A 57671-nucleotide genomic window follows, 5' to 3' on the forward strand; every position below is an offset into this window, starting at 1 on the left:
GTTTCTCTTTCCAAATCAACAATGTCAAAGACCCGAACCGCTTCTCAGCGGAGCCACTCGTTTAGCGCCCGGTGTCGGCGGAGGCGGCTATCTATCCAACCTCGAATTCCGTGTCAAATCGTTTTTTCCAAAACTTTCTGACCCAACCAGCGAAACCCAAAAACCGGATCCGCCAGAGCTGGCAGCTTCTAAAGAAACCACCAAAACCAGTCAAGCAATTATTTCGAAGAATAATCAGCTCTTCCGGTTTGAAATACTTGGGAGATCTTTCGATCTTCTTCGCATTTCAAGGAGGGCGGCTTCTAATGAAGCTGAACTCCTGAGTCAACCGACCTTTCTATTTTCAACACCATCACGACCAGGGTCGCTTCAGAGCGCAAAAACTACCCGAGGCGCGCCACGAAGGAGCGCCGCAAGCTCGAAAGGATTCGATTGAGGCTGCGGAACCTAACGATCTGCTTTCAGAAACGCAAGCCCCTGAGGGCGAAGGTTCCGTCCGGCGGGCCGTTGCCCCGAAGCGAGGGGCGGCTTCTAGAGACCCCTCCCCGCCCCCGCAACCACGGAATCGTCATTCCATCCCCAGGCGCCCCATTCGGCTGTGCATGAACGACGTCACCCGAAATGTCCCTGTCGCCAGCAGGGGGACTTGCCTCGCGGCCTCGCCTCCCTCAGAAGGCTGAGCACTCTCGTGGCCTCGCTATCGCTTCGCTGCTTGAGCGAGATGCGTGGTCTCGTTACCGCTTCGCTGCTTGAGCGAGATGCCGCCACGCGACGCTTATATAAGGTGACCGGCGTCCATGTTGTCCCAGAAGGCGCGTTACGCCCTGCGCGCGATGATCGAACTGGCTCGCGAGAACGGGCAGGTAACCGCCGGCGAACTGGCCGAGCGCGCCGACGCGCCGCGCAAGTTCCTGGAAGCCATCCTTCTATCGCTCGCGCGCGAGGGCCTGGTGGTCAGTCGGCGCGGCAAGTTCGGGGGCTATGTGCTGGGCCGCCCGGCCGACCAGATCAATTTCGCCGAGATCATCCGCCTGGTCGACGGCCCGCTGGCCCTGACCCCGTGCGTCAGTCGCACGGCCTTCCGCCGCTGCGAGGACTGCCGTGACCTGGCGACCTGCGCCCTGCGCGAGGCGCTGCTGCGCGCGCGCGACGCGACGGCCGCGGTGCTGGAAGGTTACAGCGTCGCCGACGCCGCCCAAGGCGCCGGCGCTGAGCTGATCGGCGGCTGAAACGCTCTCTCTATATAGAGCGATATAGAGCGCCCAGCCTCTCCCGTGATCGTCGCTCAAGCAGCGAAGCGATAGCGACGATCACATGCGGGCGTTAGCCCGCCGAGATATAAGCCTTCAGCCCGTCGGCCTCGGCCTGGGTCTCGCTGATCTTGTACTTCACCAGATCGCCGATCGAGATGATCCCGGCCAGCCGCTCGCCGCGCACCACCGGCAGGTGGCGGATGCGGCGGTCGGTCATGCGCTCGAGCAGGGCGTCGACCGTCTCGTCCGGCGCGGCGAACACCACATTGACCGTCATGCAGCTGGCGACCGGCTTGGTGAGCGCGCTGGCGCCCTCCTTGGCGATCACCCGCACGACGTCGCGCTCGGACAGGATGCCGACGACGGCCTCCTTGTCGTCGACCACCACCATGGCCCCGACCTTGCGCGTATGCAGTAGAGCGGCGGCGGCCCCGACGGTCTCCTGGGGGGAGGCCGTGAACACGAGGTCACCCTTGGTCTTGAGGATCTGAGATACCAGCACTGCGCGTTCTCCCTTTTCTCTGGAGAACAAGGGTCTCGCAAACACGCCCCATGATCAATGGGGAACGAAAACTAGGTCAGTCTGGCTCGAAAGCTTCGCCAACAGGCCCGGCCCAGCGCGCGAACGGTCCCAGCATCAGCACGCCGGCGATGAAGCCGATCAGGTGCGCCTCCCAGGCCACCCCGCCCGCGCCCATGGTCAGGAGGCTGCCGGTGACGGCCATCACCAGATTGACGATCAGCCAGCCCAGGCCCAGCGACAGCACGCGCGGCCCGAACATCGGTCCGACCTGGCCGGGATTGTCCATCACCCGGGCGGCTGCGCCCATCAGGCCCGACACCGCGCCCGACGCGCCCACCACGACCGCCGTCCGTTCCGGATGCAGCGCTGCGTAGCCGACGCCCGAGGCGACGCCGCAGGCCAGATAGAACAGGCAGAAGATTCCCCCTCCCCGGCCGTTCAGTCCCAGCGTCCGCGCCAGCGGCGCGCCGAAGGCCAGGGCGAAGGCGGCGTTCATCAGAGCGTGAACCCAGCCATCATGTACGAACATCATGGTCACAACGCCCGTCCAGGCGCCTTCCCAGAAGTCGCGCGGGATCAGCGCCAGAGAGACGATCGTCTCCTGGCTGGCCGACATCAGAAGCAGGTGGGAACCGAGGATGGAAGCCGCCGCGAGCAAGGCGGGCCAAGGGGCGTTGAAGATCGGCTCGGGGCGCTGGGTCGTCATTGCTCTCTTATCTAGGCTGCTTCGCGGCGATGCGAAGGGCCAGGCTTGAGACCCATCGTCGCGTCGCGTGAACGTCGTCCCGACCCTTAACCATTTTTTCGAGACCTTGGGGCTAGGTGTGAGGCTGTATCTTTTTGGCACGGGCGTTGCTTGTCACCCCGCGTCGACAGTTCTCGGAGCCTCTGATGGCCTGGCATCGCAAAAAGAAGACGCGCGCGGCGGCCCTGGCCGTCGTCGTGGCGATGAGCGCAAGCGGCATCGCCGCGGCGCAATCGATGTCGACCAACTCGGCCTCGTTCAACGCCGGTTATGGCCGCAGCTCGGGCCAGGAAAACCGCATGGTCGACTATTCGACCCGCGACGTGAACGGCAACCGGGTGATCGTCGACGGCGTCATGCTGACCGGCGCGGACCAGAGCGTCTATTCGTCGAGCCGCAGCTCGGGCTCGCTGGACGCCTATTCGGGCGTGGGCGGTATCGGCGGCTATGCCGGTTCGACCGCGATCGGCAACAACCTGACGGTCATCACCCAGGGCAACAACAACACGGTCATCGTCAACTCGAACCAAGTGAACAACGGCAATATCTCGGCCGGTTCGAACGTCGTGAAGGGCGGTACCGCGCAATGATGAGCAAGCGCCCCATTCCCTTGAAGAAGACGGCTCTGATCCTGGCCCTGATGGGCGCGACGGCCCTGGCCGGCTGCGGCGGCGTGCCGGTGGCCTCGACCGCCGGCAACTACGCCAAGCCGATCGGCACCGCCCCGGTCACGGCCAACCCCACCGACTATTCGGCGGCCCTGGTCTGCCTGAACCAGTACGCCCGCGCCAACCACGTGGCCGCCCCGCGCATCGCCATCGGCCGCATCGCCGACTACACTGGCAAGGAAGAGTCCGACGGCTCGGGCCGCAAGGTCACGCAAGGCGCCTCGCTGATGGCGTTCTCGGCCTTCGCGAAAGCCGGCATGCCGATGGTCGAGCGTTTCGACACCTCGGTGTCGGAGTTCGAGCTGAAATACGCCAACAACAAGCTGATCTCGGACCGTCCCAACGCCGCGCCCGACGCGCCGGCGGACTTCCGCAAGATCCTGGCCGGCCAGGTGCCCGGCTCGGACTTCTATGTGGTCGGCGGCATCACCGAGTTGAACTACAACATCCGCTCGCAGGGCATCGACGCCTATGCCGGCGACAAGGACACCGACGGGCTGAAGGGCAACTTCCGCCGCCGGGTCTTCATCATGAACATCGCCCTGGACCTGCGGATGGTGAACACCCGCACGCTGGAGGTGGTGGACGTCATCTCCTACCAGAAGCAGGTCGTCGGCCGCGAAATCAGCGCCGGCGTCTTCGACTTCCTCAATGGCAACCTGTTCGACATCTCGGCCGGTCGCGGGGCGCTGGAGCCCATGCAGCTGGCGGTGCGCGCCCTGATCGAGCGCGCCACCGTCGAGATGTCCGCCAACCTGTACGGCATGCCCGGCCCGCAAAGCTGCCTGCGTTACGACCCGTTCGGCGACGCCACGGTCGGCCAGACCGGCGCCTTCACGCCCGCTTACGACAATCTGGGAACGAACAATGCGCAAACCCGCGATGACCCGTCTCGCTGGAACGCTCGCCGCGATCCCGATATCCGTGATGCTAAGCGGGGTCGCTACTAGCCAGACGACGGGGTCCAGCCCGGTTCTCAACAGCCAGATCAATCTGGGTGAGATCTTCTCAGAGCAGACCCTGAACGTCCAGACCGTCACCGACGGCGTGACCGCCAGCACCCTGGCGCACGCCAACGGCGTGTCAGTGGGCGTGACCAACGCCGACGGCTCGGTGACCTCGGACCAGACCAACCAGGGCGCCGCCTACGGCAAGACCGTCGTCAATATCGAGACCGACGCCGGCGCGGCCAGCGCCGTGCGCACCACCGCGGTCGGCAACTCGGCCGCCTTCGGCGCGTCGAACGGCACGGTCTCGGCCCTCTCGATCCAGACCAATTCAGCGGAAGTCGCCGCCTATGGCCAGGTCCAGGCCGACCGCGCCAGCGTCGGCGATCTGACCGCCTCGACCCTGGCCATGGGCAACACCCACGGGGTGACCCTGGACAACAGCGCGGCCGGCGCCCGGATCAGCCAGTCGAACCAGGCGAACGTCACGTCCGAGGGCGTGGCGACGGCGGGCTATGTCTCGGGCTCCGCGGCGGCCACGGCCACCACGACCGGCAACAACATCAACGTGGCCGGCGCCAACCAGTCGGCCGCCCGCCTGATCACCGACCAGGCCAACACCGCCGCCCTCACCGAGGCCCGGCAGTTCAGCGCCTATGGCAACAGCTATCTGAGTGCGACCGTGGCCACGGCTACCGGCAACAACCTGTCGGCCGACAACGAAGGCCCGCTGCTGGACATCACCTCCAGCCAGTGGAACACCTCGACCGTGCGCGGCGACGCCGACGGCAACGCCTATCTCTACGGCGCGGCCCAGACCGGGGCCTATGCGATGGGCAACTCCTCGCAGGTCAACAATGTCGGGACCGAGGTCGTGCTGGATAACGCCCAGACCAACACCGGCGGCGTCGAGGCGGTAGCCCGGTTCGAGGGGCAGGACGGCTATGACTCGGTGACCACCGCCACGGCGATGGGCAATGCGGTCAGCGCCTATGCCTGCTCGCGCTGCAACGCCCGCATGACCGTGACCAACAACCAGAACAACAGCGCCAATGTCGGCGCCTCGTCATCGACGACGATTACGTCGAGCGGCCGCCAGGTTACAGGCGTCTCGACCGCGATCGGCAACAACGCCGGCTTCACGGTGGGCTCGCCCTACTGAGGCCGGCTGGCCGGATCGCTTCTGGAGTAACGCATGCTTTTCCGTCAGTTCGCGGCGCTGGCCGCGTCGGTCGTCGCCCTGTCGGCCTGCGGGCCGGCCGACGCCGAGGCCCCCGCGCGGACGCCCGTGGCGGCCGAGTATGGCTTTGCCGATCTGCTGCGTGACCCCGGAACCCCGCGCGCCGGCGCGGTGGACGCGGACGTCACCGTCATCATGTATGCCGACTACAACTGCGGCTACTGCAAGCGCATGGAGCCGGTGCTGGCCAATGCGCTGAAAAGCGACCGCCGCCTGGCCGTGGTCCACAAGGAATGGCCGATCTTCGGCGACGTGTCCGAGCACGCCGCCCGCGTGGCGCTGGCGGCCAACTATCAGGGCCGCTACGAGGCCGTGCATCGGGCCTTCATGCTGTCGCCCACGCGTCTCGCCGACAAGGCGATGGTGGAGACCGTGGCCAAGCAGACCGGTCTGGACTGGCCGCGCCTGACGCGCGATCTGAAGACCCACGGCCGCGACATCGACGCGATCCTCAAGCGCAACGAGCGCGAGGCGATGCTGCTTGACCTGCAGGGCACGCCGGGCCTGGTGATCAACGGCTATCTGGTGCCGGGCGCTCTGAACGACGACCAGCTGAAGACCCTGGTCCAGAAGGTCCGCGCGGCTCAAAAGAAGCCCGCGGCCTGACGCCGCCCTACTCCGCGTTGACGACGTTGTAGCGCTGCAGTTCCTCGTCGGTCAGGCAGCGCAGGGTCGACCTGTCGCTGCCGGAAAAGGTGTCGGCCTTCTGCTGGTACATGACCTCGGTCAGCAGGCGGCGCGAGATGCCCATGCGGATCAGGAAGTCGTTCTCCTCGGTCGCCAGCAGAGCCGAGGCCTGCTCGCGGCGGGCGATGTTGTTCAGGGTCATGTTCGAGTCGGTCCCCTTGCGGGTGACATCGACATAGGCCTGATAGTCGACGCTGGCCGTGATCGTGAACATGTGCACGGCGAAGGCCGCGCCGGTGTCGATCGTGCGGATCGCCCCGCCCATGAAGGCGAAGTTGCAGGCGCTGGCGCAGCCCCAGCCATCGGGCACCCGGGTCGGCACGCCCATGGCGCGGATCATCTTGCCGATCTTCAGCCCCTCGGCCGCGTCGCCGCCGCTGGATCCGATCCAGATCTCGTCGACAGGATCACGGCTGTCTTCCAGCGCGCGCTCCAGCTTTTCGGCCGCGCCGGGCACGATGGCGCCGCTGAATTTGATCACGCGGCGACCGTCGACCTTGGCCGACTGCACCTGCACCGGTCCCGACAGCGGGCCGAACACCTTCTGGATGCTGGGACAGGTGGGATTGTCGGTGTCTGGTGCGTTGGCGTGCGCCGCGCCGGCGGCGAACAGGACGAGCGAACAGGCGGCCAGGAGGACGGATGTCTTCATCGCCGAGGACCCTACTACGAGGCCGGGGCCAGCGTGAAGCCGCTGGCGCCCACCGGACGGCACAGGGTCTTGGTGATCATGGTTTCCTCGCCGCTGATGATCACCACGTCGCGCACAGCGCGGCACAGGGCGCCGTCGGGGCGCTTGGTCTCGCTCATCACCGACGAACGACCGCTGACGCCCGGACGGCTGGTCGAGGTCCATTGCACCTGGGCGCCGACGCCCTGGGTGACAGCGCTTTGCGTGGCGGTGGCGGCAGCGGTCTGCTCGCCCGGATTCAGCAGGCAGGCGATCTTGTCGGTCAGCAGGGCGCCGATCACCAGACCGACGACTTCGGCGTTCTTGATCCCGGCCGTCCGGGCGGCCAGCGAAGCGCCGGCAGTGACGCCCGCGCCCATTGCGGCGCTGCCGCCGGCGCAAGGCGCGCTCTTGGCGGCCGTCGAGGCGATCTGGGCCAGGTTCTGCGGGAACGGCGCCGCGTGCGCGCCGGCGGCGGCGATGCTGGCCATGCCCAGGGACACCAGGGTGACGCGAAGACGCGACATGGGGCGTGGCTCCATCATTTGATAGCCGTTTCGATCGTACGCGAGGTATCGATCGAACACCGTCATGTGTCGAGGTCTAGCCGCCCCAAAAGACGGTCATGCGACAACTTGCCCCGCGAGCGCGCGACGCTGCTCGCGGCCCTACCGGATATGGGGTTTGACCCCGCCTTACGAGACCGGGGTGAAGGCGGTCGAACCGACGGCGCGGCACAGGGTGCGGGTGATCTTGGCCTCTTCGCCGCCGATGATGATGATCTCGCGAACCGCGCGGCAGGTGGCGCCTTCCGGACGCTTGCCCTCGTTCAGAACCGACGTGACGTTGGCGACGTCCGGGCGGCCGCCAGCCGGAACGGCGGCGCTGGCCGTCCCCGCGCTGAACGCGGTCAGGCCAACCAGGGTCAGCGTGATCAGAGCGGCGGCGGAACGCGACATCGAACTGTGCTCCAAAAGATCGCGACCAATTAAATCGCATACGATCTATTATCGAGCACCCAAACCTGTGTCGAGAGGCCAACATGCGAAAAACGGCGCCTGCGACAACCTGCCTCGCAGCTTGCAAAGGCTTACCCAGAAAGGGTTTCAGGCCTGAGTGGCGCGTCGCTCGCGAACACCACTTGAGCCGGGTGGTTTCGGCCCCGCGTATCGCCCCAGGCGGCGACCTTGCTCAGCAGGTCGCGCGGGCTGATCGGCTTGCCGACGTGATCGTCCATGCCGCTGGCGCGATAGAAAGCCACCTGGTCGGGCAGCACGTTGGCGGTCAGGGCGATGATCGGCGTCAGAGCCGGCTCGCCGGCCAGACTGCGGATGGCGCGGGTGGCGGCCAGGCCGTCCATGAGCGGCATCTGCACGTCCATCAGGATCACGTCATAGCTGCCTGCGCGGGCCGCCTCGACCGCCGCGACGCCGTCGGCCACCGCCTCGACCGTATGGCCCGCCGCGCGGATTAGGGCGCCGATCAGCTCGCGATTGGCCTCGTTGTCGTCGGCGACCAGCAGCTTCAACGGACGCGCGTCGACCGGGGCCGGCTCGTCCGCCGGAAGCTCGGGCGCGGACGCGATCGGCAGGTCCAGCACGAACCAGAAGCGCGCGCCCTGCCCCGCGATGCTGTCGACCCCGATCTCGCCGCCCATCAGTTCGATAATCTCCTTGCTGATCGCCAGACCCAGTCCAGTGCCGCCGAACTTGCGCGACACCTCCGGCCCGGCCTGGGCGAAGCGTTCAAACACCAGGTCCAGCATGGTCGCCGGCACGCCGACGCCCGTGTCGGCCACCGCCAGCTCCAGCCGCGCCGAGCCGGGCGCGGCGCCCTGCAGCAGGGCCGCGCTCAGCGTCACCTGCCCCGCGCCGGTGAACTTCACCGCATTGCCCAGGAAGTTGACCAGTACCTGACGCAGCCGCTCGGGGTCGCCCTCCAGCCAGTCGGGACAGGCCGGATCGATGCGTAGGGAAAGATCCAGGGTCTTGGCCTGGGCCTGGGCCTCGAACAGGCCAACGGCCTGGGACAGCAGCGCGCCAAGGGCGAACGGCCGGCTCTCCAGGTTCACCCCGCCGGCCTCCAGCTTGGAAAAGTCCAGCACGTCGTTCAGCGTATCCAGCAGCACCGCGCCGGCGTCGCGGATGCGGTCCAGGCGCTCGCGTTGGGTCTCGTCCAGGCGCGAGGCGGCCAACAGGTCGGCGAAGCCCAGGATGCTGGTCAGCGGCGTGCGCAGCTCGTGGCTCATGTTGGCCAGGAAGTCCTGGCGCGCGGCCATGGCGGTCTCGGCCCGCTCGCGGGCCTCGGCCAAGGCGGATTGGGCCTCGACCTCCTCGGTGATGTCGGCTTCGTTGACCAGCACGCAGGACTCGCCCGTCATCGGGTCGGGCGTGCGGCGAAGGGTTAGGCTGTGCCAGCGGGGACCCTGAGCGGTCGTGACGCGATAGGCGCCCTCGACGACGTCCCCGGCCACGGCCGAACTCCACAGCGCGCCGCCAATGTCGCCATTGCCGAAGATCTCGGCGAAGCGCACGCGCTCTCCCGGATAGCTGGCCATCGCCGCTGGATTGCCGAACAGGCGATAACCGTCGGCGTCGTAAAGCGAGACCAGCGCGCTGGTGTGCCTTAAAGCCTCAAGGGCGCGCTGTTTCTCGGCGGGCGGCGCGACCGGCGCGCCCTCGAACAACATGGCCCATCGGCCGTCCGGCAGATCGATCCGCGAGATGACGCTGTCCAGCGTCACCACAACGCCGTTGGGATAGAAGGTCCAGCGCTCCTCGATATCATCCCCGCCTTCGATGCGGGTGGCGATGTTGTCCATGCGCCGCTGGATGGCCTGGGACTGGTCGGAGAAGTCGCGCGCCAGCAGTTCGTCCAGCGAGGCCGCGCCCCACAGGTCCAGGGCGGCGCGGTTGGCGTAGACCTTGCGCTTGCGGACGTGGTCGAACACCCAGATCGGCCGGCGCAGGCGGTCGAACCCCAGGGTCGACGAAATCGCGACACTGGAAGAGACAAAGTTGTCCGAATTCGACTGCAAGGCGAGTACTTGTGCTCCGGTGAGGTGGATGGCTAGCAAGGTCACGCTTGGCGACCTGTTAACGCGCAAGGTTATCGCACCCTAATGGAGTATGGCCGGGCGTCGGATCGGCGGTGATTTAGACGTTCCCTCGGCGCGCCGCCTGCTATACCCCGCTCACCTCCGCGACATTCCTCCGCTTCATAAGTCTGTAGATCATGGCTTCTCCGACCCGCGCGCCCGTTCTCGCCCTCAAGGACGTCCGTCTCGCCGATGGGGCCAAGCCCCTGTTCGACGGCGTCGACCTGGCCCTGGAGCCGCGCGTGCGCGCCTGCCTGGTCGGTCGCAACGGGGCAGGCAAGTCGACCCTGCTGAAGATCCTGGCCGCTCAGGGCGTCGACGCCGACAGTGGCGAGCGCGCCGTCCAGCCGGGCGCCAAGATCGTCTATGTCAGCCAGGAGCCGGACATCACCGGCGAGACCCTGCTGGACTACTGCACGGCCGGCGGCGCCCAGGATTATCTGGCCCAGTCGGCCCTGGCCGACTTCGGCCTGGATCCGGAAAAGAGCTCGCAAGGCCTGTCGGGCGGCGAGAAGCGCCGCGCCGCCCTGGCCCGCGCGTTCGCCGAAGAGCCCGACGTGCTGCTGCTGGACGAGCCGACCAACCACTTGGACATCTTCGCGATCCAGACGCTGGAAGAAGAACTGGCCGGCTCCAAGTGCGCCGCTCTGATCGTCAGCCACGACCGCGCCTTCCTGAACCGCGTCACCCAGCGCACCTTCTGGCTGGAGCACCGCAAGGTGCGCCGCCTGGACAAGGGCTTCGCCGAGTTCGAGACCTGGAGCGAGCAGGTGCTGGCCGCCGAGGCCGACGAGGAGCGTCGCCTCAACAAGGTGCTGGAACGCGAGAACGCCTGGCTGGCGCGCGGCGTCCAGGGCCGCCGGGCCCGTAACGAGGGCCGCCGTCGCGCCCTGATGGACCTGCGCGCCCAGAAGAAAGAGCTGCAGGGCGACAAGCGCGGCTCGATGTTCATGGCCGTCGAAAGCGCCGCGACCTCGGGCAAGAAAGTCGTCGAGGCCAAGCACGTCACCAAGAAGTTCGGCGACCGCGTGATCGTCGAGGACTTCTCGACCCGCATCATGCGCGGCGACCGCGTGGCCCTGGTCGGTCCCAACGGCGCGGGCAAGACCACCTTGGTTCGGATGCTGCTGGGCGAGCTGGAGCTGGACGCCGGCGTGGTGACCCTGGGCACCAATCTGGAGGTCTCGTACATCGACCAGGGCCGCATGGCGCTGTCGGACAAGATCACCCTGTGGGACTTCCTGACCCCGGGCGGCGGCGACTCTATCCTGGTGCGCGGCCAGCCCAAGCACGTGGCCGGCTATGCCAAGGACTTCCTGTTCACCGAGGCTCAGCTGCGCCAGCCGGTCACCAGCCTGTCGGGCGGTGAGCGCAATCGCCTGCTGCTGGCCCGCGCCCTGGCCAATCCCACCAACCTGATGGTGCTGGACGAACCGACCAACGACCTGGACATGGATACGCTGGACCTGCTGGAGGACCTGTTGGCCGACTTCGACGGCACGCTGATCCTGGTCAGCCACGACCGCGACTTCATCGACCGTCTGGCCACCTCGACCATCGCCATGAACGGCCACGGCAGCGTGCTGGAAACGCCGGGCGGCTGGACCGACCTGATCGACCAGAGCCCCGACTTCTTCAAGGGAGCCCGCGGGGCAAGCGTCGGCTCGTCCTTCACCCCGGTAGCCCGCAGCACCAAGGCGCCCGCGCCGGTCGCCCCGCCGCCCAAGAAGGCCGTCAAGCTGACCTTCAAGGACCAGCGCCGCCTGGAGGAATGCGAGGCCCTGATCGCCAAGAGCCCGGCCATCATCGCCGGCTTCGAGAAGACCCTGGCCGACCCCAACCTCTACAGCCGTGACCCCGCGGCCTTCGACAAGACCATGAAGGCCCTGGACAAGGCCCGCGCCGATCTGGAGCAGGCCGAGATGGACTGGCTGGAGCTGGAGGAAAAGAAGGAAGGCCTGGCCGCCGGCTGACCGCCGCGAGCCCACGGTAGCGCTCCCTCTTGAATTGCAGTTGCGACCGTGTACTCCTCCCCGCCCAAGCTGCGGCGAAACGACACATTCGGCGATAAACTCGCAACTCGTCGCAGCCCGGGCGTATTCATGAACGGGTCGAGGCGACCCCTTGGGTTCGCTCAACCGTCATAGCCGCGGCGCAACGCGGCTGAGTGGGGGACGAACACGGCATGCCGCACAGGCTGGCCTTGCACGAGCGTCAGAGACAGACCGCTTTGCTGCTGGTGCTGTCCGTCGTGATCGTCGCCAGCCAGGTGTTCAGCGAGTATCTGACCCGCACCAGCCTGGGCGTCGCCGCGTTCTGGCCCGCCACCGCCCTGCTGGCCGCCGGCTTCCTGGCGCTGAACGGTTCGCGCCGCCTGGTCCTGGCGACGGTCTTCGTGGCCTCTCACCTCGCCGTCGATCTGGCGACCGGCGACGTCGTCGCTCTGGCCGTGCTCTACACTCTCCTCGACACGCTGGAGGCCCTCGCCGTCTGGGCCGTGTGCCTGCGCCTGTCGCACGGCGCGCCGCGGATCCGGACCATGCGGGCCCTGGCGACCCTGCCCGCCGTCACCACCCCGATCGCCGCCGTCTCGGCCGCCGTCTGCGCGGCGATCCTGGCCGCCGGCTTCGGCCAGCCGTTCACGCACAGCTGGCTGGACTGGTTCCTGCGTTCGGCCCTGGGCCTGGCGGTCATGCTGCCGGCCGCCCTGGTGCTGATCGACGCTGAGCACCGCCGCTCGTTCAAGCGCCCGTGGCCCGAGCAGTCAGCCCTGCTGTTCGCCGTCGCCGCCGTCACCCTGCTGTGCGCCCACCCGGCCTCGGGCGCGCCGCCGTTCCTGATTTTCCCGATCGCCCTGGCCACCGCCTACCGCCTGGGCGCGCGCGGCGCGGCCATGGCCTCGATCATCGTGGCTGTGATCACCCTGCCGATCGCCATGTCCGGCGCCTCGCCGCGCTTCAACGCCATCCTCGGTCCCGTGGCTCAGGCCCGGACGATCCAGATCTTCATCCTGGTGCTGTTCTACACCTGCCTGGCCGCGGGCCTGGTGCTGGCGCAACAGGAACGGCTGAAGCGCCTGCTGCTGCGTCGCGAGCAGCTGACCCGCGCCGCCCGCAGCCGGGCCCTGGCCGCCACCGAGGCCAAGACCGAATTCCTGGCCACCATGAGCCACGAGATCCGCACGCCGTTGAACAGCGTGCTGGGCTTCGCCCAACTGCTGGCCTCCCGCCACGACCTTCCGCCCGACGCCCGCCGACAGGTCAATCTGATCGACAGCGCCGGCGCGGCCTTGCTGACCGTGCTGAACGACATCCTGGAGTTCTCGCGCGTCGAGGCGGGCCAGATCGAACTGCTGCCCCAGCCGACCTCGGCGCCGGCCCTGCTGCGCGACACCGTCTCGATCATGGCCCCCGAAGCCAAGGCCAAGGGCCTGGCCCTGAACATCGAGATCATCGACCCGGTCCAAGCCCTGCACGAACTGGACGCCGATCGCCTGCGCCAGGTGCTGATCAACATCCTGAACAACGCCGTCAAGTTCACCGAAGAAGGCCGCATCGACGCGCGGCTGGTGATCGAGCACGGCGAGGTCGAGGATCGCCTGCGCTTCGAGATCATCGACACCGGCGTCGGCATCGACCTGGACAAGCAGGCCCTGCTGTTCCAGCGCTTCTCGCAGACCGACAGCTCGACCAGCCGTCTGCATGGCGGCTCGGGCCTGGGCCTGGCCATCGCCCGCACCCTGGTCGACGTGATGGGCGGCCGCATCGGCGTCGACAGCGTGCCGGGTCGCGGCTCTTGCTTCTGGCTTGAGCTGACCGCCCCGGGCGCCCAGGAGCTCGCCGCCCCCGAACGCCCGAAGGCCGCAACGCCGGGCGCGGCCAAGATCCTGATCGTCGACGACCACGCGGTGAACCTGGAGATCGGCGCAGCCCTGCTGTCGCTGGTCGGCTGCGAGGTCGACGTCGCCGAAAACGGCAAGCAGGCGGTCGAGCAGGTGCAGAAGGCCGAATACGACCTGATCCTGATGGACATCCACATGCCGCTGATGGACGGCCTGCAGGCGACCCGGGCGATCAAGGCGCTGGGCGGCCGCGCCGGCCAGACCCCGATCGTGGCCATGAGCGCCGACGCCCTACCCCGCCAGGTCGAGCGCTGCTACGCCGCCGGCATGGTCGACCACATCGCCAAGCCCGTTCAGCGCGAAGTGCTGTACGCCAAGGTCGATCGCTGGATCCACCGGCAGTAGCCTGCCTGGATGAGAGGGTTCCGACTTGGAACCTCCTCCAACCCCGCCTAACTTGACGATGAACAAGGGGGACTTCCGATGCAGCGCCGCGCCTTACTCGCTCTGGGCCTCGCCGCCCTGATCGCCGGCTGTTCGCCTGCGCCGAAAGCCGAAGCCCCGGCCGGCCGTACCGCCATGAAGCTGGCCACCGACTGGCGGGCCCAGGCCGAGTTGGGCGGCTACTACCAGGCCCTGGCGACCGGCGAGTACGAGAAGCGCGGCCTGGATGTGACCCTGATCCAGGGCGGCCCGGCCGTGAACGTGCCCCAGCTGCTGGCCGCCGGCGCGGTCGATGTCGGCGTCGGCTCCAACAGCTTCATCGCCCTGAATCTGGCCAAAGAAAACGCCCCGGTCAAAGCCGTGGCCGCCTTCATGCAAAAGGACCCGCAGGTGCTGATCGCCCATCCGGGCCAGGGCGTGAACGGCTTTTCCGACATGAAGGGCCGGCCAATCCTGCTGTCGGACGCCTCGATCACCGCCTTCTGGATCTGGCTGAAGTCCAAGTACGGCTTCACCGACGACCAGGTGCGCAAGTACAACTATTCCAGCGCCCCGTTCCTGGCCGACAAGCGCGTGATCCAGCAGGGCTACGCCACCAGCGAGCCGTACCTGATCGAGAAGGAAAGCAAGATCAAGCCGGCGGTCTTCCTGCTGGCCGACAGCGGCTATCCGGCCTACGCCTCGTTCGCCCTGGCGCCCGACAGCCTGATCGCCAAGAACCCGGCGGCCGTGCAGGCCTTCGTCGAGGCCACGGCGGCGGGCTGGCAGTCCTATCTCTACGGCGACGCCAAGCCGGGTGACGCGGCGATCCTGAAGGACAATCCGGAAATGACCCAGGACGTCCTGGACCAGGCCCGCGAGAAGATGCGTGAGTACGGCATCGTCGGCAAGGACGGCGAGATCGGCCAGATGACCGACGCCCGCTGGGCCGAGCTGTTCAAGGTCACGTCGGAGGCCGGCGTCTACCCCAAGACCATGGATTACAAGAAGGCCTACACGCTGCAGTTCCTGCCCAAGGCCCAATGAGCGCCATCGCCAGTCTCTCCGGCGTCGAGGTCGACTACGCCCGCGGCCGTGCGCTGGGTCCGGTCGATCTGACCCTGGCGCCCGGCGAGGTCGTAGCGCTGGTCGGGCCGTCGGGCTGCGGCAAGTCCACAGCCCTTCGCCTGCTGGCCGGCCTTGAGGCGCCCACGCGCGGAACCGTGACCCGCGCCACCGGCAAGGGCGAGACCGCCGTCGTGTTCCAGGCCCCGACCCTGGCCCCGTGGCTGAGCGCGCGGGACAATGTCGCTCTGCCGCTGGAGCTGGCCGGGACCGCGAAGGCCCAGGCCCGCGCCGCCGCCGAGGACGCCCTGCGCCAAGTCGGCCTGGGCGCGGCGATCAACGCCCGGCCCGCCCAGCTGTCGGGCGGCATGGCCATGCGCGCCAGCCTGGCCCGCGCCCTGGTCACCCGTCCGCGCCTGCTGCTGCTGGACGAGCCTTTCGCGGCCCTGGACGAGATCACCCGCCGCGCCCTGGCCGACGACGTCCTAGCCCTGACCGCCGAACTGGCGCCCGCCGTCGTGTTCGTGACCCACAATGTCGAGGAGGCCGTCTACATGGCCGGCCGCGTCGTGGTCATGACCCCCGGCCCCGGCCGCATCGCCGGCGAGGTCGCCGTCGCCGGCCCGCTGGTCCGCCAGCCCGGTTTCCGCGTCACCGAGGGCGTCCGCGCCGCCGCCGAGGCGGTTTCGGCCCTGCTGTCCAAGGCGATGGAGCGCGCGGCGTGACCCGCATCCTGGCGCCCCTGATCCTGATCGCCGCCCTGCTGGCCGGCTGGGAGATCGCCTGCCGCGCCCTGGGCGTCGCGCCTTATCTGCTGCCGCCGCCCAGCGCCATCGGCGCGGCGCTCGCGCAGTCCTGGCCGCTGCTGCTGGGCTCGGCCTGGGCGACCCTGTCGACGGCCCTGGTCGCCCTGGTCATCGCCAGCCTGATCGCCTGCGGCCTGGCACTGGCCGTCAGCCTGAACGGCCTCTTGGAAGACGCCGTCCGACCGATCGCGGTGACCCTGCAGGTCACCCCCCTGGTGGCCATCGCGCCGCTGGTCACCATCTGGGCCGGCATCGACCATCCCGAGCGGGCGGTGATCGGCCTGGCCGCCGTGGTGGCGTTCTTCCCGATCTTCTCCGGCGCGCTCTCGGGGCTGAAGGCGGTCGATCCGGATCTGGCGCGCCTGTTCGACCTCTATGGCGCCACGCCCTGGCAGCGCCTGACGCGCCTGCGCCTGCCCTCCGCCGTTCCGGCCTTGCTGGAAGGACATAAGGTCGCCGCCGGTCTGGCGGTCATCGGGGCCGTCGTGGCCGAGTTCGTGGCCGGTTCAGGAGGCTCCCAGGGCCTGGCCTGGCGCATTCTGGAAGCCTACAACCGATTGCAGACCGCCAAGGTCTTCGCCGCCCTGCTAACCCTTGCGGTACTAGGCGTCACGCTACACGCGGCCATGGAATATTTGGAACGCAAGCTTTTGAACTCATGGCGAGGGCGTTAGCCATAGATTAAGCGGCGCAGCCTAGGACTGGTAGCGAGAGATCCCTTGTCCTGGACCGGTTCATGCGCTCCGTCGCCCTCATCGCCGCCCTCGCCTGCGCCACTGTGGCGCATGCCGATGGCGTTCGTGAGAGCCGCTACGGTCCCGAACGTGAACGCGCCCCGACGCCGATGAACGGCTCGCAGCCCTACGGCGCCCAGCCCTATGCCGGCCGCACCCTGGGCTGGACCGGCAAGCGCGAGGCCGTCGCGCCGACCGCTCCGCAGGCCGCCCAGGTCCAGCCCTGGTGGTCACGCGGCGGCGCGCCGGCCCAGGTTCAGGCCCCCGTTCAAGCGTCCGTCCGGCAGCAGGCCGCCCGCGCGCCGATCCCGCAGCCGATGCCGATGCAGGCCCCGGCCCGCGCCCTGCCGCAGAGCATCTACGACGCGCCGGCGCCCGCTCAGCCGCAGCCTCAGACCTACGCCCAGGCGCCTGTCGCCCCAGCCGCGCCCCGCGCCCTGCAGCCCGGCCAGACGATGGCCCGCACCTATTCGATCGGCCGCCAGTTCGGCCTGCAACCCGATCCCATTCCCGCCGCCGGGCCTTCGCGCATGGTGCTGGTCGGCCCGCCGGCCACGGCGCCCGACGAGGAGCCAGGCCCGCGTGACGACCGCGACTGGCCGGCAGCGGACAAAAAGGACGACACCCAGTGATGGAGTCCCGCCTTCACGACCTGATCGCGCTGGCCAATGAGCCGTCCAGCGCCAAGCGTCGCGAACTGCTGCGCGGCGTCACCGACATGTTCTTCGAGGGCGACGGTCACAACACCGTCGAGATGGGCCTGTTCGACGACGTCATGAGCCAGCTGGCCGGCGAAATGGAAGAAGCCGTCAAGGTCGAGCTGGCCCAGCGCCTGGGCGAAGCGCCTGCGCCGCCGCGCGGCCTGACCCGCACCCTGGCCTCGGACTCGATCGCCGTCGCCGAGCCGATCCTGCGCTCCAGCGCGCTGACCGACGAAGACCTGCTGCACGTGGCCCGCACCCAGGGCCAGGACCACCTGCGCGCCATCTCGCAGCGCGCCAGCGTGTCCAGCGCCGTCTCCGACGCCATCGTGGCGCGCGGCGACGACGACACCCTGGGCGTGCTGTTGCGTAACGAGGGCGCGGTGCTGTCGCGCGAGGCGCACGAAACGGTCGTCGACCGCGCCGCCGCCAACCCCGCCCTGCACGAGGCGGTGATCGACCGCCACAGCCTGCCGGTCGACCTGCTGAACGAGATGTACTTCATGGTCGAGGCCAAGCTTCGCGACCGGATCATGGAGAAGAACGCCGGCATGGATCCGTCCATGCTGGAGGCGGCGCTGGCCGCCGGCCGCAAGCGCGTGGCCATGGAAGACGGCGCCCTGCCGCCCGACCACGCCGAGGCCGAGAAGGAATTCCGCACGCTGCGCGCCAAGGCGAAGATCTCGCCGCAGCTGCTGGCCAACATCCTGCGCGCCAAGAAGACGACGCTGTTCCTGGTGGCCCTGGCCGACTTGGCCGACGTCGACTTCCACACCGCCCGCAAGATCCTGGAGCGGCGCGAGATGGACGCCCTGTCGGTGATCTGCAAGGCGGCCGACTTCGACCGCTCGCTGTTCCTGACCTTCGCCCTGCTGATCCTGGAGCCCTCGGACGAGGTGATGCTGCGGGCCCGGGCCTATGGCGAGCTCTACGCCGCCCTGCCGCGCGAAAGCGCCCTGCGCACGATCCGCTTCTGGCGCCTGCGCCGCACGACCGGCGACGTCGCGGCGGCTTAACGGCGGCAGGCGACAAAACCGCCCTTCTCGCGCCTTGCTTGCGCCATGGCGGACGGTCAAGGTGCGCGCCTTGTCTACTCCTGCCCTGGATTCTCGATGATCAGCGCTTCGCGCTTGGCGCTCGTCGCCGCCGCCGGCCTTTCGGTCGCCGCCTGCTCGCACCTTCCCTCGCCCAAGCTGCCGCTGCTGAAGCACGAGGCCACGGCCCCGGAGCCCGCCGAACTGCCGGGTCCCAAGGTCGCCGATCTGAAGCCGGGCCAATGGGCCCAGGCGCTGTCCGACGTGGCGGTCGATCCGGCTTGGCGCTTCGGGACGCTGCCGAGCGGCATGCGCTACGCCATCCGCAAGAACGCCACCCCGCCGGGCCAGGCCAGCTTGCGCCTATGGTTCGACGCCGGTTCGCTGATGGAGGATGACGACCAGCAGGGCCTAGCCCACTTCCTGGAGCACATGGCCTTCAACGGCTCCAAGAACGTGCCCGAGGGCGAGATGGTCAAGATCCTGGAGCGCCACGGCCTGGCGTTTGGGGCCGACACCAACGCCCAGACCAGCTTCGACCAGACCAGCTACCAGCTGGATCTGCCCAAGGCCGACGACGCCACGGTCGACACCTCGCTGATGCTGCTGCGCGAGGCGGCCGGCGAGCTGACCATCGCCCAGGAGGCCGTCGATCGCGAGCGCGGCGTGGTGCTGTCCGAGCAGCGCACCCGCGACACCCCCGGCTACCGCGTCGCCATCGCCACCCTATCGGCGCAGATGGAAGGCCAGCTGCCGCCCAAGCGCATCCCGATCGGCAAGACCGAGGTGTTGAAGACCGCCCCCGCCCAGCGCATCCGCGACTTCTACGAGGCATGGTATCGTCCCGAGCGGGCGGTGCTGGTGGCGGTCGGCGACTTCGACGTCGACGCCATGGAAGCCAAGATCAAGGGCAAGTTCGGCGACTGGGCCGGCAAGGGCCAGCCGGGCAAGCTTCCCGACGTCGGCCCGGTGGCCAAGCGCGGCGCGACCGCCAAGGTCATCACCGAGGCCGGCGCGCCTTGGTCGGTGCAGATGAGCTGGATGCGCAAGCCCGATGGCCTCTTGGAGACCAAGGCCGTCGACGAGCGCGACATGCTGGAGAACCTGGGCTTTGCGGTCATCAACCGCCGCCTGCAGGCCATCGGCCGCTCGGCCGAGCCGCCGTTCATCGCCGGCGGAGCGTTCAAGAACGACCAGTACGGCGCGGTGCGGGTGACCACCTTCGCCGCCACCGCCCAGCCCACCGAATGGCAGGCCGCCGTCGAGGCCCTGGACGCCGAGCAGCGCCGCGTCCTGCAATACGGCGTGCGCCAGGACGAGCTGGACCGCGAGATCGCCACCCTGCGCTCGGTGCTGGCCGCCGCCGCCGGCGGCGAGGCTACCCAGCGTACGCCCGCCCTGGCCAACCAGCTGGTCGGCACCCTGAACGACGGCGAAGTTATCACCTCGCCCAGCCAGAACCTGGCCTTCTACGATCAGCTGGTGAAGGGCCTGACCGCCGAGAAGGTCAACGCCGTGCTGAAGACGGCCTTTGCCGGCTCGGGCCCGTTGCTGACCATCGCCGCGCCCACCGCCATCGACGGCGGCGACAAGGCGGTGCTGAAGGCCTACGAGGACGCCCGAGCCAAGCCGGTGCTGCCGCCCGCCGCCCCCGGCGCGACCGTGTGGCCCTATTCCAGCTTCGGTCCGGCCGGCAAGGTCGCCGACCAGAAGGACGTCACCGACCTGGACGCCGTCTTCGTGCGCTTCGAGAACGGCGTGAAGCTCAGCATCAAGCCGACCAAGTTCCGCGACGACCAGATCCTGGTCAAGGTGCGCTCGGGCCACGGCCTGCTGGACCTGCCGTCGGACAAGCAAAGCCCGCTGTGGTCGGGCTCGGCCTTCATCGAGGGCGGCCTCAAGCAGATCTCGGCCCAGGACATCGAGCGCGTCCTGACCGGCAAGATCTGGAACGCCCAGCTGGGCGTCGAGGACGACGCCTTCACGATCAGCGGCCGCACGCGTCCCGAGGACCTGTCGACCGAGATGCAGGTCCTGGCCGCCTACGCGGTAGAGCCGGGCTGGCGTCCGGAAGCCTTCAACCGGGTCAAGACCGGCTACGGCACCCTGCACGACCAGCTGCAGAGCACCACGGGTGGCGTCCTGGGTCGCGATCTGGGCGGGCTGATGCACGTGGGCGACCAGCGCTGGACCTTCCCCTCGCGCGAACAGATCGCCGGCGCCTCGCTGGACGAGCTGAAGACCGCCGTGGCCAATCCGCTGGCCCAAGGCGATTTGGAGATCGTCATCGTCGGCGACACTACGGTCGACAAGGCCATCGCCGCGGTGGCCGAGACCTTCGGCGCGCTGCCCAAGCGTCCGGGTGACCCTCCGCTGCCCGGCGCCGAGAAAGCTCCGTTCCCCGAGCCGTCGACCCAGCCGGTGATCCGCACCCACAAGGGTCGCGCCGACCAAGGCGCCCTGTTCATGGCCTGGCGCACGGACGACCTCTTCGCCGACCTGCAGCGCTCGCGCGACGTGACCATCCTCAGCCAGGTCATGCAGCTGCGCCTGATCGACGAACTGCGCGAGAAGCAGGGCGCGACCTACTCGCCCTCGGCCTCGTCAACGGCCAGCGTGGTGTTCAAGAACTGGGGCTATCTGGCCGTCAGCCTGGAAGTGCCGCCCGAGCAGCTGGACGGCGTCGTGGCGACGATCCGCGAGATCGCCGCCGACCTGCGCGACAAGCCGATCACGGCCGACGAGCTGGAGCGGGCCAAGAAGCCGCGCATCGACCAGATTGAGAAGGCCCGCGCCACCAACGAGTACTGGCTGAGCGCCCTCTCCGGCGCCCAGGACGACCCGCGCCTACTGGACGCCAACCGCTCGGTGCTGGCGGGCCTGTCCCGCGTCAGCCCGGCCGACGTGCAGAAGGCGGCGAAGACCTTCCTGGCCGACGACAAGTCCTGGCTGCTGCTAGTCAAACCCGAAGCCGCCAGATAGCGCCCAGCAAAAAGGCCCTCCCGATCGGGAGGGCCTTTTCAGTTCCGGCTCTAGGATCGGATCCTAGTAGACGACGCCGCCGACGCCGCCATCCAGGCTGAAGCTGGCGCCCAGGGTCTGTCGTTCCTGCACCGTCTCCTCGCGATAGGCGGTGTAGGTCTCGGTGGTCAGGATGGTCAGCACCTTCACGCCGGCGCCGAAGCGACGCAGCAGCGAGCGCTCGTTGCAGTCGCGGGCCGGACGTTGCGGACGGCAGCTCAGCGAGGCCTGCCCCTGCACGGCGCCGGGCACGTGGTACAGCGACTCGTTCTTGCGGCAGGTGTAGGTCTGGCCGGCGCCACCGGTGTTGATGTCGATGCGGCCGTCGTAGTCGCCCACGACGTACTGCATGCGCGAGCCGGCGATGCAGCGATAGAGCTCGCCGTCGTAGCCGTCCTCGATCTCGCGGTCGGGCGTGACCTGCGAGGCCGGGTGCGGCACGTCGCGGTCGTCCAGGCACACGGCGCGCACGACGACGCGGCGCAGCTTGGTGCGGGTGGCTTCATAAGCTTGGCGACGGCGCTGCTCCCCGCCCTCGACGTTCAGGCCCTGGATATAGCCGGTGGCCATCGGTCCCGAATAGTAACCGCCGTGACCACCGCCACCGTAATAATTCACCACGCCCGCACCCGCACCGGCGCCCGCCGCCGCGCCCGAACCGGCGCCGGCGTTGGCCGTGGCCGAAGCGTTGGCATTGGCGTTGACGATCACCGTCGCGCCGATGTTGACGTTGACGCCCGGGATGTTGACGTTGTGACCGCCGCCACCGCCCTTGCAGCAGCCCGGAGGCGGCGACGGGGGCTTCGGCGGAACCGGCGGCGGCTTGCAGCACGCCGGCGGCGTCGGGGGGCAACCGCTGGTGCAGCCGGCCGCATAGGTCGCGCCGCCCAGCAGCACGCCGCCCAGCAGCGTTCCCAGGCCGATCGCCAGCCTACGCGGGATCATTTTCAGCGCCTTCATCGCGGCGGCTCCCTTCACATCGGGTCGTTCCGCTTTGGTTAAGCAAGAAACGGGCCGAGGCGTCCGCCCCGCCTGACTTGCGCCAGAATGGGACGGTGAAGCGCTTGGCCCGGTTCTCCCAGCAAGGTCCGTGCGGTCGAAAACAGCCGCGAATGGACCCGCAAGGGGACGACGATGTTCCATCCAAGCACGGAACGATTGATAGACTATTGGCGCGACAAAAAAGGTGAATCCGCCTTGCCGCGCCGTACGGACATCAATCCGGGCGACTTCCTGGAGCTGCTGCCGCAGGTGTTCATCCTGGGCCGCGACGGCGCGAAACTGCCGTTCCGCCTGGCCGGCGGCTTCGTTTCCGACCTGCACGCCCGCGATCTGCGGGGCCACGACGCCCTGTCACTGTGGGCCCTGGCCCACCGTCTGGAGCTGAAAACCGCCCTGGACGTCGCGCGCAAGCGTCGCACCCCGATCGTGGTCACCGCCGACATTCGCGCTCATGGCGTCCCCAGCGTGGGGATGGAGGTGCTGTTCGCCCCGCTGCAGGGCGCGTCGGGCGAGACCGACCGCTTCTTAGGCCTTTATCAGCCGGTCGCCATGATGGCCCGGCTGATGGGGCGCCCGGCCTATGAGCTGGGCCTGCGCGAGATCAAGCCGCTGGGCGACGGCAACGAGGACCTGCCCCGCCTGCGCCTGGCCACCCTGGACGGGCGGCGGATCGCCTAACCCTCAGTTTAGAGGCGGCCCGCGTCGTCCAGCCGCTTCCAGACATCGCCCGGCAATTCCAGCCGGGCGGCGGCCATCAGCTCGTCCAGTTGCTGCACCGAGGTGGCGCTGGCCAACGGCGCGGTGATGGCCGGATGGGCCATGATCCAGGCCAGGGCGACCTGGGCCGGACTGGCCCCGACCTCCGCCGCCGCCTCATCCAGCGCCGCCAGGATTGCCCGCCCCTTGTCGTTCCAGTATTCGCGCTTGATCGTCGAGGCCCGCGCCTTGCCCGCGAAGTCAGCCTCGGTGCGGTACTTGCCGGTCAGGAAGCCCGCCGCCAGCCCGTAGAACGGAATGACGCCCAGCCCTTCGGCCTGGGACAGATCCGCCAGCGCGCCCTCGACCTCGGCCCGGTCGAACAGGTTGAACTTGGGCTGGATGGTCTCGTAGCAGGCCAGGCCCTTGGCCGCCGAGGTCTCCAGGCTGGACTTCAGCCGGGCCGGCGTGAAGTTCGAGGCGCCGATCGCGCGGACCTTGCCGGCCTTCACCAGCCGGTCGAAGGCTTCCAGGGTCTCGTCCTGCGGCGTCGCCTCGTCGTCGCGATGCGCCTGGTAGAGGTCGATATAGTCGGTCTGCAGCCGCTTCAGAGACCCCTCGACCGCCGCCTCGATATTGGCGGCCGACAGGCCTGGCTGTTTCGGCCACATGGCCACCTTGGTCAGGATCAGCACCTTGTCGCGCGGGCCGCCCGCCGCCAACCAGCGGCCGATGACGCTTTCGGACTCGCCGCCTTCGTGACCAGGGGCCCAGGCCGAATAGACGTCCGCCGTGTCGACGGCGTTGAAGCCGCCGTCGACGAAGGCGTCCAGCAGGCGATGCGAGGTCGCCTCGTCCGCCGTCCAGCCAAACACGTTGCCGCCGAACACCAGCGGCGCGGTGGAGAGGCCGGAACGGCCGAGCGGGCGATGCTGCATCCTGTCTTCCCTATTCCGCAGCCACCGCGTGGCCGTCCTCGAACACTGGAACGTCCAGCGACGCCATCGGGGCCTTGCCGCGGATCAGGTCCGAGGCGCGCTCGGCGACCATGATCGTCGGGGCGTTAGTGTTGCCGCCCACCAGGGTCGGCATCACCGACGCGTCCACGACCCGCAGGCCCTGCAGACCCTGCACCCGCAGCTGATCGTCGACCACCGCCAGCGGATCGCCGGCCACGCCCATGCGGCAGGCCCCGACCGGGTGATAGATGGTCTCGGCCTTGGCGCGGATCCAGGCGTCCAGCTCGGCGTCGGTCTTCACGTCGGCGCCGGGGGCGTATTCCGAGGCGCGATAGGGATCGAAGGCGGCCTGGGCCACGGTCTCGCGGGCGATGCGGACACCCTCACGGATGGCGCGGCGATCCTCGTCCGTGGACAGATAGTTGGCGCGGATGGCCGGATCGTCGAACGGATCGGCCGACTTCAGGCCTACATGACCGCGGCTCTCCGGGCGTAGTTGGCAGACGTGCAGCGTGAAGCCGTCCTTCTCGACCACCGTCTTGCCGTGGTCCTGCATGATGGCCAGCACGCCGTGGATCTGCAGGTCGGGGCGATCCAGGTCCGGACGCGACTTCAGGAACGCGCCGCTCTCCAGGAACTGCTGACGGCCCAGCCCCTTGCCGAACATCATGTAGTTGAGGCCGACGCCCAGCTTGTTCAGGCCCTTGTTGGCCGAGTAGGCGGTCTTCAGGTTCTTGCTGGTCCACGAGACGCAGACGTCCAGGTGGTCCTGCAGATTGGCGCCGACGCCCTTGGACTCATGGGTCACCGCGATGCCATGGGCCCGCAGGTCGTCTGGCGCGCCGATGCCCGACAGCTGCAGGATATGCGGCGACTGCACCGCGCCGGCGCTCAGCAGCACCTCGGCGTCGGCGTGGGCCACCTGGCGCTCGCCGCCCCGGCCCACAGCATACTCCACGCCGATCGCCCGGCCCTTCTCGACCAGGATCTTGGTGGTGCGGGCATCGGTAATGCAGGTCAGGTTCGGACGGCCCAGCGCCTGGCTGAGATAGGCCATGGCCGTGCTCCACCGCTTGCCGTCGCGGATGGTCAGGTCGTAGGGGCCAAAACCCTCCTGCTGATAGCCGTTGAAGTCCTTGGTGACCTTGTGGCCCGCCTGGCGGCCAGCCTCGATCAGCGCCGAATAGAACGGGCTGTCGCTCTCGCCCTTCGACACATGCAGCGGCCCAGCCTCGCCGTGATAGGCGTCGCCGCCGCCGTGGTGGGTTTCCGAGCGCTTGAAGTAGGGCAGCACCTCCGAATAGGACCAGCCGGACAGGCCCATCTGCCGCCACTGATCGTAGTCGCGCGCGTGGCCGCGGATATAGATCATGCCGTTGATCGCCGAGGACCCGCCCAGACCCTTGCCGCGCGGCCACCACAGGCGGCGATTGTCCAGATAGGGTTCGGGGTCGGTCCAGAAGCCCCAGTTCTGGTCGCCCTTGTCCTTGATCAGATTGCCGACGCCCGCTGGCATCCGCACCAGGATCGAGGTGTTCTTGCCGCCGGCCTCCAGCAGCAGGACCTTGATGTTGGGATCTTCCGTCAGGCGCGCGGCCAGCACGCAGCCAGCCGAGCCGGCGCCGACGACGACGTAATCATAGCGTTCACTGGCCATGGCCCGGACGCCCTCCCTGAATGTTATCGTTGTTAAGGCAGAGAGTGATCCGGCTTTTCGCCGCGCGCAAGGGTCAGAACTCTGCCTTCCGTACACAGTGCGACAACCGCACTTGAGAATCATAATGATATAACATAACACACCCTGCAGTTTGGTACTGCCGGGGTGGCCATGTCTGTTCGTCGTTCTATCTGGCTTGCCTCGGTGAGCGCCTGCCTTCTGTCCACCGCCGCCCACGCCGAAATGGACGTGCAGGTCAGCGAAGTGATCGTCACCGGCGTCGCCGATCGTCAGCTTCTGCTGGACGCCACCACCACTACCGGCAGCCGGATGGGCCTTACCGCGCGCGAGACACCGGCGATCGTGGACATCCTGTCCGAGCGCCAGATCCGCGAATTCGGCGTCCGCACCAATGTCGAGGCGCTGAACCGCGCGCCGGGCGTGACCTCGTCCCTGCCCGCCACCAGCCCCGGCGCGCCGACCATGCGCGGCTTTACCGGTGGCTCTGTCGGCCTGCTGTACGACGGCGTGCGCGTAGCCACGCCTGGCATCTTCTCGCGCGCCACCGACAGCTTCCTGTACGAGCGCGTGGAGATCCTCAAAGGCCCAGCTTCGGTGCTTTACGGCGAAGGCGCTCTAGCCGGCGCCATCAACTTCGCACCCAAGAAGGCCCGCCTCGGCGCGACCGGCGGTCAGGTCCTGGCCAGCTACGGCAGCTTCGAAACTGTGCGCCTGGGCGGGGATGTCAGCCTGCCGATCGGCGACAAGGCCGCCGTTCGCGCCGTCGCCGCCTATGGCCGCACTGACGGCTATGTCGATGACACCCGGTCCGACTTCCTGGCGACGAGCCTGAGCCTGCGCCTGGAGCCCACGGATCGTTTCAGCCTGGATCTGGCGGTGGACTACAGCCAGGACGATTACGATACCGCCGACTACGGAATCCCGCTGGTTCCGACGGCGGTCGCGCGACGTCCATCGAAGGCGGCGAGCGGTCCCGGGGGCCTGGTCATCGATCGCGCCCTGCGCAAGACCAACCTGAACGTCACCGACGGCGTGCTGGACTCCGACACCCTGTGGCTGCGCTCGAAGCTGCGCTACGAGCTCTCTGACCAGCTGACCTTCCAGAACGACCTCAGCCGCTATCATTCCGATCGCCGCTTCATCAACGCCGAGATCTTCGGGTTCAACGCCACGTCGGGACGGATCGACCGCTCCACCGGCATCATCACCCACGACATCGACTATTGGGTCGAGCGCCCCGCCCTGATCGGCGATGTGAAGATCGCGGGCCTGCGCAATCGCTTCTCGGTGGGCGCTGAGTTCAGCACGCTGGACTTCGCCACCCGCCGCTACTTCGCCACCACGTCCTCGATCGACCTGGCCAATCCGGTCCGTGGACAGTTCCCAGGCGGCTCGGGCGCGACCCTGCCGCCGATCAATTCCAACGCCACAGTCAAGGTCGCCTCGGTGTTCGCCGAAGACGCCCTGAACCTGACCGACCGCCTGATCGTCGCTGGCGGCGCGCGTTACGACTGGATCGATTTCACGCGCCACCTGGCGCCGTCGACCAATATCGACCGCGACTACGGCGCGCTCTCGTGGCGGCTGGGCGCGGTCTATGACCTGGCGCCCAAGACCCAGGTCTTCGCCCAGTACGCCGAGGCCATCGTGCCCGTCGGCAACTTCCTGCTGCTGTCGCTGGCCAACTCCCAGTTCGACCTCAGCACGGGCCGATCGGTCGAGGCGGGCGTGAAGTCCAGCTTCTGGGACAACCGCATCGACCTGACCCTGGCGGCCTATCACATCGCCCAGGACGACATCATCACCCGCGATCCGGCCAACCCGACCTTGAGCGTCCAGGGCGGCAAGCAGTCCTCGCGCGGGGTCGAGGCCTCGATGTCGGCCGCCCTCACCCCGCAGCTGCGGATCGACGCCAACTACACCTGGCTGGACGCGCACTTCGACACGCTGATCGAGGCCGGCGGCGTCAGCCGCAAGGGCAAGACCCCGCCGCGCATCCCCGAGACGATCGCCAATCTGTTCGCCTTCTACAGCGTCGAGGGCACGCCCGTGACGCTGAGCGGCGGCATCCGCCATGCGGGGCGGTTCTTCACCGACAACGCCAATCTGGTGCGCGCTCGCGGCTACACCACGCTGGACGCGGCGATCGGCTACCGGATCGGACCGGGGGAGATCACCCTGCGAGGCCGCAACCTGACCAACGCCTTTTACGTCGATTACACCGACGTCTCGACCCAGCAGTTCCAGGTCGCCGCGCCGCGCAGCGTCGAGATCGCCTTCACCGCCCGCTTCTAGGAGACCGCCATGTCCGCCCTGGCGCTGAACGCCCTGTCGATCAGTTTCGGCGGCCGCAAGGCCGTCGACGACCTCAACCTGACCCTCAAGGCTGGCGAGGTCTACGCCCTGCTCGGCCCCAACGGGGCCGGCAAGACCACGACCCTGAACATGATCCTGGGCTTCCTGAAGCCTGACGCCGGCGCGATCACCGTCGACGGCCTGGATGCGGTCGCCGACCCGCTGGGCGCGCGCCAGCGCATCGCCTACCTGCCCGAGACCGTGATGTTGCAGCCCGCGCTCAGCGCCGTCGAGAACCTGCGCTACTTCTCGCTGCTGGCCGGTCGCAAGATCGACGCGGCGACCGCCCGCCGCCTGCTGGCCGAGGCGGGTCTGCAGGCTGACGCCCATGAACGCCGCTCCGAGGGCTTCTCCAAGGGCATGCGCCAGAAGGTCGGCGTCGCCATCGCCCTGGCCAAGGACGCCAAGGTGCTGCTGCTGGACGAGCCGACCTCGGGCCTGGACGCCAGCGCCGCCAGCGACCTGTCGCTGCTGATCCGCGGCGCCTCGCAGCGCGGCCTGGCGGTGCTTATGGCCACCCACGACCTCTTCCGGGTCAAGGACGTGGCCCACCGCCTGGGCATCCTGCGCGGCGGACGCCTGCTGGAAGAGCGCGACGCCGCCGATCTGGGACCGGTCGAGCTTGAGCGCCTCTATCTGGAGCGGCTGGCGGCATGATCGCGCTGATCGGACTGGAGCTCGCGATCCTGCGCCGCGACCGACGCGCGTTCGGATCTCTTGTCGCCTTGGGGCTGCTGATCCTGGTCGCCTTCTTCGCCAACGCCGCCGCCAACCTGCAGGCCGATCAGGCCAAGGCGCAGGTGGCCGCGGCCGAACGCGCCCGTTGGGTCGGCCAGGGCGAAAAGGATCCTCACAGCGCCGCCCACTACAGCATCTTCGCCTTCAAGCCCTCACCGGCGCTGGCGGCGCTGGATCCCGGCGCCGAGCCGTTCGTGGGCCAAAGCGTCTGGCTGGAGGCGCACCACCAGAACGACATGCTCTATCGCCCGCAGCAGAACGCCTCGGCGCTGCAACGCGCGGCGTTCGCCAATCCCGCCGCGCTACTGACGGGCTTTGCGCCGCTGGTCGTCTTCCTGCTGGCCTTCACCCTGGTGGCCCAGGACCGCGAGCGGGGCGGCCTGCGCCTGGCGCTCGGCGCGGCCACGGCCCCTGCACGGCTGGTCGTGGCGCGCGCCGCGGCGGTCTGGAGCGCGGCGGGCGTCACACTGATCGCCCCCGTGGCGCTGGCGGCCGTGGCCTGGACCGCGGCGCAAGGCCGGCTGGACGCGGACGTCATGCTGCGCCTGCTGTCCTGGACCGTGATCATCGCCACCTATCTCGCCGTCGTCGCGTTGGCCGCCGTGCTGGTCTGCCTGAAAGCCGCCAGCCCGCGTCTGGCGCTGGCGGCGCTGTTCGGGGCCTGGATCGCGTTCGCCCTGGTCGCACCGCGCGTGCTGGACGGCGCGGCTGGCGCGCTCGCCCCCCTGCCCTCGACCCAGTCGGTCAAGCAGGAGATCGCCCGCCAGGCGCCGGCCTTCTGGTCCGACGAACAGAACGCCAAGAACCGCAAGGCGCTGATGGCTCGCTATGGCGTCGATCGCTACGAGGACATCCCCAACCCGCGCATGGCCGAACTGGACCTGATGGAGCGCCACAGCCATGCGGTGTTCGATCGCGTCCTGGGCGACTTCTATCGCCAAGTGGCGACACAGGACGACCTGTTCGCGCGCCTGAGCCTGGCGTCGCCGGCCGCCGCCGCCCAGGCCCTGTCGGCCGCCGCCGCCGGCAGCGACTTTAGCCATCATCGCCACTTCATCGACAGCGCCGAGCGCTACCGCCGCGACCTGGTCAACGCCATGAACGCCGACGGCATGGCCCATTCGGCCCATGGGGCCGAGCGGCATCTCAACGACGAGACCCTGTGGTCGGCAATCCCGCCGTTCGCCTACGCCGCGCCCGCGCTCGGCGAGCGCAGCGCCGTCCCCCTCCCTGCCCTGCTGGCGCTGCTGGCCTGGCTGGCGGCGATCCTGGCCGCCCTGCAGCTGACCGCCCGGAGCCTGAAGCCATGACCCCGCGCTTCGTCGATCTCTTCGCCTGGGAGTGGCGCCAGGCCGGGCGCAATCGGTTGCTGTGGACGATCCTGGCGGTGCTGTGCGCCAGCTTCGTCTGGGGCGCATTGAACACCGCCTGGCTGCATCGCGAGCAGACGGCCGCGATCGCCCACGCGCTGGACGGCGCCAAGGCTCACGAGGCCCACACACGCGCCTTGGCGCAGGCGTTCCACGCCCCGGTCTCGCCCGGCAAGGGCCAGGTCGCCTATTGGCAGGACCCGACCAACATCGCCGGCTACAGCGAGTACTTCGTCAAGGTCCTGGCGGCCAAGCCGCATCGTCCCGCCTCCCCCCTGGCGGCGGGGGTCAGCGACCTTGCGCCCAGCCGGCTTGAGATCAAGCTGAACACGCCGTTCGGCTTCCTCGACACCTACGACTTCGAAAATCCGCGCGGCCTGGCGCTGGGCCGGTTCGACCTGGCGTTCGCGGTCGTCTTCCTGGCCCCCGTGGCGCTGCTCCTCGTGCTGTGCCTGCTGGGCACGGTCGAGCGCGACCGCGGGATGCTGCGCCTGGTCGCTTCGCAAGCGGTCGATGCGCGGACGTGGGTCGGCGCACGGCTGGCGGCGATCCTGGCCTGGGTGCTGCCTGCCGCTATCCTGAGCCTTGTCCTGACGATGATCGTTGCGGGCGTCCCAATGTCGGCCGCCGGAGCCGTCGCGGCCGCGGCTGTGTTGCTGGTCGCCTATCTGCTGTTCTGGAGCGCCATCGCCTTCTTCGTCCTGGCGCGGCAGCCCACGGCCGCAGCCGCGCTCAGCACCCTGGCCGCGGCCTGGGCGATCCTGACCATCGGCGCGCCGATCGCTATCGGCGCCGTGCTGGCCCTGGTCGATTCCGCGCCGTCGCCGGTGCTTTATGTCGACGCCCAGCGGCGCACGACCGACGCTGTGCAGAGCGAACGCGATGCGATCATCGGGCGCGCCATCGTCGCCCAGCCGGCGTTGGCGAACCCGGGCCGTCCGTTGGCGAGCCTGGACCACGCCACGCGCCTGAGCTTCCTGATCCCGGAGACCGAGACGCGCCTGGCGCCGCTGCGCACCGCCACGCTGGCGCACCGCGCACGGCAGGCCAGCGCCGCATCCCTGGCCGGCTTCGTTCTCCCGGCCGTGGGTATGGAAGACGCCCTGGCCCGCCTGGCCGGCGTCGACGCCGCGCGGCAGCGCGCCTTCGAGACCCAGGCGCGAGCCCATCAGCTCTCACTGCGCGCTCGGATCTACCCGCTGGTCCAGGCGCAACTGCTGCAGCAGCCCCCGCCCGCCACGCGAGAGACCCGCGGCATTCTGAACCTCGACCGGCCGCTTGAGCTGCCGCCGTTCGTCTTCCAGGAGCCTGCCAGCCTCTCCGCGGTCACGCGCGCCACCGGTTTCGCCGCCTGGCTCGCCGTCCTGGCCGCCGCCATCGCCTTGCTTGCCGCGGGCCGGGCCGATCGCTGGAGGGTGCTGTGATGCGGCGCGTCCTGCTGGCCACCGCCGCCACCGCCTGCCTGGCCTCGCCCGCCGTGGCCCAGCGCTCGGCCGACAACGCCGTGACCGCCGCCGAGGACGCCTTCGGCACGTCGATCGGCAACGAGACCATCGGCCTCTACGGACCGAGCCAGGTCCGGGGCTTCTCGCCGGTCGCCGCCGGCAATGTGCGCATCGAGGGCGTCTATCTGGACCGCCAAGGATTCATCGCCAGCCGCCTGGTGTCGGGCTCGACGGTGCGGGTGGGCCTCAGCGCCCAAGGCTATCTCTTCCCGGCGCCGACCGGCATCGTCGACTATCGCCTGCGAGATGTCGGCGAGACGCCGATGGTCAGCGTGGTGGCCGGCAGCCTGGCCTATGGCGCCCCCTCCGTTGAGATCGACGCACAGCTGCCGCTGGCCGGCCGGCGCCTGGGCGTGGCGGCCGGGGCCTCCTACGCCCACGAGGCCTATTTCGACGGCTCTGACGCCCATTATGTGCGCCTGGCGGTCATCCCGCGCTGGCGACCAACCGACGGCGTGGAGATCATCCCCTTCTGGTCGACCACCATCGGCCGCGACGAGGAAGTGGCGCCCACGATCATCACCGCCGGCCCCTATGCGCCCGCCAAGGTTCCGCGTCGCCGCTATTTCGGCCAGTCCTGGGCCGCCAAGGACAGCCAGAGCCTGAACACCGGGATCATCGGCAAGGCCCGCATCGGCCAGGACTGGTCCCTGGTCGCCGGCCTGTTCCGCTCCAGCTTCGAGAACGAGCAGAACTTCGCCCAGCTGTTCCTCGACGCTGACCAGGCGGGTCGCGCCACCGAGCGGGTGATCGCCGACCCGGGCCAGCGCTACGCTTCGACCAGCGGCGAACTTCGGATTGGCCGCAGCCTCACCGAGGGGACGCGTATACACACGCTGAACGCCTCGGTCCGCGCCCGGCGGCTGGACAGCGTCTATGGCGGCGCCGCCGCGCCGCTCGACGTGGCCAATGTGCAGGTCGGCATCCACGCGCCGATCGCCCGGCCCGAGCGCTTCGCCTTCGGGCCGCGCACGCGTGACCATGTCCGCCAGACGACAGTGGGCCTGTCTTACGAGGGCCGCTGGCGCAATGTCGGCGAGGCCAACCTCGGCGTGCAGAACACCGACTATCGCAAGACCATCCTTGTCCCCGGCGCCCGCCCCACCACGACCACGGACAAGCCCTGGCTGCTGAACGCCTCGGCGGCGGCCTATCTGAGCCCCGCCCTGGCGGCCTATGCCGGCTTTACGCGTGGCCTGGAAGAAAGCGGCCTTGCGCCCAACAACGCCGCCAATCGCAACGAGGCCCTCCCCGCCATCCGCACCCGCCAGGTCGACGCCGGCCTGCGCTGGGCCGTTCGACCGAAACTCAAGCTGGTGGCCGGCGTCTTCGACGTCCGCAAGCCCTACTTCAACACCGACGAGGCCAACCGGTACGTCGTGCTCGGCGAGGTTCGCCACCGCGGCGCGGAGTTCAGCCTGTCGGGCGCGCTCGCCCGGGACGTCAGCCTCGTGGCGGGAGCAGTGCTGATGCAGCCGCGCGTCACGGGCGAGGCCGTCGAACAGGGTCGCGTCGGCAAGCGTCCGCTGGGCCAGCCGGAGCGGATTCTGCGGGCCAATCTCGAGTATCGCCCGCCTGCCCTCATCGGCGTGTCGCTCGATGTCGCGGTCTCGAACCACGGCCGGCGGGCGGCCTCGCGCGACAACAGCGTCTATCTGGACGACTACACGCTGATCGACATCGGGGCCCGTTATCGGTTCAAGGTCGCTGACAATCCCGCCATGCTGCGGGTGCAGGTCTCCAACCTGACCGACGCCTATGTCTGGAGCGTCCTGGGCGGCAACAGCTTCGGCTTGACCGATCGGCGCAGAGCCGCCGCCACCCTGGCCGTGGATTTCTGACGCGCGCCGTCAGGCGGACGTCAGTCAAGCCGCAAGATACTCCGCATACGGCGTTAAGTGATGCGCCATCGATGCCTCGCAACGCCCCGACCCCGGCCGGCGTTGTTCGAGCCCACATCCAAGGAGTACAAGCATGAAGATCGCAATCCTGGGCCTCTCCATCGCCGCGCTCGCGACCAGCGCCTTTGCCCAAACTACGATCGCGCGGCTGGAAAGCCAGCCGGCCAAGGGCGCTTTCACCGTCGGCCAGATCGAGGACGCCGACGTCATCGACTCCGCCAACCGCAAGGCCGGCGAAGTCGAACACGTCCTGCTCGACGCAGCCGGAAAGCCTACGGCCATCGTCATCGAGATCGACCGCATGGGGCCCGACAAGAAGGTCGTCGTCGCCTTGGCCGACGTGACGGTCGCGCCTGAGACCGGCGATCCTGACGACTACGTCGTGCGCACCAAGATCACTAAGGCGCAGCTCACCGCCCTGCCCGACTGGAAGGGATAGCGTTGCACGAGCGCCCGATCGCAAGATCGGGCGCATCGCGCACCAGGGCAGAGGGTGTCGATGAGGGCTACTTAGAGGGCTTCGACCAAGCCGCTGGCCAACGGCATTTCCGCCGGACCAGTTAGGCAGGAATGCTGTTTGAGAAGCGGCCCCAAGTCCTGCGATCTCTTGCCAACGCCGCACCGCGAACGGGAGTGGCCAGAGCAGGATACACACCATGACCAACGCCACCGCCGCCATCACCAAGCAGGCCGCCTACCTCGGCGTCCCATGGGAAGACGCCTACGGCTATGCTCAGGCGATCAAGGTCGGCAACACCATCCGCGTCTCCGGCCAGCTGAGCCATGACGACAAGGGCCAGTTGATCGCGCCGGCGGCGCTGGACGACACCGGACGGCCTGCCGACTTCTCCACCATGGAGGCCCAGATGCGCGCGACCTACGCCAATGCGGCCAAGCTGCTGGCGCAGTTTGGGGCCAGCCTCGACAACGTGGTGGAAGAAACCCTCTACGTCCTGGACGTCGATGCGGCGTTCGCCGTCGCATCCAAGGTTCGCGGCGAAGCCTACGACGTGGCCCGGCCGATGGTCGCCAGCAATCTGATTGGGGTGTCGCGCCTGGCGTTCCCCGAACAGATCATCGAGATCACCTTCACCGCAATGCTTCCGGAAACCTGAGTTGACGGTCAGGCGCCGCGCCTTGACCGGAAGCGGCGCCCAGCCGGCCCTCGACCAGATCCCGGCTCTGGCCGATGGCCTCGGCGCAGTGAGTCATGAAGGCGTAGATGCGCCCTGACCTGCGGATGTCGGGATGGGTCAGTAGCCACAGATCGTCATTGAGCATCGGTTCAATCGGGCCCACACGCTCGATGCCGGGTGACAGGTCGCCGAGCATGCAGGGCAGATAGCCTACGCCGAGGCCCGCGCCGATCGCCGCTGCGGCGCCGGCGACCGAGTCCGTGCGATAGCCTATGTCATCTGGCGATACGCGAGCCGCGACCAGTTCGGCGGCCTTCAAGCCAGACAGCCTGCCACCGTATGACACCCATTGCCGATCGAGCGCTGGGCGGACGGTGGCGGAGGAGCAGGCGGCGTAGGGCGCCCAGGCAATCACGGCGGTCTTTCGCCCAAATAGGTTCTCCGGCGGGGCCTCGGTGGCGCGGATAGCGATGTCCGCCTCGCCGCGAGCGAGGTTCAGAGCACCGTTGCCCACATTGACCTCGACCCGAACCGCCGGGTTCCGCGCCTTGAACGCGGCGATAATCGGCGTGAGGAAATAGAGCAGGATAGAGTCGCTGGTTGTGATCCGAAGATCGCCTGCATGGCCCTCGCCATGACCGGAGACCCGCCGCGCCACGCCGACCACATCGAGTTCGACACGCTCTGCGAGCGCAACCACCTCTTCCCCTTGGGCGGTGACGACATAGCCCGTGCGGCGGCGATCAAAAAGCGCGACCCCGAGCACCTCCTCGACCTTCGCCAGGCGGCGCGCGGCCGTCGAGCCGTTGATGCCAAGCATCTCAGCCGCCGCAGCCACCGCCCCCGTGCGGGCGATAGCGCGAACGATGCGGAGGTCATCCCAAGAAAGCTTGCTGGCCGGATCGCTCATGTCGTTCGAGATTTCGCCTCCGACGTCTTGCGTGACGCAGCCAAGCGCTCACACGCGAACGCGTCGTATGGTCGATCTGGTTCGCAAAATCACGGCTTGTTTGGGCCTTTCCAAGCGATAGGCCGCGCCTAATCCCGGTGACGATCATCGGGTGAGGTCGAACGCCTGTTCAGGGCTTGGAAGAGCCATTCATTGATCGCCGTTATGCCAACTGTTACCTGCGAGGCATGGGGGCCTCTATGCGCAGGACAGAAAGGTGGGCGGCCACGCTGCTCTGGAGCGTCGCACTTGGCGCTGCGTCGCCAGCGCTTGCACAACGCAGCCGCGCCCTTCCCATCGACACGACGGGGCAATCGCTAACCACCGCCCTGACCGACATCGCCCAGCGGTCCGGGCGAGAACTGCTGATGGCGCGGCCGGCGCTCAAGGCCCGCGCGGCCCCGCGCCTGAAGGGCCGCTACACGGTGGAGCAGGCCCTGCCCCTGCTGCTGGCAGGTTCGGGCCTGACCTATCGGCGCACCCCCGACGGCGCCTATGTGATCGACGCCGCGCCCACGCTGCCGCCGCCCGAACCGGAGGCGCCGGTCGCCCTGCCCGAGCTGCTGGTCACGGCGCGCTCGCAGAACAGCGACATCCAGCGCACCGAGAACGATATCCAGGCCTATAAGGTCTGGAGCAGCCGCGACATCCAGCAGTCCCATTCCGCCGACATCGACGAGTTCCTGCGGATGATGGCGACGGGCGACACCCAGATCGCCTCGGCCCTGCAGGATCCCTCGAACACGACCGCCAGCCCCCGTTCAGAAGTCAATCTGCGGGGCATGGGCTCCAACCAGACCCTGATCCTGGTGGATGGGCGTCGCATGCCCGGATTGCCGCCGGCCGGCGGGTCCACGACGATGGTCGCCCAGACCGACGTCAACGGCCTGCCGCTGGCCGCCATCGACCGCATTGAGGTTCTCAACGCCACAGCCGGCGGCGTCTATGGGGCCGGCGCCACGGGCGGCGCGATCAATATTGTGCTCAAGCGCGACTATCGCGGCGCGGACCTGGGCGTGGCGTATGGGATCACCGATCGCGGCGACGCGCCCGTCCGGCGCGTGAACGGACGGATCGGTTTTTCGTCCAACGCGGATCGAACCCAGGTCATGGTCGCCTTTGGCCTGCTTGACGGCGACGGTCTGGAGGTCGGCGATCGGGACTACGAGGCCAAGGCGCGCGCGCGGCGCTATCGCAACGATCCGGCGCAGCTGGCCATCGAGCAGCCGGTCAGCGGGTCGGTCAACATCTTCAGCGCGACGGGCGCGACCCTGACGCTGGATCCCGCCTATGGCGGCGCCAGCCTGGGAGCCAGCTCGACCTTCGCGCCGGCGTCCTACGCTGGCGTGACCACAGATCGCGGCGCGATGCTGCTGGCCAATGCCGGCAGGGTGGACACCAGCCTATCGCCCGACATCCGCGGCGCGCGCCGGGCGCTGCTCACTGAGCGGACCACCGCGTCGGTGATCGCCAGCATCCGGCACAGGTTTAGCCCCTCGGTCGAGGCCTATGCCGATGTGCTGGCGATGCGCAACCGAGGGCGGGCGCTGGTCCCTCAAGGGGGTGGCGGCGAAGTTATCAGCCTGGCCGCCAACGCCCCCGGCAACCCGTTCCAGCAGGCCATTTCCATCACCGTCCCACTGCCGGGCCTCGATCCTTCCGCGCGCAACACGACCAAGACGACGCGCGCCTCGTTCGGCGCGATCGTCGACCTGCCTGGGGACTGGAAGCTGAACGCCGACCACAGCCGGGGCCGCGCCAGCGTAGACGCCCAGCTTATTCAGCAGGACCTGGGGGCGGCGTACTATGCCGGACTAGCGTCCGGGCGGATCGATCCGCTGGGCGGACAGCAAGCGTTCCTGGCCGCCGTAACCGAGGCCGCGACTCGGGGCAGCTCCACGCTCAAGCAAAGCAATCACTTCAGGGACACCGCCGTGCGCCTGGCGGGACCGCTGCTGACCCTGGACGGCGGTCCGATGACCTTGACCTTGGCGGCCGAGGATCGGCGCGAGACGGTGCCGTCATCCACCGCGCATCTTTCCAGTGGAGGGTTCGGATCGATCGACCTGGTGCTCGACGGGCTAGTCCAGTCGACCCGGCACTACTATGGCGAACTTCGCGCGCCCCTGACCGACCGCTACGCGGGTCCGCCGGGCCTGAAAGGCCTCGAGTTCCAGCTCGCGCTGCGACGGGAGCGCACCCGGCAGGGACCGCCGACGAACGCCACGCCCGGCGGCCTGGTCAGCGCGGTGACCGAACGCAACAGCCAGTCGTCGACCCTCTACACGACCGGCTTCAAGGTCTTTCCCCTGTCGTGGCTGATGGCCCGGGCCAGCCTGTCATCGGGCTTCACGCCGCCGGTCGCCGGGCAACTCGGATCCAGCACGATCCACTATACGTCCGATCCCGCCGCCTATGCCACGGCGACCGGGCGCAAGGTGCTCCTGCCCACGGCGAACCAGCCGTCAGACCCGCGCCGCGGCGGAGAGCGGCTGGGCCAGGTCGGGGTCTATGACCTTCGTGCCGGCGGCTCGATCGATCTGCGTCCCGAGCGCGCGCAAAGCCTCTCGGCGGGCGTCGTGCTAACGCCCCTGAACCGACTGCGTCTGTCCATCGACTACACGCGGATCCGCAAGCGCCAGGAGATTTTCAACTTCCACAACGGCGACCTGCTCTACTTCCTGCAGAACGAGGACCGATTTCCGGATCGCGTGGTCAGGGCCGCGCTCACCGACGCCGACCGAGCGCGCGGCTATACGGGCGGGATCGTCACCGCGATCAACGCCACCAGCTTCAATGTCGGGCGAACCTTCGTCGAAGCCGTGGACCTGCAGGGCGACTATCTGATCCCGACCGACCACTTGGGCGACTTCCGGCTGCGCGCCGCGGCGACCTGGCAACCGCACCTGCGCCGGCGCACCGATCCGCAGAGCCCCGCGCTCGACTATGTCGACTACGCCGACGGCCCCCTGTCCTGGCGCGCCAACGGCGGGGCCGACTGGTCCAGGGGCGACACCACGCTGGGCTTCAACGTCTATTACTACGGGGGCTATCGGATCTTCGGCCGCTCGGACACCGTCGCGCAGATCGCGCAACTGACGACCTGGCAAGGCGGCGATCGCGTGTCGCCCCAGGCCTATATCGACCTGTTCGCGCGCCGTCGGATCACGTTCGGCGAGGGCCTCAAGACTGGCGAGATCCGCCTGGGCGTCCAGAACGTGCTGGACCGTCGTCCGCCACTGATCGCCCAGCGCGTGGGATTTGGCCTGAGCACCTTCAACTACAGCACCTACGGCGACCCGCGTCGGCGACGCCTCGAACTCAGCCTGGTCGCCAGTTTCTAGGCTCCCCGCAAATCTGATGTGGGTTCTTGAAAAACCTGCGTTCCGCCAGATGAGGGCGTCCCGCCGGACGCTCAATCCGGAGGACAGCCCATGTTCAAATTCGCTTCCGTCGCCCTGGCGGCGACCCTGCTTTCGACCTCGGCCCTGGCGCAGGTCAAGCCCTTCCCCGCCGACTTCAAGACCCAGGAGATCACCACCAACGGCGTGACGATCCACGTCCGGGTCGGCGGCAAGGGGCCGGCCGTGGTGCTGCTGCACGGCTATGGCGAGACCGGCGACATGTGGGAGCCCATGGCCGCGGACCTGGCCAAGGATCACACCGTGATCGTGCCCGACCTGCGGGGTCTGGGCCTGTCGTCCAAGCCCGCGTCCGGCGGCTATGACAAGAAGACCCAAGGCGGCGACGTGGCCGGCGTGCTGGACGCCCTGAAGATCGCCAAGACCGACCTGGTCACCCACGACATCGGCAACATGGTCGGCTACGCCTTCGCGGCCCAGCATCGCGATCGGGTCGGCCGTTTCGTGCTGATCGACGCGCCGCTGCCGGGCGTTGGCCCCTGGGAAGAGGTCCTGAAAAACCCGCTGCTGTGGCACTTCCGGTTCGGCGGTCCGGACATGGAGCGCCTGGTCGCCGGCCGCGAGCGGATCTATCTCGACCGCTTCTGGAACGAGTTCTCGGCCACCCCCGCCCGCTTCACCGAAGCTTCCCGCGACCACTACGCCAAGCTCTACGCCCAGCCCGGGGCCATGCACGGCGGCTTCTCGCAGTTCGCCGCCTTCGATCAGGACGCGGTCGACAACAAGGTCTTCATGGCTCAGGGCAAGCTGACCATGCCAGTGCTGGCCCTGGGCGGCGAGAAGTCGTTCGGGCCGATGATGGCGACCGTGATGCGCTTCGCCGCCACCAACGTCACCGAGGGCGTGGTCCCCGACTCCGGTCACTGGATCATGGAGGAAAACCCCAAGGCGACCGTGACGATGGTCCGAAGCTTCCTGGATGCGAAACAATGAGCCGCCGCCTCGCCTTCGCCGGGGCCGCGATCGCCCTGATCGCCGTCGCCGGCCCCGTCACCGCTCAGGAACGCCTTGTGCGCCTGAGCCCCTCGGACATCGCCGCCCTTTCTGAGGGCGGCGCTACCGCCGGCACCTCGGGGGTCGAGGGCATCCGCACCACGGTGCTGTACGGAGACCCGACCAAGGCTGGGCCCTACACGATCGCGCTGCGGGTGCCGCCGAACATGCGCATCGCCGCCCACGGCCATCGCGACGCGCGCACCGCGATCGTCGTCGCCGGCGTCTGGCGCTTCGGCTACGGCCGCAAGAACGACGAAGCCCTGGTCAAGGTGTTGCCCGCCGGCAGCTTCTACAGCGAGCCGGCCGGGGTGGATCACTTCGCCATGACCGGCCCCGAAGGCGCCAGCGTCTATATCTCGGGCTACGGCCCGACCAGCACCGACTATGTCGAGACCGCCGACGCGCCCAAGCGCTGAACGGCGGCGGTCACCGGCAGAACAAAGGGAGCAGGGCCAGCCGCCCTGCTCCCTCTTCTCTTTAGATCTGGCCCCAGACGCCCGCCCCCAGTTTCGCAACGCATGATAGCCGCGCTCCATCGGATGGAACGCGGCCCTTCTGAAGCACCGGGTGCTAGCGGCGCTTGGAAACCAATTCGAAGGTGTCGGCGTCACGCGCGATCATCCTGACCGGCAGCACCTGTGACACCGACCGGCCAAACCGCGGCGCATCGCCGGTCTTGAAGACACCCGTCACGCGCAGCGCCGCCACCTTCGGATCCTTGATGACGATCTGGGCGCGCGTGTAGCGGTTCATCACCCCGATCACCTCGGACAGCGGGCGGTCGTGAAATTCCACGACGCCCTGCCTCCACGCCTGGGCCTCATCGAGGTCGGCGGCCGACACGCTGCCTGCCTTGCCGGTCTGGGCGGCGAACCCCTGCCCCGGCGCAAGCTTGACAGTCGGCGTGGCTGGCGCGCCGGCGGCGGACGCCACCGCCACGCTGCCCTCGGCCAGGACGACGCGGATGGCGTCCGGCGTCAAGCGCACGTCGAACTGCGTGCCCAGCGCGGTCACCACACGCCCGCCCGCCTGCACGGCGAACGGATGGGCGCGGTCGTGCGCGACATCGAAGAAGGCGCGGCCATCCAGCAGGCGTACGTCACGCCGGCCGCCGGTGAAGGCCACATCGATCGCGCTGTCCGCGTCCAGCGTCACGCGGGTGCCGTCGGGCAGGTCGACGATCGACTTCTGCCCCCTGCCCGTTACGTAGTCGGCCCGGCCGACGGCGGTGAGCGACGGCGCCTGGTTCTGCGCGACCTGGACAGGCCGGCCATCCGACTTGAACCAGTCCTGCCGAGCCCCGACCAGCAGCGTCGCCGACACCGCCAGCACGGTGACGGACGCAGCGATCAGCTGCGGCCAGTAGGATCTGGCCACCGGTTCGGGCCGGGCCTGACGCGCAGCGCGAGCCATGGCGGCGATCAGGTCGTTGTCCTCGGCCTCGTCGAAGACGTCCCACACCTCATGAGCCTTGACCCAGGCCAGGCGGTTGTCCTCGCTGGCGTCCAGCCAGGCGGCGAACTGCTCGCGGTGGGGCGACTGATCGAGATCGTCGCGGGCCAGCCAGCGTGCGGCCTCCTGCGCCGGATCCGGGATGGAGCGGGTCATCGGGCGCCTCCCGCATGGGCCATGAGATGTTCGATGGCGCGAACCATGTGTTTCTCCACCGCGCTCACCGAAAGGCCCAGCTGCGTGGCGATGGCCTGGTGGCGCAGGCCGTCGATGCGGCGAAGCAGGAAGATCGTTCGCGTCCGTTCGGGCATGGTCATGAGGGCGGCGGCGGCGGCGTTCAAGGCCTGCTTGCCGGCATAGATGCGGGCGGGATCGAAATCCTGTTCCCCCTGCAGGTCGGGATCCAACGCCACATGCTCGTCGGCGTGGCGCACCACCCGGCGGCGATAGCGGTCGGCCAGCACGCTGGCGGCGGTCTGAAAGATATAGGCGCTGGCGTGGTCCGTGTTTTCCGGCGTGCCGCGCACGGTCAGGCGCAGAAAGACCTCCTGCACCAGGTCCTCGACCTCGCCCGCGTTACGCACCCGCCGACGGAAATAGGCGGCCAGCGGTCCGCGCATCGCCGCCGCCTGTCGGGCGAAGGCGTCCGCGCGCGCGGCGGCGTCGGATGCATCGGTCATCAGCCCCTCTCGCGCCATACCCATCAGAGACTCCGCCTCCTGTCCAACGTCACGGACGCCGGCTTCGAGGAGGCAGAACGCAGCCCCGGAAAAAGTCCTCACCGGAAAAATTTCTTTTAGGTCGACCACCGCCTAACCCAGGCGACCATAGCGATCTAGAGAATTGTAAAAGCTGAACTTTTTATCACACAGAAAATCTTCCGCCGCCACCAAGCGAACAATGGTCGGTGAGGAATTTCCATCGCCCTGCGTGCCACCCCATCAGGCGGACATCAGCAGCCGCCGATGGAGACGACGACCATGAGCATGATGACCCTTTCCCTGGCCGGCGCGATCGCCACGCCGATGACGACGTCGGCAATCGAGATCGAGGTCCGGCAAGAGACGGCGCGCCTGGCGGCTTGGCAGGAACGCAAGGTTGCCCGCCATATTGGCGAACATCTTGACCAGCCGATCACGGTCCAACACCTGGCGGCCCTGGCCAGGCTCAGCGCCAGCCATTTCTCCCGCCGCTTCAAGGCAAGCTTTGGCCTCTCGCCACGCGCCTATGTGATCCGCAGCCGGCTAAAGCGCGCCCAGAGCCTGATGCGCCAGAGCCGGACTCCGCTCTGCGATATCGCCTTGGACTGCGGCTTCTGCGATCAGGCGCACATGTCTCGGCTGTTCCACACCGTGATCGGCGACACCCCCGCCCGCTGGCGGCGCCAGCAAGCGAGCAATGGCCAGCAACATGACCTGTAAGTGAGCGGCGGGCCGGCGCCCCCGCCTCTGCCTTCCGGCCGTCCGCTAGTTGGGCCGCTCTCGCATCGCATCGCTTCTGCGTCGAGCGTCCCCCGGGCTGGGGCCAGATACAGGGTCCATTTGGGTGCGACCGTATGCGTCATTAGGCGCCTCAACGGTCAACCCGCGCCGCAAACGTCTGGTACGCCTTGACTTACGAGTGCGTCCTCAATCCCGGTACCGCCTATAGTGGGACGTTTTGCCGCTCGCCGAACACCGTTTTGGTAACTCCTAAATTAAAGGTCGAGGCCGCTCTCTGCGCGCACGCAACGCCCGCAGCCAGGCCGACCTATGACCACTCCGCCCTTTATCTCCCGCATGCTCCAGTCCGCCGGGTCGGCGACCTGGCGTCCGATCCTGCGCGCCTGGATGGCGCTTCTCGTGACGGTGGTGACGCTGATGGCGGGGCCGGCCATGGCGGCCGTGAAGAGCGTCAACGGCATCTCGCTGGAAATCAACATGCCCCAGGCCCAGCGGGGCGTGTCCTACTCGTTCCAGCTGGCGCCCACGGGCCAGACTTCGCCCTATACCTTCCAGATCCTGTCGGGTTCGTTGCCGGCGGCCTTTACCATGTCGAGCGGGGGTTTGGTCACAGGCGTCAACTGCGTCAGCAGCAACGGCAGCTATCCGGTTTCGGTGCGTGTTACGGCGGCCAATGGCCAGTTCGCCGACTTTACCAGCAACCAGGCGGTATCGATGAACATGACCGCCGGCCCGGCCAGCGGCTGCGCCCTGACCGGCGGGTCGATCAGCTCAGGCGGCTCGACGCCGCAGGTCGGCCAATACTATTCGGCGACGATCTCCGCCTCGGGCGGCTCGGCGCCCTATACCTACACCGTGGCGACCGGCAGCCTGCCTACGGGCCTGAGTCTCAGCACTTCGGGCGTGCTCAGCGGCACGCCCAGCAGCGCCGGCAGTTTCGACTTCCAGATCCAGTCCTCGGACTCGGTCGGGAACCAGGGCTATACGCAATATACCCTGGCGGTGGCGGCGGCCTCCTCGGTCGTAGTCAGCCCCAGCAGCCTGCCGACGCCGCTGCTGAACACCGCCTATAGCCAGACGATCACCGGCAGCGGCGGGACCTCGCCCTACACCTTCGCGATCAGCGCCGGCAGCTTGCCGACAGGCCTCTCCCTGAATGGCTCGACCGGGGTGATCAGCGGCACGCCGAACGTCGCCGGGGCTTACAGCTATACGATCCGGGCCACCGACGCTGGCAGCCAGAGCAACACCCGCGCCTATAGCGGCACGATCGCGGCAGCGCTGGCGGTGACGCCGACACCCCTTCCCGTCCCCGTGCTGAACCAAGCCTACAGCCAGACGGTGACCGCCAATGGCGGCACGGCTCCAGTGACCTTCTCGGTCTCGGCCGGCAGCCTGCCGACGGGCCTGTCGCTGAACAGTACGACGGGCGCCATCACCGGCACGCCGACGGCCTCCGGCGCCTACAGCTTCACGATCCAGGCCACCGACAACAACAGCGCCACGGCCACCCAGGCCTACAGCGGCACGATCGTCGCGGCCGTGACGATCACCACCGCGACCCTGCCGACTCCGGTGCTGACCCAGGCCTATAGCCAGACGCTCGCAACCTCTGGCGGGACCGCACCGGTGACCTTCGCGATCTCGGTCGGCGGCCTGCCAGCCGGCCTGTCGCTGAACGCCTCGACCGGTGTCATCAACGGTACGCCAACAGCGGCCGGGGCCTACAGCTTCACGGTCCGCGCCACGGACGCCAACAACGTTACCGCGACGCAGGGCTATAGCGGCACGATCAGCAGCGGCCTTGTGGTCTCACCGTCTAGCTTGCCCACCCCGGCTCTCACTCAGGCCTACAGCCAGACGATCACCGCGTCGGGCGGCTCGGCGCCGTATGCCTTCACGATTTCGGCGGGGTCGCTGCCGGCCGGTTTGTCGCTGAACGGCTCGACCGGGGCCATCACCGGCACGCCAACCGTTGCCGGCGCCTACAGCTTCACGATCCAGGCGACCGACAACAACAGCGCCACGGCCACCCAAGCCTATAGCGGCACGATCGCCAGCGGCCTGCAGGTATCGCCGTCGAGCCTGCCGACGCCGGTCCTGACCGCGGCCTACAGCCAGACGGTCACCGCGTCGGGCGGCTCGGCGCCGTACGTCTTCACAGTCTCGGCCGGTTCGCTGCCGGCCGGTTTGTCGCTGAACGGCTCGACCGGGGCCATCACCGGCACGCCGACGGCCTCCGGCGCCTACAGCTTCACGATCCAGGCGACCGACAACAGCAGCGCCACGGCCACCCAGGCCTATAGCGGCACGATCGCCAGCGGCCTGCAGGTCTCGCCGTCGAGCCTGCCGACGCCGGTCCTGACCGCGGCCTACAGCCAGACGGTCACCGCGTCGGGCGGCTCGGCGCCGTACGTCTTCACGGTCTCGGCGGGGTCGTTGCCGGCCGGTTTGTCGCTGAACGGCTCAACCGGGGCTATCACCGGCACGCCAACCGCTTCCGGGGCCTACAGCTTCACGGTGCAGGCCACCGACAACAACAGCGCCACGGCCACCCAGGCCTACAGCGGCACGATCGCCAGCGGCCTGCAGGTCTCACCGTCTAGCCTGCCCACCCCGGCTCTCACTCAGGCCTACAGCCAGGCGATCACCGCGTCGGGCGGCTCGGCGCCGTATGCCTTCACGATTTCGGCGGGGTCGCTGCCGGCCGGCTTGTCGCTGAACGGTTCGACCGGAGCTATCACCGGCACGCCAACTGCTTCCGGGGCCTACAGCTTCACGGTGCAGGCCACCGACAACAACAGCGTCACCGCGACGCAAGCCTATAGCGGCACGATCACGGCCACGCTGGCGATCACCACAACCAGCCTCCCCACGCCCATCATGGGTTCGTCCTACTCGGCCGCGATCGGCAGCAGCGGCGGGACCGCTCCGATCGTCTACACGCTGTCCGGCAGCCTGCCGGCAGGATTGAGCCTAAATGGCCAGACCGGGGCCATCAGTGGCTCGCCGACGGCCTCGGGCGCCTATAACTTTACGGTCCAGGCGCGGGACGCCCAGAACGTGACGGCAAGCGCCAGCTACAGCGGCGAGGTCGTCGCCCCCCTGGCGGCGACGTCTGGCCTGAGCGACGCAACGGTCGGTCAGCCCTATGCCGGCAGTGTCGGCGCGACGGGTGGCCAGGCGCCCTACAGCTTCTCGGTCAGCGGCCTGCCGCCCGGCCTCTCGGTCGACGCCGCTGGTGCGGTGACGGGGACGCCGACAACGACGGGCGTGTACAACGTCACGATTAGGGTGACCGACGCCAGCGCCGTGTCCGCGACCGAAGCGGTGATCATCACGGTCGTGGCGGCGGTCACCGCTAGCGATCAGTCGATCGATGTGTCCTACAACACGCCCACGACGGTCACCCTGGCGAGCCTGAATTCGGGCGATACGCTGGACCTGCAGTCCCAACCCGCCAAGGGCAAGATCTCCCTGGTCGGACCGACTGTCGAATACACCCCGGACACCGGCTATATTGGACCTGACAGTCTGAGCTTCATGATCAAGGGCGCTTGGGGTCAGTCCCGCATCGCCACCGTGAAGCTGAACGTGCTGCCGCCGCCGCCGCCAACGGCCGAGCCGCCGCCGGCCGCGACGCTGGACACCGGCGCAACAGTGGGGACTGGCGCCAATGGCAGCGCGGCCATCGTCGTCGACAAGGTGAACTTCAACCTTGCCAGTCTCGTCAAGGGTATCGTCAGCGATGTCCGGATCGCCACCCCGCCCCAGCACGGCAAGGTCGAGCTGGTCCGCGCCGCCGCAATCTCCGCCATGGTCGCCCGCGCCGAAGGACGCGCGGCCGCCGCGCCGACGGAGGCTCCGGCCGTCCCGGCGGTGACCGCCGTCTACACGGCCGACAAGGGCTATGTGGGCCGCGACAGCTTCACCTTCGTGGCCATCGGCCCTGGCGGCGTCTCGGCGCCGGCCACGGTGAATATCATGGTGGTCAAGTCGACCCCGACCGCGCCGGTGCTGAAGGCCAAGGTCGATGGCGGACGCAAGATCACGGTCGATCTGACCGGCGCCGCTACTGACGGTCCGTTCCTGGCCGCCACCCTGGTCACTACGCCGGCCGCCTCGATCGGCGCCGCCCGGCTGATAGAAGGGGGGACCGCCACGGCTCGCACCTATGCCCTGGAGTTCACCTCCAAGGGCGCATTTACGGGCGACGTCACCTTCACCTACACCCTGACCAACAGCTCGGGCGTTTCCGATCCTCTGACCGTGATCCTGTCAATCGAGGCCCGCCAGGACCCCACGACGGACGCCACGGTGCGCGCGGTCAACGACGCCCAGACCGAGACGGCCCGCCGCTTCGCTGGAACGCAGATGGACAACTTCGGGCGTCGGCTGGAGAGCCTGCACAGCGGCCGGACGGGCGATGGGTTCGGATTGAACTTGACCTCGGGCGTGGGGCAGGCCGACGACTGCAAGCAGCGCGCCCACACGCCGGACGATCAGCGCATCTGCCGCGAGCAAGCGGCCCAGGTCGACGGCAAGGCTGGTCCAGTCTCGGGGCAGCGCCCAATCGGTAAGGTCGAGGCGTGGGCGGGCGGGGCGATCACGGTCGGTCGTCGTGACGCCGACACCCGCCTGGCGAAGCTTTCGGTCCAGACCTCAGGCGTCAGCGGCGGCGCCGATGTGCGCCTGTCGCCGGCGGTCACCATCGGCCTAGGCGGCGGCTATGCCTCGGACGTCACCAAGATGTCGGGCGGCAAAGGTCGGGTGGATGCAGAAGGCTGGACGGCGGCGACCTATGCCAGTCTGCATCCGGCTTCGGGCGTCTTCATCGACGCCCTGGCCGGGGTGGGCGAGCTCCGTTTCAACACCCGCCGCACGGTCGCGGCAAGCGGTGAACTGGTCACCGGCCAACGCGACGCCGCCTTGCGGTTCGGATCGTTGACCGCCGGCTATGATGGCTCGGCGCGTCGCGCGACCTGGTCGCTGTACCTGCGGGCCAAGGCCCTGGACGCCACGTTGGACGCTTATTCTGAGCGCGGCTCCAATGCCTACGCCCTGGCCTACGACAAGCGCCAGCTGAGCTCGCTGGTCGGCGTTATCGGAGGGCGAGCTCAGTTCGACCGCGACGTCGGCGAGGTGTGGATCACCCCGCGCGTGCGGATCGAGTACTCGCACGAGTTCGCCGCCATCGATCCCCAGCGCCTGCGCTACGCCGACTGGCTGGACGGCGCGTCCTACCAGCTTGTGGGCGACGCCTGGGCTGCGGACCGGGTGACCCTGGGCGTGGGCAGCGGCGTGGGCTTCGACAACGGCTGGTCGCTGGACCTGGACTTGGGCGCCGAGCTGGCCAGGAACCAATTGTCCGGCACCGCCCGGGTTGGCGCCGCCAAGCGGTTCTAACGATAGTCCGCGGGTCGCGCTTCTAATCGACGCCCTCAAGGCCCAGGGCCTTGCGATCCGCGGTCGCGGCGGCCAGATCGACCCGTGCGGCGGCTATCCGGCCCCGCGCCTCGATCAGGCGCACGGCGGCGTCCGTCGCGGTTTCTTCGCGCTGGTTGACCAGGAAGAAGTCGCTGGAGCCCAACTCGAACCGGCGGCGCTCAGCCACGGCCAGACGATCCGCCAGCTTGAACTCCTGCTCGGCGATCTGGGCCAGGCGCTCGGCGGCGGTCAGAGCGACGCCGATGCCGTCGACCTCGACCGCGATCTGGTCGCGCAGGAAACGGCTACGCGCTTCCAGCGCCTCGACCTCGGCGCGGGTCTCGGCGAGCTTTCCCTTGGCGACGCGGTTCTGGAGCGGCACGGAGAAGCGAAAGCCCACCACCGCCTCGGTCGGTGTGCGGCTGGGACCGCCCCGCCCCTCGTCGCCGATGTCCTTGCCGAGCTCCGCGCGCAGGTCGAAACGCGGCCTGAGATCGTTCTCCGCCAGAGCCAGCCGCGCCAGCGACTGGTCGATGCGGGCCAGGACGCCTTGCAGATCGGGGCGGGCAGCCAAGGGATCCGCCGCGGTCGCCGCGGCGTTCACGCCCGCCAGCGCGCTGGCGTCGGCCGGCAGCCGCGAAGCGTCGACTACCACCGGCTGGCCGCCTTCATCTCGGTAATAGAGCGACAAAGCGTTCGCCGCGGCCTGGAAGTCGCCGTCAGCCCGAACCACCAGGGCACGACGGCGCACCAGGTTCTGGTCGTTCTCGGTGAGCAGAATGTCGGGCTTGGCGCCCAGCTGAACCTGGCGCTGGATCGCGCCGCGCCGGCTCTCGGCCAGGGTCATCAGATCGCGGTAGGTCCGCAGCCGCAGCCCCGCCACGACCCAGTTCTGATAGGCGACGACCGCGCGGGTCTGCACGCCGATCTCGACGGCGTTGCGCTCGAACCGCGCGACATCGATATCGGAGGCGGCCACGGTGCGACGCGTGCGGCGCTCATCGATCAGGCGATCTCGCAGCAGGGCGTACAGCACGCCGATCTTGGCCTCGCCCAGCCGGTTGGTGTGCTTCTCGTCCTCGTAGACGGGGAAGTCGCCACGCGAGACGCGGTAGTTGCCGTACACATAGCCGCCGTTGTCCGTGAACGGTCGGGTCGCCCGCCCCTCGACGACCGCGCCGTCATAATAGCCCAGAACGCGTGAGCGGCTCTCGACGTCGAACACCGTGTCGAAAGCGCCCTCGGCGGTCAGGGCCCGGCTTTGCGCCTGACGCTCGCGCGCCAGCTGTTCGACGATCTGGGGCGAGGCGCGCAACGACACCCTGAGCACCTCGGCCAGGGTCAGCGGCGCAGCGGCCGGCTGAACCGCCGCCGGCGTCGGAGTCTGGGCGACGGCCATCTCTGGCGCGCTCCCGATCAGAAGCAGGGCAAGGCAGAGGCGGACCATCACTTCGAACCCGCAGCCTTGTCACTGTCCTTGGACGCGGTCGGCGCCGAGGTCGGTCCGGCGCCCTGGCCGAAGTCGAGCGGGAAGTCGTTCAGCTGGCGCCACAGCTCGTAGCCGACCGACACCGTCTCGCCCTGCACCCAGCCGCGCACCTTGCCGCCCAGCCGGACGAACTGCGCGCTGGGCCACGCCGGCTTGTCGGGCGCCGGCTCGACCAGCACGCGGAACAGGCCCGAGGGCGCGGCGGTGGGATCGATCGACCGGACGCGACCATCGAATATGCCCCGCGCGACCATCGGCCAGCCGCTGAACTGGATCGCGGGCCAGCCTTCGAACTCGAGCCGCACCGCGCGGCCAGGGCGCACCAACGGCACATCGCGACCATCGATGAAGAGCTCGACCACGCGCTCGACGCCCTCGGGCGCGACCACGGCCAGCACGGTGCCGGCCGACACCAGGCCCCCGCCCGCCGCGGCGTTCAGGTTCTGGATGCGGCCCGCGCGCGGCGCAGTGACCAGTTGGGCCGATTGCCGGTTCAGCTGCACGTCGATCCGGTTCAGCTTGGCGCGGGACTCTGCGAGCTTGGCCGCCGCGTCGGCGACCTTGATCTGGGCCTGCTCAAAGTCCCGTCGCGCCGCCAGCCCCTCGGCAAGCAGCTGACGAGTGCGGCCGACGTCGATGTTCGCCACCGACTGGGCCTGACGCACGGCCGCGATCTCGGCCTCGACCTGGGCCCGCTCCTCGGCCAGACGCGTCAGAAGGTTGGGATCCAGGTCGACGATCTGGGCGATGGGATCGCCGGCGTCGACATGCTGGCCGTCCTGGACATACCAGCGCTCGACCCGCCCGCCGACCAGCGCCGAGACCTCCTGGGCGCGGTCGGTCGGGTCCGGCGCAGCCACCAGCCCCCTGCCCTGCGCGGTCTGCATCCACGGCACGAAGAACAGGATGAACAGCGAGACGACGATCCCGACCCCGATCATCCACGCCAGCGCCACCACCACGCGCGGCGGACGCTGCTGGGCCAGGGTCGTGAAATGCGAAAGATGCTCAGGACGGTAGGGCATTGGCCTCTCCCCGCTGGGCCAGATAGGCCTGGAGTTCGTCGAGCGATGCAAAGCGGCGTTGTTCGGACAGGCCCAGGTGGAACCAGCCGTCCAGCGCCATGTCTTCCGGCCGCCCGGTGAACAGCAAGGTGGTCGTCCCCCGTTGCTTGAGCAGGGAGAGCACGGTCGCCAGGGTTCGGGACGGCAGCAGGTCGTAAAGCTGCCCCAGCACCAGCAGCCTGGGCGCCACCAGCAAAGCGTTGGCCAGACGCAGCGCCATCATCGAGCCCAGGCTGAGCGGATGGCCCGTGGCGGCCAGCTGCGTGTCCAGTCCCTTGGGTAGCTGCGCGATCCGCTCCTGCAGCCCGACCATGGCCAGGGCGTCCAGCATCTGGGCGGCCGAGACCTGGCTGGCCGCCATCGCCAGATACTCGCGGATCGTCACCTCCGCGATCGTCGGGCGGTCCAGAACCAGGACCTGTGAGCGCAGGAGATACATGTCGAGCGATTCCAGGTCCGCGCCGCCGATCGACACCAGGCCACGCTCGGGGTGGACGTGCCGCTTCAGCACCAGAGCCAGCCTGCGTTCGGCGCCCGCCCCCGCGGCGATCACCAGCTGTTCGCCCGCCTCGAGCGCGAAGTTGAACCGCGCATCGTCGACCTTGACGTCCATCAGCCGCAGCGCGCCGTCGCTGGGCGCGCCGGCCCCTTTTGCGGGCGGCTTTTCCTGGGGAATGGAGAACAGCAACGACAGCTCTTCGGCGCTGGCCACCAGGTCGTAGAAGGTGTCGAGGTAATAGCCCAGCTGCGAGACGCCGTAGAAGACGCCCGACAGGATCAGCTCGGCCGCCACCAGCTGGCCGATCGACAGCTCACCGCGCAGGATCAGGTTGCCGCCCAGCATCAGCAAGGCCGCGCTGGCGAAGGCGTAGATCAGCAGATAGCTGAGCGTCTGGGCGAAGCTGGATCGGAAGTAGCGCTTGTGGGCCCCGACATAGGCGGCGGTCATTGCTTCGGATCGATCCATGGCGAAGGCCAGGTGGCGGCTGGACTTGTAGAAGCCGTTGGAGCCGCCCACGCTCTCGAGCCAGCGCGCGGCGTTGTGCTTGGCGTGGCTGAGCGCCACCGCCCCGGTGATCGCGCCCCGCCGCCAGATCACCCAGACCATGATCACCGCCGAGATCAGCACGACGTTGAAGGCCAGGAAGAACGGGTGGTAGAAACTGGTCACCGTCAGGCCCACCATCGCCTGCAGCACGATGGTGAAGGCGCCGATGACCAGTCCCGGCACCGCCTTCTGGACCACGGTCAGATCGAAATAGCGGTTGAACAGGTCGCCACGGCTGGCGTCGCCGAAGAACGGGTTCTGGGCGTGCACGGCCCGGATCGTGATCTCGGCCACCACCCGCGAGAAGACCCGTCGCTCGAACGCCGCCATCAGATAGACCCGCAGCGCGCTCAGCGCCGCCACGAGCAGCAGCAGCAGCAGCAGTACGCCCGACAATGTCCACAGCGGCGCCGGCAGCCCGATGTAGGCGACACTGTTGATAAGCAGCTGGACCGAGATCGGCGTGGCCAGGGACATCAGGCTAATCGCCAGCGTGTAGACTATGCCTAACCGGACATAGGCGACGTCAGGACCGACAATCTCCGACAGCCACCTTGCCGCCTCTCTGAACCCAATACGCTCGGTCGCCGCCACGTCCGCCTCGATCCAGTGTTGCCAGCGCTGCGCCTCGAGCGATCAGACCTCAGGTCGGACACCGGTAGGTGACGCTGATCGTCCTCGCGCTCGCGGCCGCGCGTTTCGAACATCGCCACTTCACGGCTAAAGCCTTGAAAGTAGCAAGTTCATTTCGGGCCCGGGCGATACACCGATGCGCCCATCACCCCAAAGACAACCGTGCTACAAAACGTGTCCGACGCCCCAGGGCGCGGGTTGGGCGCCGCTTTCCGATCTGACCGGGCGTACGACGCGCCGCCCGCAAATCCCCCGCGACGGCGGCCCGCGGAAGGCCTAAACAGCCGCCTCGTTTGAAAGGCCCGACCATGTCCCTCCACATCGCCCTGCTGCGCGGCGTCAACGCCGCCGGTGGTCGCCTGATCACCGCCGACGAGCTGACCGGCCTGATGACCGATCTGGGTCACACCGAAGTGCGCATGGGTCCCAAGCTCGGCGACCTGGTGTTCGAGAGCGGCGAGCGCACGGGCGCGGAACTTCAGACCCAGATCGAAACCGAGCTGATGGCGCGCTTGGGCCTGCGCACCGACGTCTATGTCCGCACCGCCGAGGCCTGGCGGGCCCTGGTCGCGGCCAACCCGTTCCCGGACTTCGCCGCGACCGATCCGGGCTGGCTGATGACCCTGTTCTGCAAGGACACCCCCGACAAGAAGGCCATGGGCGCCCTGCGCGCGGCGATCCGCGGGACCGAGCAGGCGCGGGCCGATAACCGCCAGATCTATGCGATCTATCCGGACGGCGTGGGGGGCTCGAAACTGACCAACAGCCTGGTCGAGAAGACCCTCGGCATGCGGGTTACGGGGCGGACGTGGACGGCGGTGCTGGCGCTGGCCGAGATGCTGACCTAGCCGTTCGGCGCTCGGCTATCCTGGCGCCCTCGGCGCTTCCCGGGGCCCCGACGGCGCGTGCTGCGGCAGACGTGGCAGGCCGCCGATCATGCCGTCGGGCCGCGCCTTGGCCAGCATGCGCTGATAGGCCGGACGCGCCTCGATCTTGGTCTTCCAGGCCGCGACATGGGGAAACTGCGCTTCGTCGACCAGGTTCAGGCCGGTCGCCGCGTTGAGCGGGAACATCATCATGATGTCGGCGCCCGAGAACGCCGCGCCGCCGAACCAGGGATGCTGAGCCAGGAAGTTCTCGGCGAACTGCACGACGGCCTCGGAGTCGACCAGGCGCGACCGCTGCTTGGGCGGCTGGGCCGTCCAGGCGCGATAGTCCGAGAACAGTCGCGCCGCCAGGCTGCCCTCGGCATAGTGCATCCACATCAGATGGTCTGGGTAGTCGCGGCTGTCCACGGCGGGCTGCAGGCTGCCCGGCGCGTGGCGATTGAGGATCAGCTCGATGATGGCGCCGGACTCGACCAGCACCTGGTCGCCGTACTTCACCGTCGGGGCCATGGGGACCACCGGGCTGAACTCACGGATCAGCGCCATGGAGCCCATCAAATCGCCGCGCTTAAACTTCAGGTCATAGGGCAGACCCAGCTCTTCCATCAGCCAGACCAGGCGTTCGGAACGGCGACCTTCCAGGTGGTAGATCGTCACCGGCGGCATCGGCGCCGCCTTGGCTTTGGCTTGCGCGCCCGAAGCGATCAGCGGCGCGGCGGCCAGGCCGGCCAGAGCGCCCAGCGAGGCGCGGCGTCCCATCGACTGTTTCATGTGGCTGTCCTTGAGGATGATGTCGTTTGGAAAAGGGGGCGAGGCGTCGTCGGCCGCCTCGCCCGGCCGCAGCGCCGGCAAGAGCGCTGCGACAAACGGATCCTAGAACGCGACGTCCAGGCTGATCCCGGTCCGGCGCACGGAGTCGGGGCTGAAGTACTGGACGTAGCCGCCGGGGTTCAGCGCGGTGACCGGCGACGGCGTGATCTGGGCGGCGTAGCGCTTGTCAAGCAGATTGCTGGCGTACAGCGACACGCTCCAGGCCTTGTCCGGCGCCGAGACGCCGATGCGTCCGCCCAGCAGGCCATAGGCCTTCTGGATCGTGCCCGGGTCGCCGCTGATCGAGTAGTTGATGTCGCTCTGCCAGTTCCAGTTGGCCTGGAAGAAGCCGCGCAGGTTCGGGGTCAGGGACTTTTCGTAGATGGCGCTGACGCCATAGACCCAGTCGGGCACACCGGCCAGGCTGAGGCCCTTGGCGTTGAAGAAGCCGTCCAGCGAGCTCGGCGTGGCCGGCGGTGCGCTGCACGGACCGCCCTGGGCGATCTTGGGCTGGCCGAAATAGCACTGCACGCCGTTGAAGTCGGCATAGCGGGCGTGGGTGTAGGCCGCCCCGGCCGTCAGGGTCAGGCCCGCCATCGGTCGCGCCATAAGATTGGCCTCGACGCCGCGGGTCTTGATCTCGCCGGCGTTGGTGATCCGCGAGGAATAGGTGGCGCTGGTCAGGTCTGAGACCTGGGCTTGGAAGTTCTTGACCGTGGTGGCGTAGACGTTGGCGTTCAGGATCAGGCGGCGATCGAAGAACGCGGCCTTCATGCCCGCTTCGTAGCTGGTCGGGATTTCCGGCTGCACCCGTTGGTCGGCCACAGCGGTGGCGGCGCTGAGGCCGCTGAAGCCCGGCCCCTTGTAGCCGCGCGACACCGTCGCATAGACCATGACGTCGTCGCTGAAATTGTAGCGCGGGCCGATCCGCCACGAGACGTTGGTGTTGTCCACGCCCTGGTGGAAGCTCAGCGTGACCGAACCGGGAATGTAGACCGCGCCCGGCGTCGGCGCGCGGCGATAGTCCAGGGTGATCTCGTCGCGGGTGACGCGGGCGCCGGCGATCAAATCCAGCTTGGGCGTGATGTGCAGCCCGACCTGGCCGAACGCGGCATAGCTGGTCGAGTTGATGTCATTGACCGTCGAGGTCTCGAAGACCGTGCCCAGCGGCGCGCCGGGAATGATCGGCACGACCGCGCCGTTCGAGGCCGGCACGATCCAGCTCAGCTGGCCCCGCTGACGGATCAGCGACGAGGCCTTGGAGTGGAAGAGATAGAGGCCGGCGACATAGTCGAAGCGCTCGCCGATCGGCGAGGTCAGGCGCAGTTCCTGGCTGAGCCAGTCGGTCTTCCCGGCCCCGCCATTGGTGTCGACATAGCTGACGGTGGTCAGGTCGCCGTCATAGAACGCCTCGCGCTTGACCGAGCGATAGGCGCTGATCGAGGTCAGGGTGTGCTCGCCCATCGCATAGTCGATCTGCAGCGTGCCGCCCTGGGCCGACGACTTGCTTTGCGACGGGCCGTTGGCCGCGACCTGCAGGTTCTTCGGACCGGCGACAATGTCGTAGCGGGCGTTGACCACCGCCGGGGCGTAGCCCGGCGTGACCTTGCGCCAGGTCGATGAGCAGCAGAAGGCGTTGTTGTCGGTACGATCGGCCGAGAAGAAGACGGTCAGGTCGTCATTGGGTCGCCACAGCGCCTTCAGGGTCAGGGTGCTGACATCCTGCGGATCGGTGAAGACATTGTCCTTGGCGACGTTGCGGATCAGGCCGTCGCGCTCGTTCTTGGTGGCGACCAAGCGCAGGGCGAAGGTCTCGTTGACCGCCACATTGCCGATCGCCTGCAGGATTTTCTCGCCGCGCTCGCCGTACTGCAGATGCAGCTCGCCGCTGTTCTCGTTCAGCACGGGGCGCTTGGTGATGAAGTGAACCAGGCCCGCCGAGGCGTTCTTGCCGAAAAGCATGCCCTGCGGCCCGCGCAGGATCTCGACGCGCTCGATGTCGGCCAGGGTGGCCAGGCTGGCGGGATCGGCCAGCACCACGCCGTCGACGACGGTCGAAATGCTCTGCTCGATGCCGGCCGAGAAGCTGCTGGTGCCCACGCCCCGGATGGTCAGGCCCGAGGCGCTGCTGCTGAGGCTCTGCTTGAAGCGGACGCTGGGGTCGATCAGCGACAGCTGCTGGGGCTGGGTGACGTTCATGGCCGCCAGGGCCTCGCCGCGCGCGGCGGTGATGGCCAGCGGCACGTCCTGGACGTTCTCGGCCCGCTTCTGAGCGGTGACCATGATCTCGTCGACGGTGACGGCGGGATTGGAAGCGCGGGTCTCGGCCTCTTCGGCCAGGGCGCTGTTGGCGGCGAACAGGGCGACGACGGCGAGGCCCGCCCCCATCAGCAGATCGGTCTTGTTGGCCCGCGAAAGGCGCGATTGGACAGGCATGGCGCATTCCTCCATGAGCCGCTTTGCGGCTTCTTTTGTGATCTCGATTGGGCGCAGGCTCCCGTCGCCCGCCACGCGCGCGGCGCCGGAAGCCAGGGTGGTCGGGTCCACCACATCTAGGGGATCGTCATCGGGCCCGGGACGATTAAGTAACGCTATCGTCACTTAACTGGCGTGACAAGGCCCTTCGAGCAGCCGTTCGTCAGGCGGCCGTGCTGGGCCGCTCGGCGATCCGATCCAACCAGGCCTGGACGTGGCCGCAGTCGTCGGGGACCGACACGCCGATGAACTGGCCGAACTGGATCGTCGTCACCGCAACGATGTCGGCCATGCTGTAGGCCTCGCCCGCGATGAAGGCGCGGCCGGCCAGCTCTCCGTCCAGCCAGCGATAGGTCCGCTCGACGTGAGGACGGTTGGACTCGCCGAAGTCCTTGTACTGGGTCAGCAGCGCCGCGGTCAGCGGATGGGTATGACGCCAGATGTGGGCGATCGGCAGCATCAGCTGCAGCTCGATCCGGCGGATCCACATGTCGATGGTCGCCTGCTCCTTGGGCGTGACGCCGAACAGCGGCGGTTGCGGGTTCAGGCCTTCCAGATAGCGGCAGATGCTGACGCTCTCGCTCAGGAACGAGCCGTCATCCAGCTCCAGCACGGGCACCTGGCCCAGCGAGTTCTTTTCCAGGAAGACGCTGGCCTTGTGGGCCCGCTCGCGCAGCGGCACCCGCTCGTGCTCCAGGGTCAGACCCTTTTCCGCCAGGAAGATGCGGACCCGGCGCGGATTGGGTGCGGGATTGTCTTCGCCATAGAGCTTCATCGGTCGT

45 protein-coding genes and 1 pseudogene are annotated in these 57671 nt (G+C 68.4%); 28 read left to right on the forward strand and 18 right to left on the reverse strand.

The window, feature by feature from the left end; genetic code table 11:
- Together ABDW31_RS22185 and ABDW31_RS22190 are read left to right on the forward strand one after the other, a co-directional pair.
- Window positions 1-436: pseudogene (locus ABDW31_RS22185) on the forward strand (hypothetical protein); the annotation flags it as partial.
- A 361-nt stretch (window positions 437-797) separates the two neighbouring features.
- Entirely contained in the window at window positions 798-1229 is a 432-nt protein-coding gene (locus ABDW31_RS22190; RefSeq protein WP_184717560.1) for an Rrf2 family transcriptional regulator, read from the forward strand.
- 94 nt (window positions 1230-1323) lie between these two features.
- Here the strand turns inward: ABDW31_RS22190 and ABDW31_RS22195 are convergent, their stop codons facing one another.
- Window positions 1324-1755, reverse strand: a complete 432-nt coding sequence (locus tag ABDW31_RS22195) for a CBS domain-containing protein (RefSeq protein ID WP_184717558.1) — start codon at window positions 1753-1755, stop codon at window positions 1324-1326.
- Window positions 1756-1831: 76 nt separating this feature from the next.
- Window positions 1832-2482: a rhomboid family intramembrane serine protease gene (locus tag ABDW31_RS22200; protein WP_184717556.1), complete on the reverse strand. Its 651-nt coding sequence runs from the start codon at window positions 2480-2482 to the stop codon at window positions 1832-1834.
- A gap of 185 nt (window positions 2483-2667) precedes the next feature.
- Here ABDW31_RS22200 and hfaA point away from each other — a divergent pair, with 185 nt between their 5' ends.
- Genes hfaA through ABDW31_RS22220 form a run of 4 tightly spaced genes read left to right on the forward strand, consistent with a single transcriptional unit; the run spans window position 2668 to window position 5982 of the window.
- Window positions 2668-3111, forward strand: coding sequence for a holdfast anchoring protein HfaA (hfaA, locus tag ABDW31_RS22205; protein ID WP_184717554.1), 444 nt, complete (start codon window positions 2668-2670; stop codon window positions 3109-3111).
- A gap of 14 nt (window positions 3112-3125) precedes the next feature.
- Entirely contained in the window at window positions 3126-4139 is a 1014-nt protein-coding gene (gene hfaB / locus ABDW31_RS22210; protein ID WP_184723710.1) for a holdfast anchoring protein HfaB, read from the forward strand.
- A complete protein-coding gene (gene hfaD, locus ABDW31_RS22215) occupies window positions 4117-5298 on the forward strand; it encodes a holdfast anchor protein HfaD (protein WP_343699560.1) in 1182 nt (393 codons plus the stop codon). The genes hfaB and hfaD overlap by 23 nt, the downstream gene beginning before the upstream one ends.
- A gap of 33 nt (window positions 5299-5331) precedes the next feature.
- The gene (locus ABDW31_RS22220; protein ID WP_184717544.1) at window positions 5332-5982 is read left to right on the forward strand and encodes a DsbA family protein; all 651 of its coding nucleotides are present in this window, start codon (window positions 5332-5334) and stop codon (window positions 5980-5982) included.
- A gap of 7 nt (window positions 5983-5989) precedes the next feature.
- Here the strand turns inward: ABDW31_RS22220 and ABDW31_RS22225 are convergent, their stop codons facing one another.
- From ABDW31_RS22225 to ABDW31_RS22240, 4 genes are all read right to left on the reverse strand, one after another.
- Window positions 5990-6715 carry a hypothetical protein gene (locus ABDW31_RS22225; RefSeq protein WP_184717542.1) on the reverse strand — a complete coding sequence of 242 codons (726 nt, stop codon included), beginning with the start codon at window positions 6713-6715 and terminating at the stop codon, window positions 5990-5992.
- Between the two features lie 14 nt (window positions 6716-6729).
- Window positions 6730-7260: a hypothetical protein gene (locus ABDW31_RS22230; protein ID WP_343699561.1), complete on the reverse strand. Its 531-nt coding sequence runs from the start codon at window positions 7258-7260 to the stop codon at window positions 6730-6732.
- Between the two features lie 168 nt (window positions 7261-7428).
- On the reverse strand, window positions 7429-7692 hold the full coding sequence (locus tag ABDW31_RS22235; protein WP_184717538.1) for a hypothetical protein: 264 nt from the start codon (window positions 7690-7692) through the stop codon (window positions 7429-7431).
- Between the two features lie 131 nt (window positions 7693-7823).
- The gene (locus tag ABDW31_RS22240; RefSeq protein WP_184717536.1) at window positions 7824-9770 is read right to left on the reverse strand and encodes a PAS domain-containing hybrid sensor histidine kinase/response regulator; all 1947 of its coding nucleotides are present in this window, start codon (window positions 9768-9770) and stop codon (window positions 7824-7826) included.
- A 197-nt stretch (window positions 9771-9967) separates the two neighbouring features.
- Between ABDW31_RS22240 and ABDW31_RS22245 the strand changes: the two genes are divergently transcribed.
- From ABDW31_RS22245 to ABDW31_RS22280, 8 genes are all read left to right on the forward strand, one after another.
- Complete coding sequence (locus ABDW31_RS22245; RefSeq protein WP_184717534.1) at window positions 9968-11803, forward strand: ABC-F family ATP-binding cassette domain-containing protein; 1836 nt, start codon at window positions 9968-9970, stop codon at window positions 11801-11803.
- A 212-nt stretch (window positions 11804-12015) separates the two neighbouring features.
- A complete protein-coding gene (locus tag ABDW31_RS22250; protein ID WP_184717532.1) occupies window positions 12016-14076 on the forward strand; it encodes an MASE1 domain-containing protein in 2061 nt (686 codons plus the stop codon).
- 78 nt (window positions 14077-14154) lie between these two features.
- Entirely contained in the window at window positions 14155-15141 is a 987-nt protein-coding gene (locus tag ABDW31_RS22255) for an ABC transporter substrate-binding protein (RefSeq protein WP_184717530.1), read from the forward strand.
- A complete protein-coding gene (locus ABDW31_RS22260) occupies window positions 15138-15884 on the forward strand; it encodes an ABC transporter ATP-binding protein (RefSeq protein WP_343699562.1) in 747 nt (248 codons plus the stop codon). Before ABDW31_RS22255 ends, ABDW31_RS22260 begins: the two co-directional genes overlap by 4 nt.
- Complete coding sequence (locus ABDW31_RS22265; protein ID WP_184717526.1) at window positions 15881-16639, forward strand: ABC transporter permease; 759 nt, start codon at window positions 15881-15883, stop codon at window positions 16637-16639. Before ABDW31_RS22260 ends, ABDW31_RS22265 begins: the two co-directional genes overlap by 4 nt.
- A 62-nt stretch (window positions 16640-16701) precedes the next feature.
- On the forward strand, window positions 16702-17331 hold the full coding sequence (locus ABDW31_RS22270; RefSeq protein WP_184717524.1) for a hypothetical protein: 630 nt from the start codon (window positions 16702-16704) through the stop codon (window positions 17329-17331).
- Complete coding sequence (locus ABDW31_RS22275) at window positions 17331-18416, forward strand: DUF2336 domain-containing protein (RefSeq protein ID WP_184717522.1); 1086 nt, start codon at window positions 17331-17333, stop codon at window positions 18414-18416. The genes ABDW31_RS22270 and ABDW31_RS22275 overlap by 1 nt, the downstream gene beginning before the upstream one ends.
- A gap of 96 nt (window positions 18417-18512) precedes the next feature.
- On the forward strand, window positions 18513-21416 hold the full coding sequence (locus tag ABDW31_RS22280; protein WP_184717520.1) for an insulinase family protein: 2904 nt from the start codon (window positions 18513-18515) through the stop codon (window positions 21414-21416).
- Window positions 21417-21479: 63 nt separating this feature from the next.
- Here ABDW31_RS22280 and ABDW31_RS22285 read toward each other — a convergent pair whose 3' ends face one another.
- The gene (locus ABDW31_RS22285) at window positions 21480-22415 is read right to left on the reverse strand and encodes a hypothetical protein (protein WP_184717518.1); all 936 of its coding nucleotides are present in this window, start codon (window positions 22413-22415) and stop codon (window positions 21480-21482) included.
- 174 nt (window positions 22416-22589) lie between these two features.
- Between ABDW31_RS22285 and ABDW31_RS22290 the strand changes: the two genes are divergently transcribed.
- Complete coding sequence (locus tag ABDW31_RS22290) at window positions 22590-23135, forward strand: PAS domain-containing protein (RefSeq protein ID WP_184717516.1); 546 nt, start codon at window positions 22590-22592, stop codon at window positions 23133-23135.
- An 8-nt stretch (window positions 23136-23143) separates the two neighbouring features.
- Here the strand turns inward: ABDW31_RS22290 and ABDW31_RS22295 are convergent, their stop codons facing one another.
- On the reverse strand, window positions 23144-24091 hold the full coding sequence (locus ABDW31_RS22295) for an aldo/keto reductase (RefSeq protein ID WP_184717514.1): 948 nt from the start codon (window positions 24089-24091) through the stop codon (window positions 23144-23146).
- A gap of 10 nt (window positions 24092-24101) precedes the next feature.
- Complete coding sequence (locus ABDW31_RS22300) at window positions 24102-25769, reverse strand: choline dehydrogenase (RefSeq protein ID WP_184717512.1); 1668 nt, start codon at window positions 25767-25769, stop codon at window positions 24102-24104.
- A 204-nt stretch (window positions 25770-25973) separates the two neighbouring features.
- On the opposite strand from ABDW31_RS22300, the gene ABDW31_RS22305 reads away from it, so the two are divergent.
- From ABDW31_RS22305 to ABDW31_RS22335, 7 genes are all read left to right on the forward strand, one after another.
- On the forward strand, window positions 25974-28085 hold the full coding sequence (locus ABDW31_RS22305) for a TonB-dependent receptor (RefSeq protein WP_184717510.1): 2112 nt from the start codon (window positions 25974-25976) through the stop codon (window positions 28083-28085).
- 9 nt (window positions 28086-28094) lie between these two features.
- Entirely contained in the window at window positions 28095-28802 is a 708-nt protein-coding gene (locus ABDW31_RS22310) for an ABC transporter ATP-binding protein (protein WP_184717508.1), read from the forward strand.
- Window positions 28799-30193, forward strand: coding sequence for a DUF3526 domain-containing protein (locus ABDW31_RS22315; protein WP_184717506.1), 1395 nt, complete (start codon window positions 28799-28801; stop codon window positions 30191-30193). The genes ABDW31_RS22310 and ABDW31_RS22315 overlap by 4 nt, the downstream gene beginning before the upstream one ends.
- Entirely contained in the window at window positions 30190-31677 is a 1488-nt protein-coding gene (locus ABDW31_RS22320; protein WP_184717504.1) for a DUF3526 domain-containing protein, read from the forward strand. The genes ABDW31_RS22315 and ABDW31_RS22320 overlap by 4 nt, the downstream gene beginning before the upstream one ends.
- A complete protein-coding gene (locus ABDW31_RS22325; RefSeq protein ID WP_184717502.1) occupies window positions 31677-33599 on the forward strand; it encodes a TonB-dependent receptor in 1923 nt (640 codons plus the stop codon). The genes ABDW31_RS22320 and ABDW31_RS22325 overlap by 1 nt, the downstream gene beginning before the upstream one ends.
- A 133-nt stretch (window positions 33600-33732) precedes the next feature.
- On the forward strand, window positions 33733-34098 hold the full coding sequence (locus tag ABDW31_RS22330; RefSeq protein ID WP_184717501.1) for a PRC-barrel domain-containing protein: 366 nt from the start codon (window positions 33733-33735) through the stop codon (window positions 34096-34098).
- Between the two features lie 217 nt (window positions 34099-34315).
- Window positions 34316-34774, forward strand: a complete 459-nt coding sequence (locus ABDW31_RS22335) for a Rid family hydrolase (RefSeq protein ID WP_184717492.1) — start codon at window positions 34316-34318, stop codon at window positions 34772-34774.
- On the opposite strand, the gene ABDW31_RS22340 is transcribed toward ABDW31_RS22335, so the two are convergent.
- A complete protein-coding gene (locus ABDW31_RS22340) occupies window positions 34749-35705 on the reverse strand; it encodes a LysR family transcriptional regulator (protein WP_184717490.1) in 957 nt (318 codons plus the stop codon). The genes ABDW31_RS22335 and ABDW31_RS22340 overlap by 26 nt on opposite strands.
- A 407-nt stretch (window positions 35706-36112) precedes the next feature.
- On the opposite strand from ABDW31_RS22340, the gene ABDW31_RS22345 reads away from it, so the two are divergent.
- From ABDW31_RS22345 to ABDW31_RS22355, 3 genes are all read left to right on the forward strand, one after another.
- Window positions 36113-39088, forward strand: a complete 2976-nt coding sequence (locus ABDW31_RS22345; RefSeq protein WP_184717488.1) for a TonB-dependent receptor — start codon at window positions 36113-36115, stop codon at window positions 39086-39088.
- Between the two features lie 90 nt (window positions 39089-39178).
- Window positions 39179-40099 (forward strand): alpha/beta hydrolase, encoded by a 921-nt coding sequence (locus ABDW31_RS22350; RefSeq protein ID WP_184717486.1) that lies wholly within the window; start codon window positions 39179-39181, stop codon window positions 40097-40099.
- Window positions 40096-40578 carry a cupin domain-containing protein gene (locus ABDW31_RS22355; protein ID WP_184717484.1) on the forward strand — a complete coding sequence of 161 codons (483 nt, stop codon included), beginning with the start codon at window positions 40096-40098 and terminating at the stop codon, window positions 40576-40578. The genes ABDW31_RS22350 and ABDW31_RS22355 overlap by 4 nt, the downstream gene beginning before the upstream one ends.
- Before the next feature lie 154 nt (window positions 40579-40732).
- Here ABDW31_RS22355 and ABDW31_RS22360 read toward each other — a convergent pair whose 3' ends face one another.
- Together ABDW31_RS22360 and ABDW31_RS22365 are read right to left on the reverse strand one after the other, a co-directional pair.
- On the reverse strand, window positions 40733-41770 hold the full coding sequence (locus tag ABDW31_RS22360) for a FecR domain-containing protein (protein ID WP_184717482.1): 1038 nt from the start codon (window positions 41768-41770) through the stop codon (window positions 40733-40735).
- Window positions 41767-42294: an RNA polymerase sigma factor gene (locus tag ABDW31_RS22365; protein WP_184717480.1), complete on the reverse strand. Its 528-nt coding sequence runs from the start codon at window positions 42292-42294 to the stop codon at window positions 41767-41769. Before ABDW31_RS22365 ends, ABDW31_RS22360 begins: the two co-directional genes overlap by 4 nt.
- 300 nt (window positions 42295-42594) lie before the next feature.
- Here ABDW31_RS22365 and ABDW31_RS22370 point away from each other — a divergent pair, with 300 nt between their 5' ends.
- Both ABDW31_RS22370 and ABDW31_RS22375 read left to right on the forward strand, forming a co-directional pair.
- On the forward strand, window positions 42595-43035 hold the full coding sequence (locus ABDW31_RS22370; RefSeq protein WP_343699563.1) for an AraC family transcriptional regulator: 441 nt from the start codon (window positions 42595-42597) through the stop codon (window positions 43033-43035).
- A gap of 357 nt (window positions 43036-43392) precedes the next feature.
- The gene (locus tag ABDW31_RS22375; RefSeq protein WP_343699564.1) at window positions 43393-48462 is read left to right on the forward strand and encodes a putative Ig domain-containing protein; all 5070 of its coding nucleotides are present in this window, start codon (window positions 43393-43395) and stop codon (window positions 48460-48462) included.
- Window positions 48463-48484: 22 nt separating this feature from the next.
- On the opposite strand, the gene ABDW31_RS22380 is transcribed toward ABDW31_RS22375, so the two are convergent.
- From ABDW31_RS22380 to ABDW31_RS22390, 3 genes are read right to left on the reverse strand one after another with little or no spacing between them, the layout of a single operon-like run.
- Complete coding sequence (locus tag ABDW31_RS22380) at window positions 48485-49882, reverse strand: TolC family protein (RefSeq protein WP_221444635.1); 1398 nt, start codon at window positions 49880-49882, stop codon at window positions 48485-48487.
- A gap of 47 nt (window positions 49883-49929) precedes the next feature.
- Window positions 49930-50997, reverse strand: coding sequence for an HlyD family efflux transporter periplasmic adaptor subunit (locus ABDW31_RS22385; RefSeq protein ID WP_184717471.1), 1068 nt, complete (start codon window positions 50995-50997; stop codon window positions 49930-49932).
- A complete protein-coding gene (locus tag ABDW31_RS22390; protein WP_221444634.1) occupies window positions 50981-52561 on the reverse strand; it encodes a hypothetical protein in 1581 nt (526 codons plus the stop codon). Before ABDW31_RS22390 ends, ABDW31_RS22385 begins: the two co-directional genes overlap by 17 nt.
- Before the next feature lie 464 nt (window positions 52562-53025).
- Here ABDW31_RS22390 and ABDW31_RS22395 point away from each other — a divergent pair, with 464 nt between their 5' ends.
- The gene (locus ABDW31_RS22395; RefSeq protein WP_184717467.1) at window positions 53026-53565 is read left to right on the forward strand and encodes a DUF1697 domain-containing protein; all 540 of its coding nucleotides are present in this window, start codon (window positions 53026-53028) and stop codon (window positions 53563-53565) included.
- A gap of 15 nt (window positions 53566-53580) precedes the next feature.
- Here ABDW31_RS22395 and ABDW31_RS22400 read toward each other — a convergent pair whose 3' ends face one another.
- From ABDW31_RS22400 to ABDW31_RS22410, 3 genes are all read right to left on the reverse strand, one after another.
- Window positions 53581-54375, reverse strand: coding sequence for a glutathione binding-like protein (locus ABDW31_RS22400; protein ID WP_184717465.1), 795 nt, complete (start codon window positions 54373-54375; stop codon window positions 53581-53583).
- 102 nt (window positions 54376-54477) lie between these two features.
- On the reverse strand, window positions 54478-56850 hold the full coding sequence (locus ABDW31_RS22405; protein WP_184717463.1) for a TonB-dependent receptor: 2373 nt from the start codon (window positions 56848-56850) through the stop codon (window positions 54478-54480).
- Between the two features lie 202 nt (window positions 56851-57052).
- Window positions 57053-57664 carry a glutathione S-transferase gene (locus ABDW31_RS22410; protein WP_184717461.1) on the reverse strand — a complete coding sequence of 204 codons (612 nt, stop codon included), beginning with the start codon at window positions 57662-57664 and terminating at the stop codon, window positions 57053-57055.
- Between the last annotated feature and the right edge of the window lie 7 nt (window positions 57665-57671).

It is taken from the genome of Caulobacter sp., from assembly GCF_039596335.1.
GTDB lineage: Bacteria > Pseudomonadota > Alphaproteobacteria > Caulobacterales > Caulobacteraceae > Caulobacter.

Bases quoted from the DNA above. Each gene is read 5' to 3' on its own strand.
- ABDW31_RS22190 (WP_184717560.1), top strand. From the start codon at position 798: ATGTTGTCCCAGAAGGCGCGTTACGCCCTGCGCGCGATGATCGAACTG.
- ABDW31_RS22200 (WP_184717556.1), bottom strand. From the start codon at position 2,482: ATGACGACCCAGCGCCCCGAGCCGATCTTCAACGCCCCTTGGCCCGCC.
- hfaA (WP_184717554.1), top strand. From the start codon at position 2,668: ATGGCCTGGCATCGCAAAAAGAAGACGCGCGCGGCGGCCCTGGCCGTC.
- hfaD (WP_343699560.1), top strand. From the start codon at position 4,117: ATGCTAAGCGGGGTCGCTACTAGCCAGACGACGGGGTCCAGCCCGGTT.
- ABDW31_RS22220 (WP_184717544.1), top strand. From the start codon at position 5,332: ATGCTTTTCCGTCAGTTCGCGGCGCTGGCCGCGTCGGTCGTCGCCCTG.
- ABDW31_RS22225 (WP_184717542.1), bottom strand. From the start codon at position 6,715: ATGAAGACATCCGTCCTCCTGGCCGCCTGTTCGCTCGTCCTGTTCGCC.
- ABDW31_RS22230 (WP_343699561.1), bottom strand. From the start codon at position 7,260: ATGTCGCGTCTTCGCGTCACCCTGGTGTCCCTGGGCATGGCCAGCATC.
- ABDW31_RS22235 (WP_184717538.1), bottom strand. From the start codon at position 7,692: ATGTCGCGTTCCGCCGCCGCTCTGATCACGCTGACCCTGGTTGGCCTG.
- ABDW31_RS22245 (WP_184717534.1), top strand. From the start codon at position 9,968: ATGGCTTCTCCGACCCGCGCGCCCGTTCTCGCCCTCAAGGACGTCCGT.
- ABDW31_RS22250 (WP_184717532.1), top strand. From the start codon at position 12,016: ATGCCGCACAGGCTGGCCTTGCACGAGCGTCAGAGACAGACCGCTTTG.
- ABDW31_RS22255 (WP_184717530.1), top strand. From the start codon at position 14,155: ATGCAGCGCCGCGCCTTACTCGCTCTGGGCCTCGCCGCCCTGATCGCC.
- ABDW31_RS22260 (WP_343699562.1), top strand. From the start codon at position 15,138: ATGAGCGCCATCGCCAGTCTCTCCGGCGTCGAGGTCGACTACGCCCGC.
- ABDW31_RS22270 (WP_184717524.1), top strand. From the start codon at position 16,702: ATGCGCTCCGTCGCCCTCATCGCCGCCCTCGCCTGCGCCACTGTGGCG.
- ABDW31_RS22275 (WP_184717522.1), top strand. From the start codon at position 17,331: ATGGAGTCCCGCCTTCACGACCTGATCGCGCTGGCCAATGAGCCGTCC.
- ABDW31_RS22280 (WP_184717520.1), top strand. From the start codon at position 18,513: ATGATCAGCGCTTCGCGCTTGGCGCTCGTCGCCGCCGCCGGCCTTTCG.
- ABDW31_RS22285 (WP_184717518.1), bottom strand. From the start codon at position 22,415: ATGAAGGCGCTGAAAATGATCCCGCGTAGGCTGGCGATCGGCCTGGGA.
- ABDW31_RS22290 (WP_184717516.1), top strand. From the start codon at position 22,590: ATGTTCCATCCAAGCACGGAACGATTGATAGACTATTGGCGCGACAAA.
- ABDW31_RS22295 (WP_184717514.1), bottom strand. From the start codon at position 24,091: ATGCAGCATCGCCCGCTCGGCCGTTCCGGCCTCTCCACCGCGCCGCTG.
- ABDW31_RS22300 (WP_184717512.1), bottom strand. From the start codon at position 25,769: ATGGCCAGTGAACGCTATGATTACGTCGTCGTCGGCGCCGGCTCGGCT.
- ABDW31_RS22310 (WP_184717508.1), top strand. From the start codon at position 28,095: ATGTCCGCCCTGGCGCTGAACGCCCTGTCGATCAGTTTCGGCGGCCGC.
- ABDW31_RS22315 (WP_184717506.1), top strand. From the start codon at position 28,799: ATGATCGCGCTGATCGGACTGGAGCTCGCGATCCTGCGCCGCGACCGA.
- ABDW31_RS22320 (WP_184717504.1), top strand. From the start codon at position 30,190: ATGACCCCGCGCTTCGTCGATCTCTTCGCCTGGGAGTGGCGCCAGGCC.
- ABDW31_RS22325 (WP_184717502.1), top strand. From the start codon at position 31,677: ATGCGGCGCGTCCTGCTGGCCACCGCCGCCACCGCCTGCCTGGCCTCG.
- ABDW31_RS22330 (WP_184717501.1), top strand. From the start codon at position 33,733: ATGAAGATCGCAATCCTGGGCCTCTCCATCGCCGCGCTCGCGACCAGC.
- ABDW31_RS22335 (WP_184717492.1), top strand. From the start codon at position 34,316: ATGACCAACGCCACCGCCGCCATCACCAAGCAGGCCGCCTACCTCGGC.
- ABDW31_RS22340 (WP_184717490.1), bottom strand. From the start codon at position 35,705: ATGAGCGATCCGGCCAGCAAGCTTTCTTGGGATGACCTCCGCATCGTT.
- ABDW31_RS22345 (WP_184717488.1), top strand. From the start codon at position 36,113: ATGGCGCGGCCGGCGCTCAAGGCCCGCGCGGCCCCGCGCCTGAAGGGC.
- ABDW31_RS22350 (WP_184717486.1), top strand. From the start codon at position 39,179: ATGTTCAAATTCGCTTCCGTCGCCCTGGCGGCGACCCTGCTTTCGACC.
- ABDW31_RS22355 (WP_184717484.1), top strand. From the start codon at position 40,096: ATGAGCCGCCGCCTCGCCTTCGCCGGGGCCGCGATCGCCCTGATCGCC.
- ABDW31_RS22360 (WP_184717482.1), bottom strand. From the start codon at position 41,770: ATGACCCGCTCCATCCCGGATCCGGCGCAGGAGGCCGCACGCTGGCTG.
- ABDW31_RS22365 (WP_184717480.1), bottom strand. From the start codon at position 42,294: ATGACCGATGCATCCGACGCCGCCGCGCGCGCGGACGCCTTCGCCCGA.
- ABDW31_RS22370 (WP_343699563.1), top strand. From the start codon at position 42,595: ATGAGCATGATGACCCTTTCCCTGGCCGGCGCGATCGCCACGCCGATG.
- ABDW31_RS22375 (WP_343699564.1), top strand. From the start codon at position 43,393: ATGCTCCAGTCCGCCGGGTCGGCGACCTGGCGTCCGATCCTGCGCGCC.
- ABDW31_RS22380 (WP_221444635.1), bottom strand. From the start codon at position 49,882: ATGGCCGTCGCCCAGACTCCGACGCCGGCGGCGGTTCAGCCGGCCGCT.
- ABDW31_RS22385 (WP_184717471.1), bottom strand. From the start codon at position 50,997: ATGCCCTACCGTCCTGAGCATCTTTCGCATTTCACGACCCTGGCCCAG.
- ABDW31_RS22390 (WP_221444634.1), bottom strand. From the start codon at position 52,561: ATGTCCCTGGCCACGCCGATCTCGGTCCAGCTGCTTATCAACAGTGTC.
- ABDW31_RS22395 (WP_184717467.1), top strand. From the start codon at position 53,026: ATGTCCCTCCACATCGCCCTGCTGCGCGGCGTCAACGCCGCCGGTGGT.
- ABDW31_RS22400 (WP_184717465.1), bottom strand. From the start codon at position 54,375: ATGAAACAGTCGATGGGACGCCGCGCCTCGCTGGGCGCTCTGGCCGGC.
- ABDW31_RS22405 (WP_184717463.1), bottom strand. From the start codon at position 56,850: ATGCCTGTCCAATCGCGCCTTTCGCGGGCCAACAAGACCGATCTGCTG.
- ABDW31_RS22410 (WP_184717461.1), bottom strand. From the start codon at position 57,664: ATGAAGCTCTATGGCGAAGACAATCCCGCACCCAATCCGCGCCGGGTC.